Source organism: Mycolicibacterium bacteremicum (genome assembly GCF_002086115.1).
Lineage (GTDB): Bacteria > Actinomycetota > Actinomycetes > Mycobacteriales > Mycobacteriaceae > Mycobacterium > Mycobacterium bacteremicum.
This window is the reverse complement of the sequence record NZ_MVHJ01000003.1, coordinates 1-56363: the sequence shown is the minus strand read 5'-3', so window position 1 is coordinate 56363 and position 56363 is coordinate 1. Positions and strand designations below refer to the sequence as shown.

55 protein-coding genes and 1 pseudogene (1 of these 56 running past the window's edge) are annotated in these 56363 nt (G+C 69.3%); 38 read left to right on the top strand and 18 right to left on the bottom strand.

Annotated elements, in window-relative coordinates; all coding sequences use genetic code 11:
* From BST17_RS04405 to ctaE, 5 genes are all read right to left on the bottom strand, one after another.
* Positions 1-160 carry the beginning of a mycothiol transferase gene (locus BST17_RS04405; RefSeq protein ID WP_083055726.1) on the bottom strand. It extends 401 nt beyond the left edge of the window, so only the first 160 of its 561 coding nucleotides appear in the window; its start codon is at positions 158-160; its stop codon lies off the left edge, out of view.
* A 158-nt stretch (positions 161-318) separates the two neighbouring features.
* On the bottom strand, positions 319-2016 hold the full coding sequence (gene qcrB / locus BST17_RS04400) for a cytochrome bc1 complex cytochrome b subunit (RefSeq protein WP_083055725.1): 1698 nt from the start codon (positions 2014-2016) through the stop codon (positions 319-321).
* Positions 2013-3206: a cytochrome bc1 complex Rieske iron-sulfur subunit gene (qcrA, locus tag BST17_RS04395; RefSeq protein ID WP_083055724.1), complete on the bottom strand. Its 1194-nt coding sequence runs from the start codon at positions 3204-3206 to the stop codon at positions 2013-2015. The genes qcrB and qcrA overlap by 4 nt, the downstream gene beginning before the upstream one ends.
* Entirely contained in the window at positions 3203-4033 is an 831-nt protein-coding gene (gene qcrC, locus BST17_RS04390) for a cytochrome bc1 complex diheme cytochrome c subunit (RefSeq protein WP_083055723.1), read from the bottom strand. The genes qcrA and qcrC overlap by 4 nt, the downstream gene beginning before the upstream one ends.
* Before the next feature lie 5 nt (positions 4034-4038).
* Positions 4039-4650 carry an aa3-type cytochrome oxidase subunit III gene (gene ctaE, locus BST17_RS04385; RefSeq protein WP_083055722.1) on the bottom strand — a complete coding sequence of 204 codons (612 nt, stop codon included), beginning with the start codon at positions 4648-4650 and terminating at the stop codon, positions 4039-4041.
* A gap of 126 nt (positions 4651-4776) precedes the next feature.
* On the opposite strand from ctaE, the gene trpD reads away from it, so the two are divergent.
* Positions 4777-5853 (top strand): anthranilate phosphoribosyltransferase, encoded by a 1077-nt coding sequence (trpD, locus tag BST17_RS28625; RefSeq protein WP_109750002.1) that lies wholly within the window; start codon positions 4777-4779, stop codon positions 5851-5853.
* On the opposite strand, the gene BST17_RS28620 is transcribed toward trpD, so the two are convergent.
* Positions 5831-7654 carry a DEDD exonuclease domain-containing protein gene (locus BST17_RS28620; protein WP_109750001.1) on the bottom strand — a complete coding sequence of 608 codons (1824 nt, stop codon included), beginning with the start codon at positions 7652-7654 and terminating at the stop codon, positions 5831-5833. The genes trpD and BST17_RS28620 overlap by 23 nt on opposite strands.
* 152 nt (positions 7655-7806) lie before the next feature.
* On the opposite strand from BST17_RS28620, the gene BST17_RS04375 reads away from it, so the two are divergent.
* The 4 genes from BST17_RS04375 to BST17_RS04360 all read left to right on the top strand — a co-directional run bounded on the left by BST17_RS04375 (position 7807) and on the right by BST17_RS04360 (position 11320).
* Positions 7807-8073 carry a hypothetical protein gene (locus tag BST17_RS04375; RefSeq protein WP_234807532.1) on the top strand — a complete coding sequence of 89 codons (267 nt, stop codon included), beginning with the start codon at positions 7807-7809 and terminating at the stop codon, positions 8071-8073.
* A gap of 154 nt (positions 8074-8227) precedes the next feature.
* Positions 8228-9370, top strand: coding sequence for a peptidoglycan hydrolase RipC (gene ripC / locus BST17_RS04370; protein ID WP_083055721.1), 1143 nt, complete (start codon positions 8228-8230; stop codon positions 9368-9370).
* Between the two features lie 170 nt (positions 9371-9540).
* Complete coding sequence (locus BST17_RS04365; RefSeq protein WP_407937731.1) at positions 9541-10170, top strand: peptidase; 630 nt, start codon at positions 9541-9543, stop codon at positions 10168-10170.
* Positions 10171-10180: 10 nt separating this feature from the next.
* On the top strand, positions 10181-11320 hold the full coding sequence (locus BST17_RS04360) for a glycosyltransferase family 4 protein (RefSeq protein ID WP_083056040.1): 1140 nt from the start codon (positions 10181-10183) through the stop codon (positions 11318-11320).
* A 75-nt stretch (positions 11321-11395) separates the two neighbouring features.
* On the opposite strand, the gene BST17_RS04355 is transcribed toward BST17_RS04360, so the two are convergent.
* Complete coding sequence (locus tag BST17_RS04355; protein ID WP_083056038.1) at positions 11396-13192, bottom strand: AMP-dependent synthetase/ligase; 1797 nt, start codon at positions 13190-13192, stop codon at positions 11396-11398.
* Between the two features lie 99 nt (positions 13193-13291).
* Between BST17_RS04355 and BST17_RS04350 the strand changes: the two genes are divergently transcribed.
* From BST17_RS04350 to BST17_RS04330, 5 genes are all read left to right on the top strand, one after another.
* Positions 13292-13681, top strand: coding sequence for an SRPBCC family protein (locus tag BST17_RS04350; protein ID WP_083055719.1), 390 nt, complete (start codon positions 13292-13294; stop codon positions 13679-13681).
* Positions 13682-13723: 42 nt separating this feature from the next.
* Positions 13724-14167, top strand: a complete 444-nt coding sequence (locus BST17_RS04345) for an SRPBCC family protein (RefSeq protein ID WP_083055718.1) — start codon at positions 13724-13726, stop codon at positions 14165-14167.
* Positions 14164-15435 carry an ArsA family ATPase gene (locus tag BST17_RS04340; RefSeq protein WP_083055717.1) on the top strand — a complete coding sequence of 424 codons (1272 nt, stop codon included), beginning with the start codon at positions 14164-14166 and terminating at the stop codon, positions 15433-15435. Before BST17_RS04345 ends, BST17_RS04340 begins: the two co-directional genes overlap by 4 nt.
* On the top strand, positions 15432-15782 hold the full coding sequence (locus BST17_RS04335) for a hypothetical protein (protein ID WP_083056036.1): 351 nt from the start codon (positions 15432-15434) through the stop codon (positions 15780-15782). The genes BST17_RS04340 and BST17_RS04335 overlap by 4 nt, the downstream gene beginning before the upstream one ends.
* A gap of 88 nt (positions 15783-15870) precedes the next feature.
* Positions 15871-16593, top strand: coding sequence for a lysophospholipid acyltransferase family protein (locus BST17_RS04330; RefSeq protein WP_083055716.1), 723 nt, complete (start codon positions 15871-15873; stop codon positions 16591-16593).
* Positions 16594-16599: 6 nt separating this feature from the next.
* Here the strand turns inward: BST17_RS04330 and BST17_RS04325 are convergent, their stop codons facing one another.
* On the bottom strand, positions 16600-17904 hold the full coding sequence (locus BST17_RS04325) for a glycosyltransferase 87 family protein (protein WP_083055715.1): 1305 nt from the start codon (positions 17902-17904) through the stop codon (positions 16600-16602).
* 96 nt (positions 17905-18000) lie between these two features.
* Between BST17_RS04325 and BST17_RS04320 the strand changes: the two genes are divergently transcribed.
* From BST17_RS04320 to BST17_RS04310, 3 genes are all read left to right on the top strand, one after another.
* Positions 18001-18858, top strand: a complete 858-nt coding sequence (locus BST17_RS04320) for a hypothetical protein (RefSeq protein WP_083055714.1) — start codon at positions 18001-18003, stop codon at positions 18856-18858.
* Between the two features lies 1 nt (position 18859).
* Positions 18860-19366 carry a polyadenylate-specific 3'-exoribonuclease AS gene (locus tag BST17_RS04315; protein WP_019510966.1) on the top strand — a complete coding sequence of 169 codons (507 nt, stop codon included), beginning with the start codon at positions 18860-18862 and terminating at the stop codon, positions 19364-19366.
* A gap of 76 nt (positions 19367-19442) precedes the next feature.
* The gene (locus BST17_RS04310; protein ID WP_083055713.1) at positions 19443-20852 is read left to right on the top strand and encodes a class II 3-deoxy-7-phosphoheptulonate synthase; all 1410 of its coding nucleotides are present in this window, start codon (positions 19443-19445) and stop codon (positions 20850-20852) included.
* A 23-nt stretch (positions 20853-20875) separates the two neighbouring features.
* On the opposite strand, the gene BST17_RS04305 is transcribed toward BST17_RS04310, so the two are convergent.
* On the bottom strand, positions 20876-22111 hold the full coding sequence (locus tag BST17_RS04305) for a protein kinase domain-containing protein (RefSeq protein ID WP_407937730.1): 1236 nt from the start codon (positions 22109-22111) through the stop codon (positions 20876-20878).
* A 67-nt stretch (positions 22112-22178) separates the two neighbouring features.
* Between BST17_RS04305 and BST17_RS04300 the strand changes: the two genes are divergently transcribed.
* On the top strand, positions 22179-22580 hold the full coding sequence (locus BST17_RS04300; protein WP_083055711.1) for an Rv2175c family DNA-binding protein: 402 nt from the start codon (positions 22179-22181) through the stop codon (positions 22578-22580).
* 17 nt (positions 22581-22597) lie between these two features.
* Here the strand turns inward: BST17_RS04300 and BST17_RS04295 are convergent, their stop codons facing one another.
* The 4 genes from BST17_RS04295 to BST17_RS04280 all read right to left on the bottom strand — a co-directional run bounded on the left by BST17_RS04295 (position 22598) and on the right by BST17_RS04280 (position 26664).
* Positions 22598-24094 carry an alpha-(1->6)-mannopyranosyltransferase A gene (locus tag BST17_RS04295; protein ID WP_083055710.1) on the bottom strand — a complete coding sequence of 499 codons (1497 nt, stop codon included), beginning with the start codon at positions 24092-24094 and terminating at the stop codon, positions 22598-22600.
* Between the two features lie 4 nt (positions 24095-24098).
* On the bottom strand, positions 24099-25190 hold the full coding sequence (idsA2, locus tag BST17_RS04290; RefSeq protein ID WP_083055709.1) for a bifunctional (2E,6E)-farnesyl/geranyl diphosphate synthase: 1092 nt from the start codon (positions 25188-25190) through the stop codon (positions 24099-24101).
* Between the two features lie 146 nt (positions 25191-25336).
* Positions 25337-26011, bottom strand: coding sequence for an LppM family (lipo)protein (locus tag BST17_RS04285; protein WP_083056034.1), 675 nt, complete (start codon positions 26009-26011; stop codon positions 25337-25339).
* Positions 26012-26037: 26 nt separating this feature from the next.
* Positions 26038-26664: a GNAT family N-acetyltransferase gene (locus BST17_RS04280; RefSeq protein ID WP_083055708.1), complete on the bottom strand. Its 627-nt coding sequence runs from the start codon at positions 26662-26664 to the stop codon at positions 26038-26040.
* 249 nt (positions 26665-26913) lie between these two features.
* On the opposite strand from BST17_RS04280, the gene BST17_RS04275 reads away from it, so the two are divergent.
* The 19 genes from BST17_RS04275 (at position 26914) to BST17_RS04185 (ending at position 47362) form a co-directional block, all read left to right on the top strand.
* A complete protein-coding gene (locus BST17_RS04275) occupies positions 26914-27324 on the top strand; it encodes an SCO2097 family morphological protein (RefSeq protein ID WP_083055707.1) in 411 nt (136 codons plus the stop codon).
* A 401-nt stretch (positions 27325-27725) separates the two neighbouring features.
* A complete protein-coding gene (mraZ, locus tag BST17_RS04270) occupies positions 27726-28157 on the top strand; it encodes a division/cell wall cluster transcriptional repressor MraZ (protein ID WP_083055706.1) in 432 nt (143 codons plus the stop codon).
* Positions 28132-29286, top strand: a complete 1155-nt coding sequence (gene rsmH, locus BST17_RS04265) for a 16S rRNA (cytosine(1402)-N(4))-methyltransferase RsmH (protein ID WP_207573569.1) — start codon at positions 28132-28134, stop codon at positions 29284-29286. Before mraZ ends, rsmH begins: the two co-directional genes overlap by 26 nt.
* Entirely contained in the window at positions 29283-30425 is a 1143-nt protein-coding gene (locus BST17_RS04260) for a cell division protein FtsL (RefSeq protein ID WP_083055704.1), read from the top strand. Before rsmH ends, BST17_RS04260 begins: the two co-directional genes overlap by 4 nt.
* A complete protein-coding gene (locus BST17_RS04255; RefSeq protein WP_083055703.1) occupies positions 30422-32308 on the top strand; it encodes a peptidoglycan D,D-transpeptidase FtsI family protein in 1887 nt (628 codons plus the stop codon). The genes BST17_RS04260 and BST17_RS04255 overlap by 4 nt, the downstream gene beginning before the upstream one ends.
* Positions 32309-32351: 43 nt before the next feature.
* On the top strand, positions 32352-33863 hold the full coding sequence (locus tag BST17_RS04250) for a UDP-N-acetylmuramoyl-L-alanyl-D-glutamate--2,6-diaminopimelate ligase (RefSeq protein ID WP_083055702.1): 1512 nt from the start codon (positions 32352-32354) through the stop codon (positions 33861-33863).
* Complete coding sequence (locus tag BST17_RS04245) at positions 33860-35356, top strand: UDP-N-acetylmuramoyl-tripeptide--D-alanyl-D-alanine ligase (protein WP_083055701.1); 1497 nt, start codon at positions 33860-33862, stop codon at positions 35354-35356. The genes BST17_RS04250 and BST17_RS04245 overlap by 4 nt, the downstream gene beginning before the upstream one ends.
* Positions 35353-36432 carry a phospho-N-acetylmuramoyl-pentapeptide-transferase gene (gene mraY, locus BST17_RS04240; RefSeq protein WP_083055700.1) on the top strand — a complete coding sequence of 360 codons (1080 nt, stop codon included), beginning with the start codon at positions 35353-35355 and terminating at the stop codon, positions 36430-36432. The genes BST17_RS04245 and mraY overlap by 4 nt, the downstream gene beginning before the upstream one ends.
* A 274-nt stretch (positions 36433-36706) precedes the next feature.
* Entirely contained in the window at positions 36707-38437 is a 1731-nt protein-coding gene (gene ftsW / locus BST17_RS04235) for a putative lipid II flippase FtsW (RefSeq protein ID WP_407937729.1), read from the top strand.
* A complete protein-coding gene (gene murG, locus BST17_RS04230; protein WP_207573568.1) occupies positions 38434-39549 on the top strand; it encodes an undecaprenyldiphospho-muramoylpentapeptide beta-N-acetylglucosaminyltransferase in 1116 nt (371 codons plus the stop codon). Before ftsW ends, murG begins: the two co-directional genes overlap by 4 nt.
* Positions 39546-40991, top strand: a complete 1446-nt coding sequence (gene murC, locus BST17_RS04225; RefSeq protein ID WP_083055698.1) for a UDP-N-acetylmuramate--L-alanine ligase — start codon at positions 39546-39548, stop codon at positions 40989-40991. The genes murG and murC overlap by 4 nt, the downstream gene beginning before the upstream one ends.
* The gene (locus tag BST17_RS04220) at positions 40988-41926 is read left to right on the top strand and encodes a cell division protein FtsQ/DivIB (RefSeq protein WP_083055697.1); all 939 of its coding nucleotides are present in this window, start codon (positions 40988-40990) and stop codon (positions 41924-41926) included. The genes murC and BST17_RS04220 overlap by 4 nt, the downstream gene beginning before the upstream one ends.
* Before the next feature lie 198 nt (positions 41927-42124).
* Positions 42125-43276, top strand: a complete 1152-nt coding sequence (gene ftsZ / locus BST17_RS04215; RefSeq protein WP_083055696.1) for a cell division protein FtsZ — start codon at positions 42125-42127, stop codon at positions 43274-43276.
* A gap of 6 nt (positions 43277-43282) precedes the next feature.
* The gene (gene pgeF / locus BST17_RS04210; protein ID WP_083055695.1) at positions 43283-43990 is read left to right on the top strand and encodes a peptidoglycan editing factor PgeF; all 708 of its coding nucleotides are present in this window, start codon (positions 43283-43285) and stop codon (positions 43988-43990) included.
* Positions 43987-44727: a YggS family pyridoxal phosphate-dependent enzyme gene (locus tag BST17_RS04205; RefSeq protein ID WP_083055694.1), complete on the top strand. Its 741-nt coding sequence runs from the start codon at positions 43987-43989 to the stop codon at positions 44725-44727. The genes pgeF and BST17_RS04205 overlap by 4 nt, the downstream gene beginning before the upstream one ends.
* A gap of 65 nt (positions 44728-44792) precedes the next feature.
* On the top strand, positions 44793-45455 hold the full coding sequence (locus BST17_RS04200) for a cell division protein SepF (protein WP_083055693.1): 663 nt from the start codon (positions 44793-44795) through the stop codon (positions 45453-45455).
* 130 nt (positions 45456-45585) lie between these two features.
* Positions 45586-45885, top strand: coding sequence for a YggT family protein (locus BST17_RS04195; protein WP_083055692.1), 300 nt, complete (start codon positions 45586-45588; stop codon positions 45883-45885).
* Positions 45886-46052: 167 nt separating this feature from the next.
* A complete protein-coding gene (wag31, locus tag BST17_RS04190) occupies positions 46053-46889 on the top strand; it encodes a DivIVA-like cell division protein Wag31 (protein ID WP_083055691.1) in 837 nt (278 codons plus the stop codon).
* Between the two features lie 23 nt (positions 46890-46912).
* Positions 46913-47362 carry a hypothetical protein gene (locus BST17_RS04185; protein ID WP_083055690.1) on the top strand — a complete coding sequence of 150 codons (450 nt, stop codon included), beginning with the start codon at positions 46913-46915 and terminating at the stop codon, positions 47360-47362.
* Here BST17_RS04185 and BST17_RS04180 read toward each other — a convergent pair.
* On the bottom strand, positions 47359-48021 hold the full coding sequence (locus BST17_RS04180; RefSeq protein WP_083055689.1) for a phosphoribosyltransferase: 663 nt from the start codon (positions 48019-48021) through the stop codon (positions 47359-47361). The genes BST17_RS04185 and BST17_RS04180 overlap by 4 nt on opposite strands.
* Before the next feature lie 89 nt (positions 48022-48110).
* Here BST17_RS04180 and BST17_RS04175 point away from each other — a divergent pair, with 89 nt between their 5' ends.
* The gene (locus BST17_RS04175; RefSeq protein ID WP_083055688.1) at positions 48111-49460 is read left to right on the top strand and encodes a TIGR01777 family oxidoreductase; all 1350 of its coding nucleotides are present in this window, start codon (positions 48111-48113) and stop codon (positions 49458-49460) included.
* On the opposite strand, the gene BST17_RS04170 is transcribed toward BST17_RS04175, so the two are convergent.
* Genes BST17_RS04170 through BST17_RS04160 form a run of 3 tightly spaced genes read right to left on the bottom strand, consistent with a single transcriptional unit; the run spans position 49439 to position 52557 of the window.
* On the bottom strand, positions 49439-50167 hold the full coding sequence (locus tag BST17_RS04170; RefSeq protein WP_109749999.1) for a type 1 glutamine amidotransferase: 729 nt from the start codon (positions 50165-50167) through the stop codon (positions 49439-49441). The two genes, BST17_RS04175 and BST17_RS04170, sit on opposite strands and share 22 nt — an antisense overlap.
* Positions 50168-50183: 16 nt before the next feature.
* Positions 50184-50852 carry a response regulator gene (locus tag BST17_RS04165; RefSeq protein ID WP_083055687.1) on the bottom strand — a complete coding sequence of 223 codons (669 nt, stop codon included), beginning with the start codon at positions 50850-50852 and terminating at the stop codon, positions 50184-50186.
* On the bottom strand, positions 50845-52557 hold the full coding sequence (locus BST17_RS04160) for a sensor histidine kinase (RefSeq protein WP_083055686.1): 1713 nt from the start codon (positions 52555-52557) through the stop codon (positions 50845-50847). Before BST17_RS04160 ends, BST17_RS04165 begins: the two co-directional genes overlap by 8 nt.
* A gap of 49 nt (positions 52558-52606) precedes the next feature.
* Between BST17_RS04160 and BST17_RS04155 the strand changes: the two genes are divergently transcribed.
* The 4 genes from BST17_RS04155 to BST17_RS04140 are packed head-to-tail and all read left to right on the top strand — an operon-like array spanning position 52607 to position 56057.
* Positions 52607-53617: a Bug family tripartite tricarboxylate transporter substrate binding protein gene (locus BST17_RS04155; RefSeq protein WP_407937728.1), complete on the top strand. Its 1011-nt coding sequence runs from the start codon at positions 52607-52609 to the stop codon at positions 53615-53617.
* Positions 53614-54126 carry a tripartite tricarboxylate transporter TctB family protein gene (locus BST17_RS04150; RefSeq protein ID WP_083055684.1) on the top strand — a complete coding sequence of 171 codons (513 nt, stop codon included), beginning with the start codon at positions 53614-53616 and terminating at the stop codon, positions 54124-54126. The genes BST17_RS04155 and BST17_RS04150 overlap by 4 nt, the downstream gene beginning before the upstream one ends.
* Positions 54127-55668 (top strand): tripartite tricarboxylate transporter permease, encoded by a 1542-nt coding sequence (locus BST17_RS04145; protein ID WP_083055683.1) that lies wholly within the window; start codon positions 54127-54129, stop codon positions 55666-55668.
* Positions 55665-56057 carry a universal stress protein gene (locus BST17_RS04140; RefSeq protein ID WP_083055682.1) on the top strand — a complete coding sequence of 131 codons (393 nt, stop codon included), beginning with the start codon at positions 55665-55667 and terminating at the stop codon, positions 56055-56057. The genes BST17_RS04145 and BST17_RS04140 overlap by 4 nt, the downstream gene beginning before the upstream one ends.
* An 8-nt stretch (positions 56058-56065) precedes the next feature.
* On the opposite strand, the pseudogene BST17_RS29195 reads toward BST17_RS04140, so the two are convergent.
* Positions 56066-56363: pseudogene (locus BST17_RS29195) on the bottom strand (HNH endonuclease signature motif containing protein); the annotation flags it as partial.

The following is a 56363-nucleotide window of genomic DNA, read 5'->3' as shown; positions in this document are numbered from 1 at the left end:
CCAGGGTGAGGGTGGATGCGCCCAGGCGGGTGTTCAGCGCGGCGGCGTCCAGGCCGTCGACCTTCCACCGGAACGTGTACCGCAACCGGTCCAGCGCACCGACCAGATGCTGTTCTTCGCTACCCGCCAGCGGCGGCTCCCACGGCGGGTCGATGGTCACCCGAGCAATTGTGCGCCGAATTTTCAGCCCGATGGTGCCCGCACGCCGAATCCCCGCCATCGTCTTCAGATCCGGGGCGGGGTAGGGGAGGGGCGCCCGCGAGCAAGGAACACGAAAAAGGCCCGCGCAGAGCGACTGCGCGGGCCTCTTGCGTGGACCTAGTGGTGCCCGTTGGAACCGTTGCCGTTGGCGCCGTCTCCGTTGGCGCCATGGCCGTTGGAGCCATGGCCGTTGGAGCCGTTGCCGTTGGTGCCCTGACTCCTGCTGAGCACCGCGAGCGCCTTGTGCTCGGCGGCATGCGCCGCCTCGGCGAGCGCATCGTGCTCTTCGACCGGATCGGCGAACAGGAAGCTGCCGGAGCCGGGCGAACCGCCCGAGCCGAGCTTGTTCATCCGCTTGGGCAGCGCGGCACCCTGGTATTCCAGCGGGATCGGGTGACCGTGCTCGTCGACCGGGCCGAGCGGCTGGTGCAGCTCGATGTAGGCACCGTGGGGCAGGCGGGTGATGATGCCCGTCTCGATGCCGTGCTCGAGCACCGCGCGGTCGCTGCGCTGCAGGCTGATCGCCCACCGATAGGTGATGTAGTAGACGATCATCGGCAGCACGACCATGCCGATGCGGCCGATCCACGTCGTCGCGTTCAGCGAGATGTGGAACTTCAGCGCGATGATGTCGTTCATGCACATGAAGGTCAGCAGGATGTAGAACGAGATCGCCGCGGCACCCACAGCGGTACGCGTCGGAGCGTCGCGCGGACGCTGCAACAGGTTGTGGTGTGCATCGTCGCCGGTGAGCTTCTTCTCGATGAACGGGTAGGCCATCAGCAGCACGAATACCAGGCCCATGCCCATCGCGACCCACACCGACTGCGGAATCGTGTAGTTGCCGATGTAGAACTCCCAGGCCGGCCAGGTACGGGCCAGACCGTCGGTCCACATCATGTAGAAGTCCGGCTGGCTACCCGCCGAGATCTGCGAGGGCTTGTACGGACCGAGCACCCAGATCGGGTTGATCTGCAGCAGACCGCCCATCAGGCCCAGCAGGCCGGTGATCATGGCGAAGAACGCGCCGGACTTGACCGCGAACACCGGCATGACGCGCACGCCGACGACGTTCTTCTCGGTGCGGCCGGGGCCGGGGAACTGCGTGTGCTTCTGGAACCACACCAGGGCCATGTGCACACCGATGAGCGCGAGCATGATGCCCGGGATCAGCAGGATGTGCAGTGCGTAGAGGCGCGGGATGATGATCTCGCCGGGGAAATCCCCACCGAACAGGGCCCAGTGCAACCAGGTGCCGATGACCGGCATGCCCAGGGTGATCGAGGAGAAGGCGGCGCGCAGGCCGGTGCCCGACAGCAGGTCGTCGGGCAGCGAGTAGCCGAAGTAACCCTCGAACATCGCCAGGATCAGCAGCAGCGAGCCGATGACCCAGTTGGCTTCACGCGGCCGGCGGAACGCACCGGTGAAGAAGATGCGCGCCAGGTGCACCATGATCGACGCCGCGAACAGCAACGCCGCCCAGTGGTGGACCTGCCGGACGAACAGACCGCCGCGGACCTCGAAGCTGATCTCCAGCGCCGATTCGTAGGCCCGCGACATCTGGATACCGCGCAGCGGCTGGTACACACCGTCGTAGGTGACGTGTGCCATCGACGGATCGAAGAACAGCGTCAGCCAGACACCGGTGATCAGCAGGATGATGAAGCTGTACAGCGCGATCTCACCCAGCAGGAAGGACCAGTGGGTGGGGAAGACCTTGTTCAGGACTCCGCGCCGCACCGCCTCCGAGGGGTGATACCGGGAATCGATCGCATCACCTTGTGCGGCTGCGATATCAGCGAGTTTGGGACTCATGATTTCCGCTCCCAGAATGCCGGTCCGACGGGTTCGATGAAGTCGCCGTTCGCGACCAGATAGCCGTCTTCATCGATGGTAATGGGCAACTGCGCCAGCGCGCGGGCTGCGGGGCCGAAGATCGGGCGCGCGAAGTGCAGCGCGTCGAACTGCGACTGGTGGCACGGGCACAGGATCCGGTAGGTCTGCTGCTCGTAGAGCGACGAGGGGCAGCCCAGGTGCGAGCAGACCTTGGTGTAGGCGAACAGCTCACCGAAGTTGAAGCTCTCCTGGCCCTGGCGCTTGACCACCCGGTTCATGTCCTGCGGCTTGATACGGATGAGCATCACCGGGTTGCGCACGCCCATGGCGATCTCGAACAGGTGGTGGCTGGATTCGACGGTGGTGCCGTCGCCGTCGGACTCCCGCCACGGGAACACGGTCTCCATACCGCCGGCGTCGATGTCCTCGGGCCGCATCTTGACGAACGGCGACTCGCCGGGCAGGCCGGTCGCGCGGGCCACGTAGATGGTCTCGCCCTCGAACCGCGGGGTCCATCCCGACGTCCACAGCACGGCCTTCTTGCCCTCGGCCGTCGGGACGACCGGCTTCCACGGGTTCTTGATCAGACCGCCGAGGAAGGCCACCAGGGTGCCCAGGCCGAACGCGCCGAGGCCGATACCCATCGACAGGCCGATCAGCTTGCGCCGCTTGATCGTCGAGCCCTCCAGGGCATCGGTCAGGTTGGCGACCACGGTCTTGCGGTGGATCTCCGCCGAGGCGCCGTCGTGGCGGTCCTGGATGGTGATCTCTTCGGGGATGAACTTCTTCTGGAAGAGCACCGCGCCGACGCCGATCGCCAGGATCGACAGCCCGAAGGTCAGGCCGTACAGCGGGGTGGCCAGCGTGTAGAGGCGCTCGCCCTCACCGCCGTAGGGGACGTACTCCCACGGCCAGAACAGGAAGACCAGCAGCAGGGCCAGGCCGGAGAACCCGCCCAGCAGCAGCCAGTACGCGACGGTGCGCGACGCACGCTTCTCGGCCTTGGTGCCCTCGACCGGCCAGCGCGGCTCCTTGTAGACGATCTCGACGCCGTCGAGCTTGCCGCCCAGTTCGAGCAGTTCCTCACGCGACATCTTCGCCAGTTCGGCGTCGCTGGGCTGGCCCGGGACGGGCGCACCAGAGGCGTCGCTGCCCTTGCTGACACTCATGCACGAGCTCCGATCCACATCGTGATGCCGACTGCGGCCACGATCCCGATGATCCAGATGGCCATACCTTCGGTGGTGGGGCCGAATCCGCCGAGGCCGTAACCGCCGGGATCCGGGGTGTTGGCCGCCTGCACCACATAGCTGACGATGTCGGCCTTCTCCTCAGGGGTGAGCTGACGATCGGAGAATTTCGGCATGTTCTGCGGGCCGGTGAGGATCGCGGTGTACACCTGCGCCGGGACCTTCGCGGCCTCGCCCAGGTCGGGTGCGTACTTACCGGAGGACAGGGCTCCGCCCTTACCGGTGAAGTTGTGGCAGGAGGCGCAGTTCAGCCGGAACAGGTCGCCACCACGGGCGACGTCGCCGGCCAGCAGCGACTCGTCGGCGATCTGGCCGTTGGCCTCGCGGGGCACGATGGGTCCGCCACCGTTGGCCTGGACATAGGCGCCCAGTGCGTCGATCTGGTGCTCGTCGAACACCGGCTCCTTGCGCGGGGCCTGGGCCTCACCGCGCATGGCCGGCATCCGGCCGGTGGAGACCTGGAAGTACACGGCGGCCTCGCCGGTGCCGATCAGGCTGGGCCCGCGGTCGGTCACGCCCTGCAGGTTCGCCCCGTGGCAGCTGATGCACGACGTATCGAACAGCTGCTTGCCGGTACGCAGCAGCGCCGACTGCGACTCGTCGGCCACCGCCACCTGAGGCGTCGGCGTCAGCGTCGCGGCGACCGCGCCGGCTGCAGACAGCCCGAGCAACAGCAGCAGCGCCGCCGATACCCGTCGGCGAAACCGGCGGCGTGACTTGGTGGACGACATCGATCCCCTTCTCATCGAGCTCAACGTACGAAGTAGATGACTGCGAACAGGGCGATCCACACGATGTCGACGAAGTGCCAGTAGTACGACACGACGATCGCGGCGGTGGCCTGTGCGGGCGTGAACTTGCTCATCCGGGTGCGGATCAGCAGGAAGATGAAGGCGACCAGACCGCCGATGACGTGCAGGCCGTGGAAGCCGGTGGCCAGATAGAACACCGACCCGTAGGCGCTGCCCGGGATCGTGGTGCCGTGCTCCACCAGGTGGACGTACTCGTAGCCCTGACCGAGCACGAAGAACAGGCCCATCAGGAAGGTGATGACATACCAGCGGCGCAGGCCGAACACGTCACCGCGCTCGGCGGCGAAGACGCCCATCTGGCAGGTGAAGGAGGAGGCGACCAGCACCGCGGTGACCGGTACGGCCAGCCACAGATTCAGCTCGGTCGGCTCGGGCGGCCATGCGCCCTGTGCCTGAGCCCGCGCGGTGAAGTACATCGCGAACAGTCCAGCAAAGAACATCAGCTCACTGGAAAGCCACACGATGGTGCCAACACTGACCATATTCGGTCGGTTCAGCGAATGTACGCGGGAGGTGATCGCGGTCCCCGAGGTCCCAACAGCGCTCGTCACAAAAGCAAGTATGACGCTTTGTAGTTGACGAACACCACCCGGGTTCGTAATTGAGTCGAAACCTGCGTCGGCACGGCACTGGTGACGGCCTCATGACGGTCCCTGCACGGGCGATAGCATCACCGCGTGTCATCCGCTGAGAGCGCTTCCGAGAACCCCACCTGGCCGCAGATCCTGGGCCGGCTGACCACGTATCAGGATCTGCTGCGCAATCAGGCCGCGTGGGCGATGGACCAGATCATGACCGGCTCGGCGACCGCGGCGCAGATCTCCGGTTTCGCGGTGGCCATGCGGATGAAGCGGCCGACGTCGGCCGAAGTCAACGAATTGGCCGACACCATGCTCAAGCACGCCCGCCGTATCCCGGCCGGCGCGATCGGCGGGGACGCGGTCGACATCGTGGGCACCGGTGGCGACGGCGCCAACACGGTGAACCTGTCGACGATGGCGTCCATCGTCACCGCGGCCGCCGGTATCCCGGTGGTCAAGCACGGCAACCGGGCGGCCTCCTCGCTGTCCGGTGGTGCGGACACCCTGGAGGCCCTCGGCGTGCGGATCGACCTGGGACCCGATGAGGTGGCCCGCAGCGTGTCCGAGGTCGGCATCGCATTCGCGTTCGCGCCGCAGTTCCACCCGTCCTACCGGCACGCCTCGGTGGTCCGCCGTGAGATCGGGGTCCCGACGGTCTTCAATCTGCTGGGCCCGCTGACCAATCCGGCCGCGCCGCGCGCCGGGCTGTTCGGCTGTGCCTGGGGGGATCTGGCCGAGGTGATGGCCGGGGTGTTCGCCGCCCGCGGTGCCAGCGCGCTGGTGGTGCACGGTGACGACGGGCTCGACGAGCTGACGACAACCACCACCAGCACCATCTGGCGGGTGCAGGCCGGCACCGTGGACCGGCTGACGCTGGACCCGGCCGCCTTCGGCTTCCGCCGGGCCGACCTCAGCGAACTCGTCGGCGGCGACGCCGAGGCCAACGCGGCCTCGGTGCGTGCGGTGCTCGGCGGTGCGCAGGGGCCGGTGCGCGATGCGGTGGTGCTCAACGCCGCGGGCGCGATGGTCGCGCACGCCGGGCTGACCAGCGACGCGCAGTGGACACCGTCGTGGGAGTCCGCGTTGGCGCGGGCCACCGAATCCATCGACTCCGGTGCGGCCGAGCGCCTGCTGGCCAACTGGGTGCGGTTCACCCAGAAGGTCGCAAGCTAGCCCGGTCCGGGCGCGGCGGGGTCACTCCGTAGCGATCGTCGAGCAGGTCGGTGTCCAGCGTGCCGGCGGCCACCCGCGCCGACCGGGCGGTGGCCGCCCAGCCCGCCCAGTGCGCCGCCGACCCGATCGGGCTGGCGTAGCCCGGCTCGGCCGACACGACGCGCACGCCGGGGCTGGCCAGCCACCGCGCGATCAGCCCCGTCTCCTCCACCAGCGCCCCACCCAGCGGGGCGTCCTGCGGCAGGATCGTCTGGGCCGCAGCGGTGATGGCCTCCACGACCGGCATCGGCGGCACCCCGCGACGCGAGCACCCGGCCGCGGCCAGTTGCCCGTGCCGGATGACGGCCAGGTGCCAGCCGCCGGTGCCGTCGGGGCGCGCCGCGATGATCTGGTCCACCTCGGCCAGCGCCCGCAACCGCTGCCCGCGTGCCACGATCTCCACGGCGGTGGCGGTGTGATCGCGTAGCCGCGCGGCGGTCTCGTAACGGTGCAGCTCGGCCAGCGCCGTGATCTGCGCCAGCACGGTCGCGAACACGCTGTGGTCGACACCGTCGATGAGATCGGCCGCCCGCCGCGGCGCGGGCCCGTACTGCGCCGCGTCGGCATCGCGGGGTGCCGGGCATGGCGACAGCTCGCGTTCGGCGCAGGCGTGCCGGGCGCTGCGGGCCAGCCGCGCGGTACAGGTCCGCACCCCGGCGCCGCGGGCCAGCACCTCGGCGGTGTCGACGGCGTCGGCCCGCGACGTGAACGGTCCCAGCGCGCGCGGGCTGCGCGGGGCGCGCACCACCGAGAACCGCGGGAAGGCCTCCTCGGTGAGGGTGATCCACCACCACTTGCGGGGGAATTTCGACCGCCGGTTGTAGGGCGGTGCGTGCGCGGCCAGCAGCCGCAGCTCGCGCACCCCGGCCTCCAGTTCGTGCGCGCATTCGACGTGGTCCACCCGGGTGGCCAGGGCGACCATCTCCTTCATCCGGGTGCGCGGATCGGCGCCGGTGAAGTACTGCCCGACGCGGCGGCGCAGGTTGACCGCGGTCCCCACATAGAGCACCTCATCGGCGGGCCCGCGAAACAGGTACACCCCCGGGGTGCTCGGAACACCTTGGGCCAGATGGCGTTTGCGACGCTGCGGGGCGCTCTTGTCGGGCAGGTATCCGCGCAGCTGCGGGTAGGTGTGCACGCCCTGGTTGCCGACCCGCTCGATGAGCCCGTGCAGCACGTCGACGGTGGCGCGGGCATCGTCGAGCGCCCGGTGGGTCGGGGTGGTCGTGGCGCCGAACAGCTGGGCCAGCGCGGAGAGCTTGACGCTGGGCGCCTCGTCGCGGGTGAGCACGCGGCGGGCCAGCTTCACCGTGCACAGCACCTGCGGCCGCGGCCAGGACAGCCCGAGCCGCTCGGTGGCGGCCCGCAGGAATCCGATGTCGAACCCGGCGTTGTGTGCCACCAGCACCGCCCCGCGGGAGAACTCCAGGAAGGCAGGCAGGACGGCGTCGATCTTGGGGGCGTCGTGCACCATCGCCGTGGTGATACCGGTCAGTTGGACGATCTGCGGCGGGATGGCACGGCCCGGGTCGACGAGGGTGGCGAGCTCGCCGAGCACCACACCGCCGCGGATCTTGACCGCACCGATCTCGGTGATGGCGTCCTGGTCGCGGCTGCCGCCGGTGGTTTCCAGATCGACCACCACGAACGTCGTGTCGGCCAGCGCGACACCGGATTCCGGGCCGGCGAGCGGATCCCAACCGTCGAGGTCGGCGAAGCTCAGCTGCGGCACACCGGTGACGGTAACCGGCGGCGGTGACATATCAGGGGCATCCACGGACATCCACGGACATCCACGGACATCCGACGGATATCCACGGCGGCCGCGAGGCCGATCGGGCGGACGTGTCGGTGCCCGTCGTTACGGTGCGGGGGAATCGGCCGACAGCAGGCCCGGACAAGAGGATGGATGCCATGACACACCCGATGGGCGAGGAATTCACCGACGGCGCGCCACCGGCGGACACCGGTTCGGTGGTCATCGATTGCGATGACTGCGCCGTGCGCGGACCGGGGTGCCAGGACTGCGTGGTCAGCGTGTTGCTCGGGGTCCCGGAAACTTTGCTGGATGACGAACGTCAGGCGCTCGAAGTGCTGGCCGACGCGGGTCTGGCGCCCCGGTTGCGGCTCGTTCCGATCCACCGCCACGGCCGCCCGGATGGTAGAACGGGTGTGGCGTGACGACACGCGTACAACCACGGGAAGCAAAAAATTAATCCCGGTCGCCTGTTAAATTCACGTCTTCCGTTGGACAAGACCGATGCCGTTTCGTAACCTGTTCGAGACCTAACAGTAGTTCGTCGCGGCTGAATCGCAGTTGTAAGGACGCAATACCTTGAGGCCTGATCGCATCCACCGGCGTAAGCGCGGCGTCCAGCGAGCCCTTGTCGGTGCGTTAGCGGGTCTGACCATCATCGGCGGATCACTGGCCACCGGGGTCCACGCCGACCCGGCCGAGGATGCGCTGGCAAAGCTCAACGAACTGTCGCACCAGGCCGAGATCGCCACCGAGAACATGCATGCCGCGCAGCTCGATCTGGACCAGAAGCTGGCCGCGCAGGCCGCCGCCGAGCAGAAGCACACCGCCGACCTCGCCGCCGCCGACACCGCCAAGCAACAGCTGGCAACCTTCCAGAACTCGGTCGACAAGATCGCCGCCGCACAGTACATGGGCGGGCGCACCGACGGTCTGGATTCCATGCTGACGGCGAGCTCGCCGCAGGTCCTGATCGACCAGTTGGCCGTGCAGCGGGTGATGGCCACCGAGATGTCGGCCCAGATGGACAACTTCGAGAAGACCAGCGTGCAGGCCGCTCAGGCCGAATCGGCCTCCGCGCGCTCGGCCGCCGACGCCAAGACCGCCGCCGAACAGGCCGCCGCGGTGCGCGCCGATCTGCAATCCAAGCAAAGCAAGCTGCAGGTGGAGATCGCCGTCGTGAAGTCGCAGTACGAGCGGCTCACCCCGGCCCAGCGCGACACGTTGGCCGCCATCCCGCCGGTGCCCGCGGGGGTGGCGTTGCCGCCGCCGCCCGCGCCGTTGCCCGCAGACGATCCCGCGGTATTGGCCGCCCCGCCGGCGGGCATCCCGCCCGGCGACATCGCCCCGCCGGCGGCCGTTCCGGCCCCCGGATCCAGCGGTGGCACGGTGGCCGTGCAGGCCGCGCTGACCCGCATCGGATCGCCCTACTCCTGGGGCGCCGAGGGTCCCGGTGCCTTCGACTGCTCCGGCCTGGTCAAGTGGGCCTTCAGTCAGGCCGGTATCTCGCTGCCGCACTCCAGCTATGCGCAGGCCGCCGGTGGCCAGCCGGTCTCCACCGATCAGATGCAGCCCGGTGACGTCATCTCGTACTACTCGGACGCCTCGCACGTCGGCATCTACATCGGCGACGGCATGATGGTGCACGCCTCGACGTTCGGCAAGCCGGTCGTCGTGGCGCCGGTCAACAACGCGCCCATCTACAACGTCCGCCGGTACTGAGCTCCGCCAGACGTCTCGCCGGCGGTCTCGTCGTCGCCGCGCTGCTGTCCGGGTGCCAGGCCGAATCACCGCCTACGGCAACGGCACCGAGCTCCCCGACGCCCACTTCTGCGTCGGCCGGCACCGCGACGACCACCGATATCGCGCTGCCCGGCGGCCGCACCGCCGCAGTGCGCGGTCTGGGTGGACAGCGCAGCCGCCCGCTGATCGACCGGATCGCCGCCGAACTGCCGGGGGCCGTCGACGCCGTCACCGCGTTCTGGGGACCGGACTGGCCCCGCGAGATCGTCGTGGTGGTGACCGAGTCCGCCGAGCAGTTCCGGGTGTTGGCCCACGGCAGCCCGGACATCGCCGCCGCGACCACCGCGGACGGCATGGTGTTCGCACCCGGTGCGGAAGACATGACCGAACCCGCCCTGCGCATCGTGGTGCGCCACGAACTGTTCCACGTCGCCGCCCGGGATCGCACCGTGGCGAGCGCGCCGGTATGGCTCACCGAGGGTGTGGCCGACTACGTGGGACGGCCGGCCCAGCCGGTGCCACCCGACGGTGCGCAGGTGGCGGTGCTGCCCACCGATGCCGACCTGCAGACCGCGGGGCCGGCGCGCGCACTGGCCTACGACCGTGCCTGGTGGTTCAGCCGCTTCGTCGCCGAGCGTTACGGCGCACCGGCACTGCGGGCGCTCTATCTGCGGGCCTGTGGGCCCGGGCATCCCGATGCCGCCACCGCCGTGCGGGAGACGCTGGGCGTCCACCTGGACCAGGTGGTGGCGCAGTGGCGTGCCTGGATGACCCGATAGCGTGGACCGGATGACCCGGGTCCTGTTGCTGACCAACGACTTTCCGCCGCGCCGTGGCGGCATCCAGTCCTACCTGGAGGCCTTCGTCGGCGAACTGCTCGGCGCCGGGACCCATGACCTCACGGTGTACGCGCCGAAGTGGAAGGCCTGCGAGGAGTACGACCGGCGGGCGGCCGAAGCCGGGTACCGCATCGTGCGGCACCCGACGACCCTGATGCTGCCCGAACCGACGGTGTCCGGCCGGATGCGCGATCTCATCGACGAGCACGCGATCGACACGGTGTGGTTCGGCGCGGCGGCCCCGCTGGCGCTGCTGGGCCCGACGGCGCGGCGCGCCGGTGCCGGTCGGATTGTCGCCAGCACGCACGGGCACGAGGTGGGCTGGTCGATGCTGCCGGTGGCCCGCTCGGCGCTGCGCCGCATCGGTGACGATGCCGATGTCGTCACCTACGTCAGTGACTACACCCGCGGCCGGTTCGCCTCGGCGTTCGGCCCGCGCGCCCGGCTGGAGCGGCTGTCCCCGGGGGTGGACGTGGACCGGTTCGCCCCCGATACGGTCGCGCGCGCCCGGCTGCGCGCCCGCTACGGCTTGGCGGACCGGCCGGTGGTGCTCTGCCTGTCGCGGTTGGTGCCACGCAAGGGGCAGGACATGCTGATCCGTGCCTTCGCGCGGATCCGCCGCCAGGTGCCCGACGCCGCGCTGGTGATCGTCGGGGGCGGGCCGTACCGCACGGACCTGGAGAGGCTGGCGCAGCGCCGCGGGGTGGCCGAGGATGTGCTGTTCACCGGCGGGGTGCCGGCCGAGGAACTCGCTGCCCACCATGCGATGGCCGATGTGTTCGCGATGCCGTGTCGCACCCGCGGCTCCGGACTCGATGTCGAGGGCCTGGGCATCGTCTATCTGGAGGCCTCGGCCAGCGGCGTGCCGGTGGTGGCCGGACGGTCCGGCGGGGCCCCGGAGACGGTGCGCGACGGCGAGACCGGCTGGGTGGTCGACGGCACCGATGTGGACGCCATCGCCACCGCGGTCGGCGACCTGCTGGCCGACCCCCAGACCGCGGCCCGGATGGGCGCGGCCGGGCGGGACTGGGTGGTCGCCGACTGGCAGTGGCACGCCCAGGGTGCCCGGCTCGCGCGCTTCCTGGGCTGAGACGGCGCCGAGACCACGGTTTCCGGTGCGAAATGGGCTTTTCCCGGCACAACCGTAGTCTCGGCGGAGACCTGTCTAGCTGTAGATCGCGGCGATCTGGTCGGCGAACTTCTCGGCGACCACCTTGCGCTTGACCTTGAGCGTGGGCGTCAGCTCACCGGTGTCCTCGGTGAAGTCGACCGGCAGGATGCGGAAGGTGCGGATGGCCTCGGCCTTGGAGACGGCCTGGTTGGCCTCCTTGACGGCCAGCTCCACCTCGGCGACCAGGTCCGGATCCTCGATCAGGTCGGCGACGGTGGCCGCGCCCTTGCCGTTGCGGTCCCGCCAGCCCTCGAAGGCCTCGGGATCGATGGTGATCAGCGCGGCGATGAACGGTTGGGCGTCGCCGACCGCCATGGCCTGACTGATCAACGGGTGGGCCCGCAGCCGGTCCTCCAGCACGGCCGGTGCGACGTTCTTGCCGCCGGCGGTGACGATGATCTCCTTCTTGCGGCCCACGATGGTGAGGAACCCGTCGGCGTCGATGGCTCCCAGATCGCCGGTGTGGAACCAGCCGTCGGTGAACGCGTCGGCGGTGGCCTGCTCGTTGTGCCAGTAGCCGCTGAACACCACACCGCCGGAGAGCAGCAGCTCGTCATCATCGGCCAGGCGCATGCTGTTGCCCGGCAACAGCTTTCCCACCGAACCCACCTTCATGGACCCGACCTGATTGGCGGTGACGGCGGCGCTGCTCTCGGTCAGGCCATAGCCCTCGTAGATGGTCAGCCCGACGCCACGGTAGAAGTGGCCCAACCGCGCGCCCAAGGGTGCGCCACCGGAGATGGCGGCATGGCAGTCGCCGCCGAGCGCGGCACGCAACTTGCCGTAGACCAGCTTGTCGAACACCGCATGCTTGAGCCGCAGGGCCAGCCCCGGCCCGCCCTTGCTGTCCTGGGCCCGGCTGTACTCGATGGCGGTGTTGGCGGCGATCTCGAAGATGCGGCCCTTGCCGTCGTTGCGGGCGTTCTGCTCGGCGGTGTTGTAGACCTTCTCGAACACCCGCGGCACCGACACCACCAGGGTGGGCTTGAACACCCCGAACATCGGCACCAGATTCTTGATGTCACTGGTGAAGCCGAGTGTGACCTTGTTGGCGAAGGCGCCGATGGTGATGGCCCGGGCCAGCACGTGCGCCAGCGGCAGGAACACCAGCAGGCGTTCGCCCTTGCGCAGCATCGTCGGGAACGCCGCCTTGGCTCCGCGGATCTCGTAGAGCAGGTTGGAGTGCGTCAGCTGGCAGCCCTTGGGCAGGCCGGTGGTGCCCGAGGTGTAGATCAGGGTGGCCGGGTCACCGGACTTGATGGCGGCCACCCGGGCGTCGAGCAGCCCGGGGTCGACGTCCTTGCCGGCCTCGGTGAGTACCTGCAGCGCCGGGGCCTGCTCGTTCTCGATGCGCAGCACGGTGCGCACCTCGGGCAGCTGGTCGGCCTGTTGTTCGATGCGCTCGGCGTGGGCGGCGGTCTCGGCGAAGACCAGCACCGAACCGGAATCGTTGAGCACGTGCTTGATCTGCTCGGGGGAGGAGGTCTCGTAGATGGGCACGGTGACCGCGCCGATGGACAGGATCGCGAAGTCGATGATCGCCCACTCGTAGCGGGTGGCCGACAGGATGGCGACCCGGTCACCGGGTGCGATGTCGTGGGCGAGCAACCCCAGTGCGGCCGAACGGATCTCCGCTGCGACCTGGGCGCAGGTGACATCGGTCCAGGCGCCGTCGACCTGGCGCTGCATGATCACATGATCGGGATCGTCGCGCTCATGGGTGTAGACCGAGCTGACGACGGTGTCGTATTCGGCGATGTCGAACGAAGCCGGAACGGAGAACTCACGCACGATTGTTGGCACCTCGGGTCCTGGGTTGCGGGTTACTGGCCGGTAAGTCTAGTCGGCTGCGTCACACCACCGGCACCGCATGTGTGAAGCTGGACGGCGATGAACAGCGTCCAGATCGCCGATGAGACCTTCGTGTGTGCCGACCCGGCCGAGGTCGGCCGTGCCGTCGCCGATGCGCCGAGCTGGCGACGATGGTGGCCGGACCTTCGACTCACAGTGGTCGAAGACCGCGGCCCGTCCGGTCAGCGCTGGACGGTGACCGGCGCGTTGACCGGCACCATGGAGGTCTGGCTGGAGCCCATGATGGACGGCGTGCTGCTGCACTACTTCCTGCATGCCGAGCCCGCCGGGGTCACCGCCCACGAGCTCGCCCGGCTGGACCTGGCCAAGCTCAACCACGCCCGCCGGGTGGCCGGGAAGAAGATGTCGTTCGAGATCAAGACCCGGCTGGAGGCCGCGCGGCCGGTGGGCGTCTCGCGGCTGGCCTGACGGTGCGCCGCCCTCTCGGGGGTGAGGGTAGATTTCTTCGGTGTGGCGGAGAAGACGGCGCAGACGATCTATATCGAAGCCGACCCCTCGACGGTGATGGACGTCATCGCGGACATCGGCTCGTACCCGGAGTGGGTCGCCGAATACAAGGACGCCGAGGTGATTGAGCGCGACGAAGCCGGGAACCCCAAGACCGCCCGGCTGGTACTCGACGCGGCCGTGCTCAAGGACACCATGGTGCTGACCTACCAGTGGCCCGCCGACCGCCGGTCGGTCACCTGGACTTTGGTGTCGAGTTCGTTGTTGCGCGCGCTGGAGGGAGCATATCGGTTGTCGCCCAAGGGATCCGGTACCGAAGTGACCTATGAGCTGTCGGTCGATCTGCTCATCCCGATGATCGGCCTGCTCAAGCGCAAGGCCGAACGCCGGCTCACCGACACCGCACTCAAGGACCTCAAGAAACGAGCCGAGGTGGGTGTGAACTGAGTGCCGATCACCGGTCCGCGCCCGCCCGGATCAGCCTGTTCGTCGGCAAGGGAGGGGTAGGCAAGTCCACGTTGGCCACGGCCACCGCGGTGCGTGCTGCCCGCAGTGGGCTGCGGGTGCTGATCGTGTCCACCGATCAGGCGCACTCCACCGGTGACGTGCTGGGCGCGACGGTGACGCCGACCGGTCAGCGGATGCCCACCCGGGTACTGGCCGAGCTGGATCCCGGCACAGGCGCGGCCGGCGGTTCCCTGGATGCGCTTGCCCTGGACACCCTCGCGCTGCTGGAGGCCCGGTGGCGGGAGATCGCCGGCGTGCTGGTCGGCAAGTTCCCCGACTCCGATTTGGGAAGTATTGCCCCCGAGGAGCTTTCGGCGCTGCCGGGGATCCAGGAGGTGTTGGGACTGCACGAGGTCGGTGAACTCGCCGACTCCGGTGCGTGGGACGAGGTGGTGGTCGACTGCGCTTCGACCGCCGATGCGTTGCGCATGCTGACTCTGCCGGCCACCTTCAACCTGTATCTGGAGCGCAGCTGGCCGCGGCACCGCCGGCTGGCCCAACCGCCCGCCGATCTGGCCTCGGCCGCGGCGCTGGCGCTCGTCGAACGGGTGGCCGAGGGCACCGAGCGGCTCTCGGCACTGTTGTCCGACGAGTCCCGGGTCGGCGCACACCTGGTGCTCACCGCCGAGCGGGTGGTGGCCGCCGAGGCGGCGCGCACCCTCGGCTCGCTCGCTCTGATGGGGGTGAAGGTCGCCGAGCTGTTGGTCAATCAGGTTCTGCTGCAAGATGATTCCTTCGAGTACCGGAACCTGCCCGCGCACCCTGCATTCGACTGGTACACCGAACGGATCGCCGAACAACAGGGTGTGCTCGACGATCTGGAGGCGTCGATCGGCGATGTGGCGCTGGTCCTGGTGCCGCATCTGGCCGGCGAGCCGATCGGTCCCAAGGCGCTGGGGGAATTGCTCGACGCCGCCCGCCGCCGCGACGGATCGGCCCCGCCCGGTCCGCTGCGACCGGTGGTCGACCGCGAGTCCGGGTCCGGCCTGGAGGCGGTGTACCGGATGCGGCTAGAGTTGCCGCAGGTCGACCCGGGCGCACTGACACTGGGCAGGGTCGACGATGACCTGGTCATCGGGTCCGGGGGTATGCGGCGCCGGGTACGGCTCGCATCCGTACTGCGGCGGTGCATCGTGATCGACGCGAACCTGCGGGCCGGCATGTTGACCGTACGTTTCCGACCGAATCCGGAGGTGTGGCCGACATGACCGCGCACACCGAGATTCCGCCCGAGCTGCGCCAACTGGCCCAGGTCATCCTGGACAAGCTCGACCCCGCGGTGCGGATGGCGGCCGCCCGCGCCGCCGCCGAGGGCGCCGGTCCCGGCGCGTGCCAGCAGGTGTGGTGCCCGGTGTGCGCGCTGGCCGCCCTGATCAACGGCGAACAGCATCCGCTGCTGTCGGTGATCGCCGAGCACAGCGTCGCGCTGCTGACCGTCGTGCGCGCCATGGTGGGGGAGACAGAGCAACCCACCGACGTGCCGCCGCCCCCGCCCGAGCCCGGGGACCGGCCGTCGGGACGCTACGAGCAGATCCCGGTGACGCTGGAGGATTGAGCGCCTCTGTGTGGTCGCACTCACCGGCGCTCGGTACAGTTGAGCCGGTCGGGCCCAGTCGTGGCGGGGCGCTGTAGCAGGAGGGCTCATGTGGTTCTGGTTCTACAAGTACATCTTGATGGGCCCCTTGCTGTCCTTCTTGGGGCGTCCGAAAGTGCAAGGGCTGGAATATGTTCCGGACTCCGGTGCGGTGATCCTGGCCAGTAATCACCTGGCCGTGGCAGACAGCTTCTACCTGCCGCTGGTGCTCAAGCGGCGCATCACCTTCCTGGCGAAGGCCGAGTACTTCACCGGCACCGGGCTCAAGGGCAAGCTGACCAAGTTCTTCTACTCCTCGACCGGCCAGGTACCGATCGACCGCACCGATGCCGATTCGGCACAGGCTGCGCTGACGACGGCACAGCGAATCCTCGGGGAGGGCAAGCTGCTCGGTATGTACCCCGAGGGCACCCGCTCGCCGGACGGCCGGCTCTACAAGGGCAAGACCGGCCTGGCCCGCGTCGCGCTGGAAAGCGGCATCCCGGTGATTCCGGTCGCGATGATCGGAACCGATGTCGTCAACCCGCCCGGCTCCAAGATGTGGCACTTCGGCCGCGTCGAGGTCCGGTTCGGCAAGCCGATGGACTTCAGCCGATTCGAGGGCCTCGCCGGTAACCGCTTCATCGAGCGGGCCGTGATCGACGAGGTGATGTACGAACTGATGCGCCTCGGTGGCCAGGAGTACGTCGATCTCTACGCCGCCGACGTCAAGACCCAGGCCGAAGCCGACCAGGCCGCGGCCAAGCCCGCCGTCACCGCCAAGGCCGGCTGAGGCGCGCTACTTCGCGGCGGCGACCTCGGCGTCGGCGGGCGCCGCACCCGGCCGGCTCCGCACGGTGAGTCGCGGAGCCACCGTTCCGATGACCGCGATCAGTGCCAGCGCCCACCACAGGTAGGAGCCGCCGGCCAGCCGCAACCACAGCGACACCGAGGTCTCGTTGTGGGCGGGCATCAGCGTGATCGGCGTCCACACCGTCAGCGCCAGGCCCACCACGCTGAGCACCAGCAGTGCCACCGTGCGGGTGCGGTAGCCCACCACCGCGGTCACCACCACGGTCGGCAGCACCCACACCCAGTGGTGCGACCACGACACCGGTGATACCACCAGACCGAACATCGCGACGCAGATCAGCGCGAGGACGGCGGCGTCACCGTGCGGGTCCGATCGCAGTGCGCGGTGCGCGGCCCACACGGTCAGGCCCAGTACCGCGAAGCACAACGCCACCCATACAAGGAATCGGGTGTCCTCGCCGGCGCCCAGGCGGGCCAGCATGCCGGAGATGTTCTGGTTGGTGTTCAGGGTCGCCGATCCGATGCGGTCGGTGTCGCGCAGCGTCTCGAACCAGTAGACCCAGGAATCCCGCCAGGCCAGTGCGAACCCCAACAGCGTCGCGGCCACCGCGGAGGCCGTCGTCACCAGCAGTGCGCGCACATCACGGCGCAACAGGAAGTAGAGCAGGAACACCGCCGGGGTCAGCTTCACCGCAATGGCCAGGCCGAGCAGCAGGCCGCGCGGCCACGGCGTGCGGCGCGGCACGCAGTCGGCGATCACCAACGTCATCAGCACCACGTTGATCTGGCCGAACTCCAGATTGGCCCGCAGCGGCTCCAGGTAGACCACCGCCGGGGCGACCAGCGCGGCGGCCAGCCAGGCGCGCCGGTTCCAGGTGTCGGCGACCTGCAGCCGGGTCAGCACGATCGTGGTGGACACGATCAGCAGCACCAGCGTGGTCACGGTGATCGCCGCACCGGCCGCCGGCAGCGACAGCCAGGCGAACGGCGCGAACGCGACAGCCGACAACGGGGGATAGGTGAACGGTAGGTCGATACCGGCCTGGGTCTGGAACTCGGTGCTGTCGGCGTAGAGCGGGACACCGTCCAGCCAGGCCCGGCCGCCGAGCCGGTAGACGTCGATGTCGATGCGATAGGGGGATTCGCCGAGCAGCCGCCAGCACACCCAGCCGAGCGCGATCAGGGTGCACAGCTGGAAGAGTCGCCACAGCAGCATGCTGCGCAATCCGGCCCGCCCATCCCCGGCCCGCACGGGCACGTTGGCCCCGTCGGGCGACCGCCGAATCTTCATCTCGCCGCCAAGCCTATCGGTGTGCGGCGACGCGCTGGCGGGCATAGGTCCGTCGATGCCCGCCTACGCGGGCGGACCGGCGTAAATTCGAACGCCGTGCACCTGAACCTGCGGCTGGACTTCATCACCAGTGACCGTCTGCCGTTGCTGTGCTGCCTGATCGCATTCATCGTGACGTTCTTCCTGACCCGTCTCATCGTGCGCTACATCCGCAGCCATCCGAGCACCGACGCGCCGCGCAAGTGGTGGCAACCGCGCAACCTGTCGGTGGGCGGCGGTGTTCACCTGCATCACGTGGTCATCGGCGTCATCATGGTCATGGTGTCCGGGGTGGCCATGGTGACGCTCGCGGTGAACGGCGGGGTCGCGGAGTTCACGGTCGCCGCAGTCTTTTTCGGCATCGGTGCGGCCCTGGTGCTCGACGAGTTCGCGCTGATCCTGCACCTGCAGGACGTGTACTGGTCCGAGGACGGCCGCACCTCGGTGGACGCGGTGTTCGTGGCGATCGCGGTGGCCGGACTGCTGGTGCTGGGTTTCAATCCGCTGTCCTTCTTCGACGTCGGCATCTGGCAGTCCGATGACACCCTCGCCGCCCGCGCCGCCGTGATCGGCATCGCGGTGCTGACGCTGGCGCTGGCGGTGGTGGTGTTGCTCAAGGGCAAGGTGTGGACCGGCCTGATCGGGATGTTCATCACGCCACTGCTGTTCATCGGGGCCATCCGGTTATCCCGGCCGCATGCGCCGTGGGCCCGTTGGCGTTATACGACCCGACCGCGCAAGATGCACAAGGCACTGGAGCGGGAACGGCGGTTGCGCCGCCCGGTCGTACAGGCGAAGTTGTGGGTGCAGCACGTGGTGGCGGGCGAACCCCACTTCCCGGACGATGCATTGGTGAACGAGGAACTGGACCGCGAGATTCATGCCGCTCCGGCACCCAGTCAGGGAGCAGCGTGACATGCGTTATTTCTACGACACGGAGTTCATCGACGACGGTCGCACCATCGAACTGATCTCGATCGGGGTCGCCGCCGAGGACGGTCGTGAGTATTACGCGATCTCAACCGAATTCGATCCCGACCGGGCGGGTAGCTGGGTACGCAAGAACGTGCTGCCCAAGCTGCCCTCGCCGTCGTCGAAGCTGTGGCGGTCGCGTCGGCAGATCCGCAGCGAGCTGGAGGATTTCTTCGACATCGACGGGGACGAGCCGATCGAGCTGTGGGCCTGGGTCGGGGCCTATGACCATGTGGTGCTGTGCCAGCTGTGGGGGCCGATGACCGATCTGCCCCCGGCGATCCCGCGGTTCACCAGGGAGCTGCGCCAGTTCTGGGAGGAACGCGGGTCACCGCGGATGCCGCCGCGACCACGCGATGCGCACGACGCCCTGGTCGATGCCCGGCACAACCTGCGCCGCTACGAGTTAATGACCGACGACGGGGCCTGGGCGGCGAGGTCGGGCGGGTAGCGGCGCGGGTGTGAGAACCCCTGAGCTGCGGGTATGGCCGGTCCGGCCGAGATCGGGGCGCGGTTACCATGGAGCGGTGAACTGGACCGTCGACGTACCCATCGACCAGCTGCCGGACCTGCCACCGCTGCCCGATGACCTGCGGCAACGGCTCGATGCGGCGCTGGCCAAGCCGGCGCTGCAGCAGCCCAGCTGGGATGCCGGCCAGGCCAAGGCGATGCGTACGGTGCTGGAGAGTGTCCCGCCGATCACGGTGCCCACCGAGGTCGAGAAGCTCAAGACCCAGCTCGCGGCCGTCGCTCGCGGAGAGGCGTTCCTGCTGCAGGGCGGCGACTGCGCCGAGACCTTCGTCGACAACACCGAGCCGCATATCCGGGCCAATATCCGCACCCTGCTGCAGATGGCGGTGGTGTTGACCTACGGCGCCAGCATGCCGGTGGTGAAGGTGGCCCGGATCGCCGGGCAGTACGCCAAGCCGCGCTCCTCGGACACCGACGCGCTGGGGCTGAAGTCCTACCGCGGCGACATGATCAACGGGTTCGCCCCCGATGACGCGGTCCGCCAGCATGATCCGTCCCGACTGGTACGCGCGTACGCGAATGCCAGTGCGGCGATGAACCTGGTGCGGGCCTTGACCTCGTCGGGGATGGCCTCGCTGCAGGCCGTGCACGACTGGAACCGCGAGTTCGTCCGCACCTCGCCGGCCGGTGCCCGGTATGAGGCGCTGGCCGGGGAGATCGACCGCGGTCTGCGGTTCATGAGCGCCTGCGGCGTCAACGACCGTAACCTGGACACCGCCGAGATCTATGCCAGCCACGAGGCGCTGGTGCTCGACTATGAACGCGCCATGCTGCGAATGGACACCGCCGACCCGGCCGAGCCGGTCGCCGAACCGTCCGCCCCGAAGCTCTACGACCTGTCGGCGCACTACCTGTGGATCGGTGAGCGCACCCGCCAGATCGACGGTGCGCACGTCGCGCTGGCCGAGGTGATCGCCAACCCGATCGGCATCAAGATCGGGCCGACCACGTCACCGGAACTCGCCGTCGAATACGTCGAGCGCCTCGACCCGCGCAACGAGGCGGGCCGCCTCACCCTGATCAGCCGGATGGGCAACCAGAAGGTGCGCGATGTGCTGCCCGCGATCATCGAAAAGGTGCAGGCCTCCGGCCACCAGGTGATCTGGCAGTGCGACCCGATGCACGGCAATACCCACGAGTCCTCGACCGGGTACAAGACCCGCCATTTCGATCGCATCGTCGACGAGGTGCAGGGTTTCTTCGAGGTGCACCGGGCGCTGGGTACCCATCCCGGCGGGATCCACGTCGAGATCACCGGTGAGAACGTCACCGAATGTCTCGGTGGCGCACAGGACATCTCGGATTCCGATCTGGCCGGCCGCTACGAGACCGCCTGCGATCCGCGGCTGAACACCCAGCAGAGCCTGGAATTGGCGTTCCTGGTCGCCGAGATGCTGCGCGACTAGCTCCTCAGGTTGCGGCCGGCGATTCAGAGCAGATTCGCCAAATTGTTGCCCAGCGTCCAGGCGCCGGCGGCCAGTAGTCCGGCCAGCGTGAGGATCAGCACGACCCAAACCAGCAGCACCCGTTTGGCGCGCTGGCGCGCCCAGTCGAATTCGTCGAGGTCGACTCCGGCGAATTGTCCTGCCACCGGTTGATATTCGGTGTCGTCGAGCTCGTCGTCGGCGTCCTCGGACAGCGCCAGCGCGGGCAGTTGCCGGGTCGGCCGGTGCGGGGCGGGCGGGCGCACGTCGGCTGAGCCGACCACTGGGTGCGGGGCCGAGCCGACCATCGGAACCGGGTTGTGGACCGCGGTCGCGGCGCGGTGCTGGGCCGAATGCTGGGGCGCCGGCACCCGGAACGCGGGCAGGCGCAGTTCGTCGATCAGATCGTCGAGGGCGTCACCGAGTTCACCCGCGTCGGTGAACCGGGCACCCGGGTCACGGGCCGTGGCACGGCGCACCAACGCATCGAACTGCGCGGGTACCCCGGCGATCGCCGCGCTCGGCGGCGGGACGTCGTTGTCCATCCGCTGGTAGGCCACCGACAGCGCGGTATCGCCGGTGAAAGGGGTTCGGCCGGTGAGCAATTCGTAGGTCAGCACGCCGACGGCATAGACATCGCTGCGGGGATCGCTGTCCCCGGAACCGACCTGCTCGGGAGACAGATACGCCGCCGTGCCCAAAATGACGCTGGTCGAGGTGATCTTCGCCTCGGCGACGGCGCGGACCAGACCGAAATCGGCGATCTTGACCTCACCGTCGTCGGAGATCAACACGTTCTCCGGCTTCACATCCCGGTGCACCAGACCCGCGGCGTGCGCGACCGCCAGGCCGCGGCAGATCGGGGCGAGCACCGCGGCCGCCGCGTGCGGGGGCATCGGGCCGCGTTCGCGCAACAGTTCGCGCAGCGTGCCGCCCTCGACGAGTTCCATCACCAGATACGGTGGCGGGCCATCGGGGCCGCCGCCCTGGTCGTACACCGCGACCAGGCCGTCACCCTTGAGTCGGGCGACGGTGCGCGCCTCACGCTGGAACCGGGTCAGGAAGGCGCTGTCACGGGCGTAGCGGGCGTCCATCACCTTCACCGCCACCGGTCGGTCCAGCCGGGTGTCCAGGCCGCGGTACACCGTGGACATGCCGCCGGTGGCGATGACCGTCTCGATCAGGTAGCGCCCCTCCAGCAGATTGCCCACGAGTGGGTCGGTGTGCTGGTAGGTGTCCATCGCAGTCATGGTACGGATCGGGTCAGTCGTCTCCGGTTGTCGCCCGTGGGGCCCTACAATCTGAGCGGTGAGCATTCCGGCGTCCGCTGACATCCTCGATCCCGACGAAGCCGTCCTCGACCTTTCCGAGGTGTCGAAGCTCCTCGGCGTGTCGGTCAGCAAGGTCAACCAGCATCTGCGCGACGGCCACCTGGTCGGGGTGCGCCGCGGCGGGGCGGTGGTGGTGCCCAAGGTGTTCTTCGACGACAGCGGTCACGTGGTGAAGCCGCTCCCGGGTCTGCTGGTCGTGCTGCGGGACGGCGGATTCGATGTCACCGAATCGATGCGGTGGCTGTTCACCCCGGACCCGTCGCTGACGCTGAGCCGCGACGGCAGCACCGAGAAGCAGACCAATGCCCGCCCGGTCGACGCGCTGCGCTCACACCAGGCGCGCGAGGTGATCCGGCGCGCCCAGGCGATGGCATATTGACGGCTCGCCGTCGTGGCCTACTCGACGGCAGTCTCCGGCGCCCGCGACAGCGAGTACCAGGCAGCGGCCGCACAAACCGTCGCCAACCCGACGTGCACGACCGAGTACATCCCGTGGGACCCGTCGGGCTTGAAGATCACCATGATCCAGGTGGAGAACCCCGCGATCAGCGCCACCGCGGCACGGCTCTGCCACAGCGTCGACAGCGTCGCCAGCGGCCAGGTGTAGTACCAGGGCAGCGCGGCGGGCACGAACAGCACCACCACGCCCATGGCCAGCGTGGTGCCCGTCAGCGCATCCCGGTCGGTGTGCCGAAACCGCCACCACAGCAAGGGAAGCGCGATCGCGATGATCGCGATGCCGATGATCCGGGTGACTTCCAGCACGGCGTAGAAGTTGACCGGCATCACCAGCCCGACGACGGCGTTGATCATGTTCGCGAACGCCGTCGGCAGCGTCAGCCAGTTGATGATCTTCACCGATCCGGCCAGCGCGGTCAGCCACCCCAGCCCCACCCCGGCCAGCCAGGACAGCACCGCGAACACGGCACCGAAGATCAGCACCGACGCCGCGGTGGCGAACGCGAAGGCCGGCACCGATCCGTACCCGCGGGTGTCGCGCAGCCGGCGCATCCACACCCACACCATGAACGGCAGGGCGATTCCCGCGGTGGCCTTCACCGCCACCGCCGTCGCGATACATGCCACCCCGAGGATGGGGCGGCCGCCGAAGGTCAGCGCGATCCCGGCCATCATCAGGCCGACCATCAGCATCTCGTTGTGCACGCCGCCCATCAGATGGATGATCACCAGCGGGTTGAGCACGCAGATCCACAGCGCAGCAGCGGAGTTGGCGCCCAGGTGCCGCGCGACGCGCGGGGTGGCCCAGATCAGCAGGGCCAGCCCGGGCAGCATGCACAACCGCAGCAGCATGGTGCCGCCGACGACGTTGTCGTCGACGATCATCGTGACGAACTTGGCGACCAGGATGAACGCCGGTCCGTAGGGTGCGGTGGTGGTCGTCCAGATCGGACTGACGTTGTCCAGCAACGAGTTCACGTTCTCGATCGGCCCGACCACATACGGATCGAACCCGTCGCGCAGCAGCGCGCCCTGGGCCAGATACGAGTAGGTGTCCCGGCTGAACACCGGGGCGCTGAGCAACAGCGGGGTCAGCCAGAATCCGGTCGTGGCCAGCATCGTGTACTGGGTTGCGGTGCGGTCGACCACGCGGCGGCCCAGCCAGAGCCAGGCCATCAGCATCAGCGCCACGCCACCCCACAGCAGCACCGAGGACAGCACCAGACCGTGGCCGAATCGCAGCCAGGACATGTGCAGCGATTCCAGCAGCGGATCGTGCAACCGGGTGCTGCCCGCGCCGAGGCCGCCGGCGGCGATCAGCACCGCGCCGACGAAGCCCAACCGGGCCGGCCGCGCCTCGGGAGAGACGGCGAACGCCCACAGCCTCGCGAGGTGCCCGCCCGTGACGGGCGCGTCCGATACCGGTGCGGTCATGTCCTCAGGCGGACCGGTTGGACGCCAGGCCGGCCAACTCGGCGAGACCGACCTTGGCCTGCGGGTCGATATCGGCGGCGTTGAGCGCGTCGATCGCGCGCCGGTGCAGCATCTCGATGCGGTTCTCGACGGCGGCCAGGGCGCCGACGGACTCGATGGCCATGCAGACCTCCTTGACCGCGACATCGGTCAGTTCGGTCCCGATCGACTCGCGCAGCAGCTTGGCCGCCGCCGGATCGCTCTTCTGGGCCAACTCGACCGCCTCGGCCAGCAGCACGGTGCGCTTCCCGGAGCGCAGGTCGTCACCGGAGGGCTTGCCGGTCACCGCCGGGTCGCCGAACACGCCGAGCACGTCATCGCGCAGCTGAAACGCCACGCCGAGGTCGGTGCCGATCTGATGGAAGACCTCCTGCACGTCCGGGCGGTCGGCGGCGGCGGCCGCGCCGAGTTGCAGCGGGCGCGACACCGTGTAGGACGCGGTCTTGTAGGTGTTGACGTTCATCGCCGACGCGACCGAGTCCGCGCCGCTGGCTTCGGCGACGATGTCGAGGTACTGCCCGCCGAGCACCTCGGTGCGGATATCGGCCCACACCTTGTGCACCCGCAGATGCGCGTCGGCGGGCAGATCGGCGGTGGCCACGATGTCATCGGCCCACACCAGCGACAGGTCGCCGAGCAGGATGGCCGCCGACAGCCCGAACTGTTCGGCCGAGCCGTGCCAGTTGTTGGCACGATGCCGGTCGGCGAAATGCCGGTGCACGGTCGGCAGGCCGCGCCGCGTCGCCGATGCGTCGATCACGTCATCGTGCGCCAGCGCGCAGGCGTGCAGCAGTTCCAGCGCGGCGAAGAGTCGCAGTGCGTGGCTGTCCGAGGGACGGTCCGGCCCGGCCACCGCCCGCCAACCCCAGTAGGCGAAGGCGGGGCGCAGGCGCTTGCCACCGCGCAGCACGAATTCCTCGAGGGCCGCGGTCAGCTCGGCGTATTCGGGGCCGATGTAGGCGGAATGACGACGGCGTTCGTCGAGGTACTGACGCAGTTCCTCGACGACGGCGGTGACCAGTTCGACGGCTGACGGTGCCGCTGTATCGACGCTCAGCGGACGCCCCTTTCTGATGTCGGTTGTCTACCCCCGACTCCCTTAGCCTAGAGCGTCCCGACCGGCGGTTGTCGGACAGGCGCGCTCACAACCACGCCATTATGGGCGTCGAGCCCGCGATCGCGCGCGATGACGGCGCAGACGGTCTAGCCGGTTTCGCCGACCTTCGGCGAGCGGTCCCGGCTCGCCCAGGCCAGCCAGCCGAGGATGCCGGCCACCACGAAGGAACCGACGGTCAGCCAGATGGCCGCGCCGGTGAACGACCGCGCGGACGGGTCGGTGTAGCGGGCCTGGGCGTTCATCGTCGTCACCACACCGGGTTTGAGCTTCCACTCGACGACCTCGCCGGACACCTGGTCACCGTTGGTCGAGGTGACCTCGCCGGGGAACGCGACGCTCAGCGTCACATCGGCCTCCGGATCATTGAGGGTCGTCAGGTCCACCCGACCCTCCAGGATCACCAGGTCCCCGGCGCGGCGCAGTGAGATGTCCACCCCGGCGGCGTCGCTGTTCATGTTGGCCAGCTGCGGCAACTCGGCGAAGGTGAGGTCGGAGAACACCGCTTGCGAGCCGACGTAGTCGCCGCGCTCGTACTGCGAGACCGCGACCTTGTTGCTGAACGGCAGCGAGTTGAGCAGCTGCGGGCCCTTGTCCTCGTCGTCACGGGCCTTGGCGGCCGCCACGATCTGTCCGGAGACGCGGTCGTCGGGGGAGACCGTGAGGGACGCGCGTACCCGCACGCAGCCCACGGCGAACGGGACCAGGATCAGCAGCAGCAGGACCAGCGCGGAAAGCCGGTGGCGTCGGTGACGGGCGGACACCCGGCAATCGTGCCAGACCGCTTCGGTCACGGCGTGTGGACCGGCTGGTCAAGTGGCAGCGGGCGGCCCAGGATGGCGAACGCGCGGGGGTCACCGGCGAAGTGGTAGTCACGGATGACGTCACCGAAGCCGAGGCGGCGGTACAGCCGCCAGGCCCGGTTGGACTCGCCGTTGATCTCCGGGGTCGACAGCAGCACGTGGGCCTCGGTGCGGCCGGCGAGGAGTCGTCTGGCCAGCGCCTCGCCCAGGCCACGGCCCTGCGCTCGGGGCAGGATGTGCAGTTCGGTCAGCTCGAAGTAGTCGGCCAGCAGCGGTTCGCCGAGAGCGCCCGCGGCGCCGCGGCGCCGCAGCCCGTGCACCACCTGTTGCTGCCACCACTGGTCGGGCGCGCCGCTGTAGCCGTAGGCGATGCCGAGCATCGCCGCGGAGTCCAGCACAGCCGGGTCGGCGACATCGAGCGCCTCATCGCAGGCGTCGGTGTCCAGCGCCGCGACGGCCTTCCAGCCGGATCTGCGGGTGTGCTCCAACCACATCGACGCGCGCTGCTCCTCGGTGCCCCGCGGATAGTGCATCGCCGTGACGTACACCGTCAGCGCCTCACGGAGCCGGTGGCGCATGATCTCCGCCGACAGGTCCACCAGAAAAGTCGCCAACGGGTGTCCTTCGCGGGGTCGGTCGGAGCGGATATCGCTTCCATTATCGGCCCCGGGTGCCCGGAAGTGGCCACGTGGGTGACGTGCGGACCGCCTCGGGTGGCAGAGGTCATACAATCGTGAGTCAAGTAGGTGGTACGGCTCAGATTGACCTCGTATCATGGGAACAGGCGCCCGTAAAACGCGGGCGGCCGATGTATTTGAGGATTCGGCTCCAGCGGAGCCCACGGCGCGGACCAGGAGGGACGGATGCCACTCTCCGATCACGAGCAGCGCATGCTCGACCAGATCGAAAGCGCGCTGTACGCGGAAGACCCGAAGTTCGCGTCGAGTGTGCGCGGCGGGAATCTGCGTGCGCCGTCGGCGCGCCGACGACTGCAGGGCATCGGCCTCTTCGTGGTCGGACTGGCGATGTTGGTCTGCGGTGTCGCCATCAAGGCCACCATGATCGGCAGCTTCCCCATTCTGTCGGTCATCGGGTTCATCGTCATGTTCGGTGGGGTGGTCTTCGCGATCACCGGACCGCGGGTGGCCGGTTCGGCGGACAAGAGCGCCCCGTCGTCGGGCACCGCCCGGCCGGGTAAGCGCGGCAAGTCCGGCGGTGGCGGTTCGTTCACCAGTCGGATGGAGGATCGGTTCCGCCGTCGTTTCGACGAGTGAGGCCCGTTCCCCACTGATCTCCACCCAGGGGTGGCTCCGATTCGGAGCCGCCCCTTTTTTCTTGGGTTTTTCCGGTCTGCGTTCCCGCAAACACGCCGGCGTGTCGGGACGGCCAGGGCCCCGGCCCCACTTTCTACCCACCATCACCCACGCCGACCTCTGAGCCGACTCGGCCGGCCACAAGCTGGGCTTTTACTCATCTGTCGGGGTGTGAACGGCCGGCGGCCGGTGCTCGGCATGGCGCCGGAGGCCGCCGTGGTGGGGCGTGCGGGCAACTCGGTGGCAGCAAATGGAGCTAAGTGGGGGAATGTGGGGTAAAGTGGCGCACAGCGGAGCAACCGGAGCTCCGCGGAGCAGGCAGAAGCGACTCGGAATCCAACCGAGTGGTGGGAGGTGGCGGGATGTTTCTCGGCACCTACACGCCCAAGCTCGACGACAAGGGGCGGCTGACACTGCCCGCCAAGTTCCGCGACGCACTGGCAGGAGGGTTGATGGTCACCAAGAGTCAAGATCACAGCCTGGCCGTGTACCCGCGGGCGGAGTTCGAAAAGCTGGCAGAAAAGGCGATGCTGGCCTCGCGTAGCGATCCGCAGGCCCGTGCCTACGTGCGTAACCTGGCGGCCGGCGCCGACGAACAACATCCCGATGCGCAAGGCCGGATCACGTTGTCGGCCGAGCACCGCCGGTACGCCAACCTGTCCAAGGAATGCGTGGTGACGGGTTCGCTCGGCCACCTCGAGATCTGGGACGCCCACGCTTGGCAGCAGTACCAGGAGACACACGAAGAGACCTTCTCCGCGGCCAGCGATGACACTCTTCGCGACATCATCTGACCCGCAAGCCCGTGCAACGAGGCCTCTGTCCGAACCGGCCCTGACGTACTTCCCCGACGCCAGGTCCGCCTCGGACAGGGACCCCGTTGCAGGGGCGCCCCTTCTCGACAGGGGAGTCTCTGTGCCTGATTCCGACCAGCCCGATTCCGGCGATTCGCCGAAGTCTGGCGACCACGGCCACGTACCCGTGCTGCTCGACCGGTGCGTCGAGCTGCTGACCCCGGCGCTCACCCGGCACCACGCCGACGGCTCCGGTGCCGTCCTGGTCGATGCCACCCTCGGGGCCGGCGGCCACACCGAACGCTTCCTGACCGACCTGCCCGGGCTGCGCGTCATCGGCCTGGACCGCGACCCGAACGCCCTGCGCATCGCCGGTGACCGGCTGGCGCAATTCGGAGACCGCGTCCGGTTCGAACGCACCCGCTATGACGGCTACTGGGCCGACCGCGCGGAACCGACCGTCGATGGTGTGCTGTTCGACCTGGGCGTGTCCTCGATGCAACTCGACCTCGTCGACCGCGGCTTCTCCTACGCCCACAACGCGCCGCTGGACATGCGGATGGATCCCGACGCCCCGCTGACGGCGGCCGAGATCCTCAACAGCTACGACGAGCGGGCGCTGACGCGGTTGCTGCGCGAGTACGGCGACGAGCGGTTCGCCAACCGGATCGCCGCCCGGGTGGTCCGTCGCCGGGCACGTCAGCCGTTCGTCAGCACCGGCGAACTGGTCGAGGTGCTCTACGAGGCGATCCCGGCCGCGACCCGGCGCACCGGCGGGCACCCGGCCAAGCGCACCTTCCAGGCGTTGCGCATCGCCGTCAACGGTGAGCTCGACTCCCTGCGGGCGGCGCTACCTGCGGCGCTGGCCGCCCTCTCCGGCGGTGGCCGCATCGTGGTGATGGCCTATCAGTCGCTGGAGGACAAGATCGTCAAGAGCCAGTTCGCCGCCGCCACCGCGTCGCGGACCCCGCCGGGCTTGCCCGTCGAACTGCCCGGTTACGAGGCGGAATTCGCGTCGCTGACCCGGGGGGCCGAACAGGCCGACGCCGAAGAGATCGAACGTAACCCGCGAAGCGCCCCGGTGCGGCTGCGGGCGTTGGAGAAGATCGCCGGAAAGGAAGACTCATGAAGGGAAAGCGGTCCGCCCCGGAGCGCAGTACCGACGAGCGCCGGCGCAAGACTCCGCCCAAGGGTCGGGCCACCGCGCGCCGGCAATCCGAGGCCCCGGGGCGTAGGCGCCGCAGTGCACCCGAGCAGCGCCCGCAGCGTTCGGCGCCGCAGACCTCACCGGTGCGCAGGCCCGTCGACGCGCCCGCCCGGCCGAAGAACGCCAGCCAGGCCAAGGCCCGGGCCAAGGCACGGAAGGCCAAGGCGCCCAAGGTCGTCCGGCCGCCGCTGCGCGAGCGGCTGATCACCCGGCTGGCGACCATCGATCTGAACCCGCGCACCCTGGCCGCCCGGGTGCCGTTCGTGGTACTGGTCATCGCCGCGCTGGGGATCGGGCTGGGGGTCACGCTGTGGCTGTCCACCGACGCCGCCAGTCGCTCCTACCAGCTCGGGCACGCCCGCGATCTGAATCAGGCTCTGCTGCAGCAGAAAGAAGCGCTGGAGCGCGATGTGCTGGAGGCGCAGGCGCCGCCGGCGCTGGCCGAGGCCGCCCGCGAACTCGGCATGATCCCGTCCCGGGACACCGCACACCTGGTGCAGGACCCGACGGGAGCCTGGGTGGTGGTCGGCACACCCAAGCCGGCCGAGGGCGCCCCGCCACCGCCGCTGAACACCCCGTTGCCCGACGAGCGGCCGGCCGCACCCGCGGCGCCGGCCCGCCCCGCCGCCGGTCCGCCCGCCCCGCGCGTGGTCGACCCGCGGGAGGTCGTGGTCCGGGTGCCCGGACGCGCCGGCGCGCCGGTGGCCACCCCGCTCACCGGCCCGCAGCCGGCCGGCCCGGTGCCGGGCGCGACCGCCGCTGTGCCACCGGTGGATCCGGCGCAGATCCCGGCCGCCCCGCCCGCCGCCCAGGCGCCCGCGCCGCCGGCCGAACCGCTGGTGGTGCCGCTGCCCGGCATGCCCGCTCCGGTACCGGTCGAGGGTCTGCCGCACCTGGTCACCCCCGAGCTGCCGGCCCAGCCCGGGCCGGTCGGCGGCCTGGAGCACCTGCCCGAGACCCCGGCCGCCCCGATGGCCGCCCCGGTGGCTGACGCCCCGGCTCCGGCCGCCCCGGTGGCCGAGGTTCCGGTCGAGGTCCCCGTCCCGGGCGCCCCGGCATGAGCCGGTCGGACCGCACCTCCGAGCACGCGGCCACCGACCGCCGGATCCGCCGTCCGGCACAGACCCAGAGTGGCCTGCGCAGTTCGTCATTCGTGTTCCGGCACCGCGCCGGCAACGTGGTGATCTTCCTGGTGCTCGTCGTTGCCGCCGCCCAGCTGTTCAACCTGCAGATCTCCAATGCCGCCGGACTGCGCGCCGAGGCGGCCGGCCAGCTCAAGGTCACCGATGTGCAGCAGGCGGTGCGCGGCAGCATCGTCGACCGCAACAACGACAAGCTGGCGTTCACCATCGAGGCCCGGGCGCTCACCTTCCAGCCCGTGCGGATCCGCAAGCAGCTGGAGGAGGAGAAGGCCAAGAACCCCGACGAGGCTCCCGATCCCGATGCGCGGCTGCGTGAGATCGCCAAGGACATCGCCACCCGGCTCAACAACAAGCCCGACGCGAAGACCCTGCTGACCAAGCTCACCAGCAAGGACACCTTCGCCTACCTGGCCAGGGCGGTCGACCCGGCGATCGCCGACGCCATCACCACGAAGTTCCCCGAGGTCGGCTCCGAGCGCCAGGACATCCGGCAGTACCCGGGCGGCTCACTGGCGGCCAACATCGTCGGCGGTATCGACTGGGACGGGCACGGACTCCTCGGCCTGGAGGATTCGCTGGATGCCAAGCTGGCCGGCACCGACGGTTCGGTGACCTACGATCGCGGCTCCGACGGCGTCATGATCCCGGGCAGCATGCGCAACCGGCACGAGGCCGTCGACGGCGCCACCGTGCAACTGACCCTCGACGACGATATCCAGTTCTTCGTGCAGCAGCAGGTGCAGCAGGCCAAGGACAAGTCCGGCGCGGGCAATGTGTCCGCGGTCGTGCTCGACGCCAAGACCGGTGAGGTGCTGGCGATGGCGAACGACAACACCTTCGACCCGGCGCAGGACATCGGGCGGCAGGGCAACCGGCAGATGGGTAACCCGGCGGTCTCCTCACCGTTCGAGCCCGGCTCGGTGAACAAGATCGTCACCGCGGCCACCGCCATCGAGCTGGGTCTGACCAACCCCGACGAGGTGCTGTCGGTGCCGGGTTCGATCGACATGGGCGGCGTCACCGTCAAGGACGCCTGGAACCACGGCGTCGACCGCTACACCACCACCGGCGTCTTCGGGAAGTCCTCCAACGTCGGCACGCTGATGCTGGCCCAGCGGTTCGGGCCGGAGAAGTTCGCCGAGATGCTGGAGAAGTTCGGCCTGGGCGAGCGCACCGGGATCGAACTGCCCGGTGAGAGTGCCGGCCTGGTGCCGCCGATGGATCAGTGGTCGGGCAGCTCGTTCGCCAACCTGCCCATCGGGCAGGGCCTTTCGATGACCCTGCTGCAGATGACCGGCATGTATCAGACCATCGCCAACGACGGGGTGCGGATCCCGCCGCGCATCATCAAGGCCACCGTCGACGCCGACGGCACCGAGAATGCCGAGGCGGCGCCCGAGGGCGTACGGGTGGTCTCGCCGGAGACCGCTGCCGCCGTGCGCAACATGCTGCGGGCGACGATCCAACGCGATCCGCGCGGCGTGCAGCAGGGCACCGGTTGGCAGGCGGCCGTCGAGGGCTACCAGATCGCCGGCAAGACCGGCACCGCACAGCAGATCAACCCCAACTGTGGCTGCTACTACGACGACCACTACTGGATCACCTTCGCCGGGATGGCGCCATCGGACAATCCGCGCTACGTCATCGGCATCATGGCCGACAACCCGGGCCGGAACGCCGACGGTGATCCCGGCACCAGCATGGCGCCGTTGTTCCACCACATCGCGTCCTGGCTGCTGCAGCGCGAGAACGTGCCGCTGTCCGCCGACCCCGGCGCGCCGCTGACCCTGCAGGCGGAGTGAGCCCGATTCCTGCCCCACCGGCCCCCGGTACTGTGGCAAGGCCATGAACCTGCGTCCCGCCCATCCCGCCGGTGTCCTGCTCGTCCGGTTGGCCGACCGGATCGGTGCGACCGGGGCCACCGACACCGACGTCCGGGTGACCGGGGTGACGCTGCGCAGTCAGGATGTGCGCCCCGGCGATCTGTTCGCCGCACTGCCCGGTGCGCGGGCCCACGGCGCCCGCTACGCCGCCGACGCCGTCGCCGCCGGTGCGGTCGCGGTGCTCACCGACCCGGCCGGTGCGGCCGAGTTCGACACTGCGGACGTGCCGGTGCTCGTGCATCCGCAACCACGCTCCGTGCTCGGCGGGCTGGCAGCCGAGGTGTACGGCAATCCGTCGACGGCGCTGCGCGTCATCGGCGTCACCGGGACGTCCGGTAAGACGACGACCACCTATCTGGTCGAGGCCGGTCTGCGGGCCGCCGGCCGGGTGGCCGGCCTGATCGGCACCGTCGGCATCCGCATCGACGGGCGCGACGAGCCCAGTTCCCTGACCACGCCCGAAGCGCCCGACCTGCAGGCTCTGCTGGCGGTGATGGTGGAACGCGGCGTGGACACCGTGGTGATGGAGGTCTCCAGTCATGCGCTGACCCTGGGCCGGGTCGACGGCACCGCGTTCGCCGCAGGCGGCTTCACCAACCTCTCGCGCGACCACCTCGATTTCCACCCCACCATGGCCGACTATCTGAACGCCAAGGCCCGGCTGTTCGAGCCGGATTCGCCCAACCGCGCGGATATCGCCGTGGTGTGTGTCGATGACGAGGCAGGCCGGGAGATCGCGTTCCGGCGCCCCGGCACCGTGCGGGTTGCCACCGACGGTGCCGACGCCGAGTGGCGCATCGAGTCGGTCCGCACCACCGGGCCGGGCAGCCAGGAGTTCGTCGCGGTGGACCCGGCAGGCGTGCACCACGCGCTGCGCATCGGCCTGCCCGGCCGCTACAACATCGCCAATGCGCTGCTGGCCGTGGCGCTGTTGGATGCGGTCGGGGTGTCACCCGAGCAGAGCGCACCGGGCCTGTGCGCGGCGGCGGTCCCGGGCCGGTTGGAAACCATCGACTGCGGGCAGGATTTCCTGGCGCTGGTGGATTACGCGCACAAGCCGGGCGCGCTGCAGGCCGTGCTGACGACGCTGCGTGAGCAGACCGGAGGCCGGCTGGCCGTGGTGTTCGGCGCGGGCGGTAACCGCGATGCGGGTAAACGCGAACCGATGGGGCGCATCGCGGCCGAGATCGCCGATCTGGTCGTCATCACCGACGACAACCCACGCGACGAGGAGCCCGAATTGATCCGGGCGGCGATCCGGGCCGGTACCGACGGTCTGCCCGCCGAGGTCGTGGTCATCGGCGATCGCCGGGCGGCCATCGACCACGCCGTGGCCTGGGCGCGCGCGGGTGATGTGGTGCTCATCGCGGGCAAGGGCCACGAATCCGGGCAGACCGCGGGCGGGGTTGCCCGTCCCTTCGACGACCGGGTGGAACTCGCTGCCGCCCTGACCGCGCTGAGGCAGAACCGATGATCGAGCTGACCGTGGCCGAACTGGCCGACATCGTGGGCGGTGAACTGGCCGACATCAGTGCCGGCGACGCCGCCACCACCCGGATCACCGGGACCGTCGAGTTCGACTCGCGGGCCGTGGGCCCGGGCGGACTGTTCCTGGCGCTGCCCGGGGCCCGGTCGGACGGACATGACTTCGCCGCCGGTGCGGTGGCCGCGGGGGCGGTGGCCGTGTTGGCGGCACGTCCGGTCGGCGTGCCCGCCGTCGTGGTGCCGCCCGCGGCGGCCGGTGATGCCGGCTCCGGCGCACTGGAACACGATGACGAGGCCGGGTCCGGCGCCGCGGTGCTGGCCGCGCTGGCCAGGCTGGCCGCGGCGGTCGCGAGCGAACTGGCCGCCGGGGGACTGCGCATCATCGGCGTCACCGGATCATCGGGTAAGACCTCGACCAAGGATCTGCTGGCGGCGGTGTTGGCCCCGCTGGGCGAGGTGGTGGCCCCGCCCGGGTCGTTCAACAACGAGCTCGGTCACCCCTGGACGGTGCTGCGCGCCACCGCCGAGACCGACTTCCTGATCCTGGAGATGTCGGCGCGCCACCCGGGCAACATTGCCGCGCTGGCGGCCATCGCGACCCCGTCGATCGGTGTGGTGCTCAACGTCGGTACCGCGCACCTGGGCGAGTTCGGCTCGCGAGAGATCATCGCTGCCACGAAATCCGAACTGCCGCAATCGGTTCCGGAGTCCGGTGTGGTGATCCTGAACGCCGACGACGCCGCGGTGACCGCGATGGCCGAGAAGACCGCGGCGCGGGTGGTGCGGGTGTCGCGTGCGCCCGGTGCCGATGTCTTCTCCTCCGACGAGAGCCTCGACGAGTTGGCCCGTCCGCGCTTCACCCTGCACGCCGGTGCCGACGCGGTCCCCGTCGCGTTGGCCGTGCACGGCGAACACCAGGTGTCCAATGCGCTGGCCGCCGCCGCGGTCGCGCTGGAATGCGGGGCAACCCTGGCCCAGGTGGCCGACGCGCTGGCCGGAGCCGGCCCGGTCTCGGCGCGGCGCATGCATGTCAGCACCCGGCCCGACGGCGTCACCATCGTCAACGACGCCTACAACGCCAACCCGGATTCGATGACGGCCGGACTCAAGGCGCTGGCATGGATGGCGCGTTCCGGGCCGGATGGCAGACGGCGTAGCTGGGCGGTGCTCGGCGAGATGGCCGAGCTCGGCGAGGACGCGATAACCGAACACGATCGCATCGGGCGGTTGGCGGTGCGCTTAGATGTCTCTCGACTGATAGTCGTCGGAACCGGGAGATCGATGAGCGCCATGCATCAGGGGGCGGTGATGGAGGGGTCGTGGGGCAGTGAGTCCGTGCTGGTGCCCGACGCCGACGCCGCCCTGGCTTTGCTGCAGGCCGAGTTGGCCCCGGGGGATGTGGTGCTGGTGAAGGCGTCGAATGCGGCCGGGCTCGGTGCGCTGGCCGACGCCCTCGCGGAACTCGGGAACGGGCACGGATGAAGCAGATCCTGGTAGCGGTCGCGATCGCCCTCGCGGTGTCGATCGTGCTGACCCCGCTGCTGATCCGGCTGTTCACCAAACAGGGTTTCGGGCAGGAGATCCGGGAGGACGGCCCGGCCAGCCATCAGAAGAAGCGCGGCACCCCGTCGATGGGCGGGGTGGCCATCATGGCCGGCATCTGGGCCGGTTACCTGGGCACCCACCTGTTCGGGCTGCCGTTCGGCGGCGAGGGGCCCTCGGCCTCGGGTCTGCTGGTCCTCGGGCTGGCCACGGCGCTGGCCATCGTCGGTTTCATCGATGACCTGATCAAGATCCGCCGCTCGCGCAACCTCGGTCTGAACAAGCGGGCCAAGACCATCGGCCAGCTCACCGCGGCGGTGTTGTTCGGCGTGCTGGTGCTGCAGTTCAGCAATGCCGAGGGGCTCACCCCGGGCAGCGCGCAGCTGTCCTATGTGCGCGAGATCGCCACCGTCACGCTGGCCCCGCTGGTGTTCGTGGTGTTCGTGGTGGTGCTCGTCAGCGCCTGGTCCAACGCGGTGAACCTGACCGACGGTCTGGACGGGTTGGCCGCCGGTGCGATGGCCATGGTCAGCGCGGCCTACGTGTTGATCACGTTCTGGCAGTACCGCAACGACTGTGCCACCGGGCCGAGCCTGGGCTGCTACAACGTCCGCGATCCGCTCGATCTGGCGTTGGTCGCCGCGGCCACGGCGGGCGCGTGTATCGGCTTCCTGTGGTGGAACGCCGCGCCGGCCAAGATATTCATGGGCGACACCGGTTCGCTGGCGCTCGGCGGCATCATCGCGGGCCTTTCGGTGACCAGCCGGACCGAGATCCTGGCGGTGGTGCTCGGCGCACTCTTCGTCGCCGAGGTGACCTCGGTGGTGGTGCAGATCCTGGCCTTCCGGACGACGGGTCGCCGGGTGTTCCGGATGGCGCCGTTCCACCACCATTTCGAGTTGGTGGGGTGGGCCGAGACGACGGTGATCATCCGGTTCTGGCTGTTGACGGCCATCGCCTGTGGGCTGGGTGTGGCGCTCTTCTACGGCGAATGGCTGTCGATCGTCGGCGCGTAGGCGCCGCGCACAAGCCCCGTCGGCGCGTAGGCGCCGCGCACAAGCCCCGTCGGCGCGTGGGGCCTGACTTCCCGAGAGTGACGCATTGGCAGTCCGCGCGGCTGCGGGACGACCTTTTCGTCACTCTCGACGCCTGCGCAACGGTTAGCTGAAATCGCCGGCATCCGCGACACGCCCCCGATATCCGCGACGACCGGTCCGCGACGGGGGAGGATTCTGGGGTGCAAGAGACTAGTGGGGCGGGCGTGACGCCTGTGACTCTTGCGAGTGGCCGGTGAGGAATCCGCTCGCGGGGGTGCGGGCACGGTTGACGCGGACCGAGGGGCCCGCCGACGGCGCGGACGCCACCGACACAGCAAGGGCCGACGCCGGCGCCAACGCCAAGACCGACCCCAGGACCAAGACCAACACCAAGACCGAGACCAAATCCGATGCGAGGGCCACCACGACCCTCGCCAAGGCCACGTCCTCCGCGGATGGCGCGCCACGCACCCGGTTCGGCCAGTGGCTGGGCCGGCCGATGACATCGTTTCACCTGATCATCGCTGTTGCCGCGATCCTGGTGACACTGGGCTTGATCATGGTGCTCTCCGCTTCTGGGGTGTACTCCTATGACTCCGGTGGCTCGCCGTGGACCGTCTTCGCCAAACAGTCCCTGTGGACCGGCGTCGGCCTGATCGCGTTCTATCTGGCGCTGCGGATGCCCGTCTCACTGATGCGGCGACTGGCGTTCCCCGCCTTCGTCTTCACCATCCTGCTGCTGGTCCTGGTGCTCATCCCGGGAATCGGCAAGGTGGCCAACGGTTCCCGTGGTTGGTTCGTGTTCGGCGGCTTCTCCATGCAGCCCTCCGAGCTGGCCAAGATCGCCTTCGCCATCTGGGGTGCGCACCTGCTGGCCGCGCGCCGCCTCGAACAGGCCTCGCTGCGCGAGATGCTGGTGCCGCTGGTGCCCGCCGCCGGCCTGGCGCTCACCCTGATCGTGCTGCAACCCGACCTCGGCCAGACCGTGACGCTGAGCATCATCCTGCTCGGCCTGCTCTGGTACGCCGGTCTGCCCCTTCGCGTGTTCGTCAGCTCGCTGTCGGCGATGGTGATCGCCGCGGGTGTGCTCGCGGTCTCGGCCGGCTACCGGTCCAACCGCGTGCAGTCCTGGCTGAATCCCGGTTCGGACCCGGGCGGCGCCGGCTACCAGGCCCGCCAGGCCCGCTATGCGCTGGCCAACGGCGGTCTGTTCGGCAACGGACTCGGTCAGGGCACCGCGAAGTACAACTATCTGCCCAACGCCCACAACGACTTCATCTTCGCGATCATCGGCGAGGAACTGGGTTATGTCGGGGCCGCCGGACTGCTGTGCCTGTTCGGCCTGTTCGCCTACACCGGTATGCGCATCGCCCGGCGTTCGGCCGACCCGTTCCTGCGGCTGCTCACCGCCACCGTCACGCTGTGGGTGATCGGTCAGGCGTTCATCAACGTCGGTTATGTGGTGGGCCTGCTGCCGGTCACCGGTCTGCAGCTGCCGCTCATCTCCGCCGGCGGTACCTCGACCGCGACCACGATGCTCATCCTCGGTGTGATCACCAACGCCGCCCGACACGAACCCGAGGCCGTCGCCGCGCTGCGGGCCGGGCGCGACGACCGGGTGAACCGGCTGCTGCGGCTGCCGCTGCCCGAGCCCTATGTGCCCAGCCGGCTGGAGGTGGCCCGCGACCGGCTGCGCACCAAGGACGGCAAGCCTGCCAAGGCGGGCCGGGCACCGGCCAAGCAGAAGGCACCGGCCAAGAACAGAAGCAAGACCCAGGCTCCCGCCAAGAAGCCCCGCCAGGCACCCGCCGCCGACGCCCGGCGCAGCAGCCGCCGCGATGGCCATCCGGCCGACCGGGCCGCACGGACCACAGGGCATCATGGTGACGGTCGCCGCGCGGCCCAACGTGGCCGCGCGGAACCGCGGCAGGGGCGTGGTCAGCAGGGCCGCACCCGTTCATTGGAAGGTCAGCGTTACGGGTGAGCACGTTATCGGTCGTCCTGGCCGGCGGTGGTACGGCAGGTCATGTGGAACCTGCGATGGCCGTGGCAGATGCACTGACCGAGCTGGATCCGGACGTCCGGATCACCGCGCTGGGCACCGCGCGTGGCCTGGAGACCCGACTCGTCCCGGAACGCGGGTATGACCTCGAGCTCGTCACCCCGGTGCCGCTGCCGCGTAGACCGTCGGCGGATCTGCTGAAGCTGCCGCTGCGGGTGCGCACCGCCGTCCGTCAGACCCGCGCGGTGTTCGACACCGTCGGCGTCGACGTCGTGATCGGTTTCGGCGGTTACGTCGCGGTGCCCGCGTACCTCGCCGCCCGGCGCGGTGTGCGCCGGCCCGCGGTGCCCGTGGTGATCCACGAGGCCAACGCCAGCGCCGGCTGGGCCAACAAGCTGGGCGCGCGGACCGCGCAGCGGGTGCTCTCGGCCGTTCCCGATCCGGGGCTGGGGCCGGTCGAGGTGGTCGGGGTCCCGGTGCGGGCCAGCATCACCGCGCTGGACCGCGCGGCGCTGCGGGCCCAGGCCCGGGCGACGTTCGGATTCGCCGAGGACGCCAAGGTGCTGCTGGTCTTCGGCGGGTCCCAGGGCGCGCAGTCCATCAACCGTGCGGTGTCAGCGGCCGCGAGGGAGCTTGCCGCCAAGGGTGTTTCGGTGCTGCACGCACACGGACCCAAGAACACCCTGGATCTGCCGGAACCGTCCGGACCGCCGTACGTCGCAGTGCCCTACCTGGACCGGATGGACCTCGCGTATGCCGCGGCCGACCTGGCCATCTGCCGATCCGGGGCCATGACGGTCGCCGAGGTCAGCGCCGTCGGCCTGCCCGCGGTCTACGTGCCGCTGCCGATCGGCAACGGCGAACAGCGCCTCAACGCCCTGCCGGTGGTGCAGGCCGGCGGCGGCCTGCTGATCGACGACGGCGACCTGTCGCCGACACTTGTCGCCGACACCGTGACCGATGTGCTGAACGACGATGCCCGCCTGCAGCGGATGACCGCGGCGGCCGCGCTGGCCGGGCACCGCGATGCCGCCCGCCGGGTGGCCGAGGTTGCCCTCGAGGTGGCGCGGCGCAACCGGAGGATGGCGCGATGAAGGGTCTGCCACCGGAACTCGCGCGTGTGCACATGGTCGGCATCGGCGGCGCGGGGATGTCCGGCATCGCCCGCATCCTGCTGGACCGCGGTGGCCAGGTGTCCGGATCGGATGCCAAGGAATCCCGCGGTATCGCCGCCCTGCGGGCCCGGGGCGCCGAGATCCGGATCGGCCATGACGCGGCGGCCCTGGACATGTTGCCCGGCGGGCCGACCGCGGTGGTCACCACGCACGCCGCCATCCCCAAGACCAACCCCGAGCTGGTCGCAGCGCGGCAGCGGGGCATCCCGGTCATCCTGCGGCCGGTGGTGCTGGCCGAGCTGATGGTCGGCGACAAGACGCTGATGGTCACCGGGACGGCCGGTAAGACGACCACGACGTCGATGCTCATCGTGGCCCTGCAGCACAGCGGTTTCGACCCGTCCTTCGCCGTCGGCGGTGACCTCGGTGCGGCGGGCACCAACGCCCATCACGGCAGCGGTCCGTATTTCGTCGCCGAGGCCGACGAGAGCGACGGATCGCTGGTGGCCTACCGGCCCGATATCGCCGTGGTGACCAATGTCGAGGCCGATCATCTGGACTTCTTCGGCACCGAGCAGGCCTATGTCGCGGTGTTCGACGCGTTCATGGAGCGGTTGCAGCCCGGCGGCGCGCTGGTGGCCTGTGTCGACGACCCCGGTGCGGCCGCGCTCGCGGATCGCACTGCCGCCCTGGGTATCCGGGTGCTGCGGTACGGCTCTGCCGGCGACCGGCCGGTGGGCGACGGGCTGGCCGGTGCGCTGCTGGACTGGGAGCAGCGCGGCACCCGTGCTGTCGCCACCGTGCAGCTGGCGGGGGAGAGCACCCCACGGACCATGCGGCTTGCCGTCCCCGGCCGGCACATGGCGCTCAATGCGCTGGCAGCGCTGCTGGCCGCCGTCGAGGCCGGTGCGCAGCCCGAGGTGGTGCTGGAGGCGCTGGCCGACTTCGAAGGGGTCCGGCGCCGCTTCGAGCTGGTGGGCACATCGGCCGATGTGCGTGTCTTCGACGATTACGCACACCACCCGTCCAAGGTGGCCGCCGCGCTGACCGCCGTGCGCACGCTGGCCCACGAATCGCACGGCCGCGCCATCGTCGTGTTCCAGCCGCATCTGTATTCGCGCACACAGACTTTCGCCAGGGAGTTCGGCGCCGCCCTGAGCACCGCCGACGAAGTCTTCGTGCTCGACGTGTACGCCGCCCGCGAGCAGCCGATCGCCGGGGTGAGCGGTCGCAGCATCGTCGAACACATCACCGTGCCGGTGCACTACGTGCCGGATTTCTCGGCGGTGGCCGATCGGGTGGCCGCGGTGGCCCGCCCGGGCGATGTGGTGGTGACGATGGGGGCCGGAGACGTGACGCTGCTCGGCCGCGAGATCCTCGACGCGGTGGGCAGGCGGGCCGACCGGGCGGCCGACCGATGACGGTCCCACCCGAGCCGCCCGCCGAGGAACCCGAGCCCGACACCGACACCACCCCGGTCACCGAACCGACCACCGAACCGGCTGCGGAGGCAGCGGCCGACCCAGAACCGGAACCCGACGTCGAGGGCCCGCGCCGACGGGCGCGCCGTGAACGCGAGGAGCGCCGTGCCGCCCAGGCCCGGGCCATGGCGATCGAGGAGGCCCGGCGGGAGGCCAAGCGGCGGACGCTGGGCCGGCCGCAGGAACAACCGAAATCCGCGCCGCGCGGGGTGATCCGCGGGCTCAAGGTGCTGATGTGGACCGCCGTGCTGGCGGTCATCGCCGTCGGGGTGGGTCTGCTGCTCTATTTCACGCCGATCATGTCGGCGCGTGAGACGGTGGTCACCGGGCTGACCGCGCTGACCGAGGACGAGGTGCGCCAGGTCGCCGCCGTCACCCCGGGTACGCCGTTGTTGCAGATCGACACGGACGCGGTGGCCGAGCGGGTGGCCTCGATCCGGCGGGTGGCCAGCGCGCGGGTGCAGCGCGAGTACCCGTCGACGCTGCGGATCACCGTCGAGGAGCGGGTGCCGCTGGTGGTCAAGGACTATCCGGACGGTCCGCACCTGTTCGACCGCGACGGCGTCGACTTCGTCACCGCGCCACCGCCGCCGGGTCTGCCCTATATCGACACCGCGAACCCCGGTCCGCGCGATCCCGCCACGCTGGCCGGCCTGGAAGTGCTGACCTCGCTGCCGCCGGAGGTGTCCGGACAGGTCAGCAGGGTCGAGGCGCCGTCGGTGGCGGCCATCACGCTGATCCTGTTCGACGGTCGAAAAGTGGTGTGGGGCACCACCGATCGCACCCAGGAGAAGGCGCTGAAACTGGCGGCGCTGCTGACCCAGCCCGGCCAGACCTACGACGTGTCGAGTCCCGACCTGCCGACGGTCAAATAACGGCGATCGGCGCAACGAAACAAATTTCGGTCGTGTCGCTTCGGCGCGCCTGCACCGATCCGGTGCCGCGTCACCCTACCGTTCTGGTTGCGCGGAACTACTTGACATAACTATAAACCTATGGTTGAGGTTTAGGGTTTCGGGCAGAGCGGCAACACCACGAACACCACTTACTCCCATGGGCAGGAAAGGCGACCGATGACCCCCCCGCATAACTACCTCGCCGTTATCAAGGTGGTCGGCATCGGCGGCGGCGGCGTCAACGCCGTCAACCGGATGATCGAGCACGGACTCAAGGGCGTTGAGTTCATCGCCATCAACACCGACGCACAGGCACTGTTGATGAGCGATGCCGACGTCAAACTCGATGTCGGTCGCGACTCCACCCGTGGACTCGGCGCCGGCGCCGACCCCGAGGTGGGCCGCAAGGCCGCCGAAGACGCCAAGGACGACATCGAGGAGCTGCTGCGCGGCGCCGACATGGTGTTCGTGACCGCGGGCGAGGGCGGTGGCACCGGCACCGGTGGCGCCCCGGTCGTGGCCACCATCGCGCGCAAGCTCGGCGCTCTCACTGTGGGCGTGGTCACCCGGCCGTTCTCCTTCGAGGGCAAGCGCCGGTCCAACCAGGCCGAGAACGGCATCAACGCGCTGCGCGAGAGTTGCGACACGCTCATCGTCATCCCCAATGACCGGCTGCTGCAGATGGGCGACGCCGCGGTCTCGCTGATGGACGCGTTCCGCAGCGCCGACGAGGTGCTGCTCAACGGCGTCCAGGGCATCACCGACCTGATCACCACCCCGGGTCTGATCAATGTCGACTTCGCCGACGTCAAGGGTGTGATGAGCGGGGCGGGCACCGCCCTGATGGGCATCGGCTCGGCGCGCGGTGACGGCCGGGCACTCAAGGCCGCCGAGATCGCCATCAACTCGCCGCTGCTGGAGGCTTCCATGGAGGGCGCGCAGGGCGTGCTGCTCTCGGTGGCCGGCGGCAGCGACCTCGGGCTGTTCGAGATCAACGAGGCCGCCTCGCTGGTGCAGGAGGCCGCACACGCCGAGGCCAACATCATCTTCGGCACGGTCATCGACGACTCGCTGGGCGACGAGGTCCGGGTGACGGTGATCGCCGCCGGCTTCGACAGCACCGGACCGAGCCGCAAACCCGTTGTCGGCGAAGCTACTTCGGGCGTCGCGCCGGGCTCGGCGGGCAAGGTCCGCTCCAGCGTGTTCGAGCCGGCCGACGCCATCTCGGTGCCGGCGCACACCAACGGCGCGACGGTGAAGATCGGCGGCCCCGACGACGGGGGCATCTCCGATGACGACGTCGACGTGCCGCCGTTCATGCGCCACTGACCCGGCGTGCCCGTCCGGGTCCGGCGCGTCACCACCACCCGTGCGGGTGGGGTGTCCAAGCCACCTTTCGACACGTTCAATCTCGGCGATCACGTCGGCGATGATCCGGCCGCCGTGGCGGCCAACCGCCGCCGGTTGGCCGCCGCCCTGGGGCTCGCCGAGGACGCGGTGGTCTGGATGAACCAGACGCACTCCGACCATGTCGTCGTGGTGGACGGTTCGCGCGCCACCGCGGTGGACGACACCGATGCGCTGGTGACCACCCGCCGCGGGCTGGCCCTGGCGGTCGTCAGCGCCGACTGCGTCCCCGTTCTGCTCGCCGATTCGCGGGCCGGCGTCATCGGTGCCGCACATGCGGGCCGGATCGGTGCGCAGATCGGCATCGTCGCCCGCACGCTGGGGAAGATGGTCGAGGTGGGTGCCTCGGTCGCCGACGTGTCCGCACTGTTGGGTCCCGCCGTCAGCGGGCGACATTACGAGGTACCCGAGGAGATGGCCGCAGACGTGGAGAAGACGCTGCCGGGCAGCCGATGCCGCACCGAGCGCGGCACCGCCGGACTCGACATCCGGGCCGGGCTGGTCGGCCAGCTCACCCGCCTCGGCGTGACGGCGATCGACGTGGATCCGCGCTGCACCGTGGAGGACACCCGGCTGTTCAGTCATCGCCGCGGTGCGCCGACGGGCCGGCTGGCGTCTGTGGTGTGGATGGAATGAGTACGCACCGCGATGCGGAACTCGCCGGTTCGCTGGCCGCCGTGCGGACCAGGCTGGCCCGTGCTGCCGAGGCGGCCGGGCGTGACGTGCGCGGGATCGAGTTGCTGCCCGTGACGAAGTTCTTCCCGGCCTCCGATGTGGTGATCCTGCGCCGACTCGGTTGCTCGGACTTCGGCGAGTCCCGTGAGCAGGAGGCCGCGCGCAAGGTCGCCGATGTCGCCGCGCAATTCCCGGGCGAGCAGATCCGTTGGCACATGGTCGGCCATGTCCAGCGCAACAAGGCCCGCGCGATCGCCAGGTGGGCGCACACCGTGCACTCCGTGGACAGCGCCCGGGTGATCGCCGCGCTGGGCGGGGGAGCCGAGCAGGCGCTCGCCGATGGGCACCGCAGCACGCCGCTGCGGGTGTACCTGCAGCTCAGTCTCGACGGTGACCCTGATCGCGGCGGCGTGGCCGTCGGCACACCCGACCTGATCGACGAGCTCTGTGCCGCAATACATGCCATCGATGCACTGGAGTTGGCCGGCGTGATGGGTATCCCGCCGCTGGACTGGGATGCCGAGGACGCGTTCGTCCGGTTGGCCGCCGAACGGGACCGGGTGCAGCGGTCCTATCGACAGCCGCTCGGGCTGTCGGCGGGCATGTCGGGAGATATGGAGATCGCGGTGCGACACGGATCCACGTGTGTGCGTGTCGGAACCGCGTTGATGGGTCAACGTCCTCTAACGTCACCCTGAGTAGTCACTCCAGTCACATCTTCATCACAGACAACACAGACACAAGTCGTTAGAAGGGGCAGGCGATGAGCACTCTGCACAAGGTCAAGGCCTACTTCGGTATGGCGCCGATGGACGATTACGACGACGAGTACTACGACGACGAGCGTCCCGCCCGCGCCGGATACCCGCGCCGCGGCGCCGAGGAGCGCTTCGAGGAGGACGGTTACGGCCGCGACCCGCGGGACGCCCGTGGCTTCGAGGACCGGATCCCCGCCCGCGAGTACGACGACATCCCGGGCGCCTACCGCGGCGGCTATGGCGACGCGCCGCGCTTCGAAGGCCGGCTGCGCGCCCCTCGCCCCGAATTCGACCGCCCGGCACCGCGATTCGCGGCGCCGACCCGGGGCGCGAGCGCCCTTGCCATGGAGCCGCGCCGGATGGCCGCGCTCTTCGAGGAGGGCAGCCCACTGGCCAAGATCACGACGCTGCGTCCCAAGGACTACAGCGAGGCCCGCACCATCGGTGAGCGTTTCCGCGACGGCACCCCGGTGATCATGGATCTGGTGTCGATGGACAACGCCGATGCCAAGCGGCTGGTCGACTTCGCCGCCGGGTTGGCCTTCGCCCTGCGCGGCTCCTTCGACAAGGTGGCGACCAAGGTCTTCCTGCTCTCGCCCGCCGACATCGACGTCAGCGCCGAGGAGCGCCGCCGGATCGCCGAGGCAGGTTTCTACGCCTACCAGTAGGACCGCTCGCGGGGTCACCGACCCCGACCGGTGCGACAGGTAGGCTGACGTCGAGGGCATGAAGTCCGCTTCTGTGCCCGAGTGTCGCTCCACCTGCCCTGCTCATCCGCCGTAGTGAGGTTCGGCTCCCTTGTCGATGGTCTTCCAAATCCTGGGCTTTGCGCTGTTCGTCTTCTGGCTGCTGCTGATCGCCCGGGTCGTTGTCGAGTTCATCCGGTCCTTCAGCCGGGACTGGCACCCGCGCGGTGCGACGGTGGTGATCCTGGAGTTGATCCTCACCGTCACCGATCCGCCGGTGAAGCTGCTGCGCCGGCTCATCCCGCAGTTGACGATCGGCGCAGTGCGATTCGATCTCTCGATCATGGTGTTGCTGCTGGTCGCGTTCATCGGGATGCAGCTGGCATTCGGTGCCGCAGCCGGGGCCGCCTGACCTGTCCGGTGTCCCGGCGCCTCGGCGTGGGAGATTGAAATTCGCTCTTAATTATGAGGCTCCTGTGCAACCGCCGGGTCAGCTGTGACAGGATGGACGCCAGTTACTTCTACCGACGCTTTACACTTTGACACCGGTTGACGGTCCAGACTTCAAGGGGGCAGACAATGCCGCTCACTCCAGCCGACGTTCACAACGTCGCGTTCAGTAAGCCGCCCATCGGCAAGCGTGGCTACAACGAGGACGAGGTAGACGCCTTCCTCGATCTCGTCGAGAACGAGCTGACCAGGCTCATCGAGGAGAATGCCGACCTGCGTCAGCGGGTGTCCGAGCTCGATGCGGAGCTGTCCGGAGCCCGTGCCGGTGGTGGCGTGGCCGCCACCCAGACCATCCCGCCGTACCAGGCGCCGCAGCCCGAGCCCGAGCCCGAGCCGGCCCAGCCGGTGTACGAGGCGCCCGCTGCGCCGCAGCCGGTGGCGCAGCAGCCGGCCGCCCCGGTCTCCGAGGACCACCACGTCCGCGCGGCCAAGGTGCTCAGCCTGGCCCAGGACACCGCGGACCGCCTCACCAGCACCGCCAAGGCCGAGTCCGACAAGTTGCTCGCCGACGCCCGCGCGCAGGCCGACGCCCTGGTCACCGAGGCGCGCCAGACCGCCGAGACCACGGTCGCCGACGCCCGCGCCAAGGCCGACGCGTTGCTGTCCGACGCGCAGACCCGCTCGGAGACCCAGCTGCGGCAGGCGCAGGAGAAGGCCGACGCCCTGCAGGCCGATGCCGAGCGCAAGCACTCCGAGATCATGGGCACCATCAATCAGCAGCGGACCGTGCTGGAGGGGCGCCTCGAACAGCTGCGCACCTTCGAGCGCGAATACCGCACCCGCCTCAAGACCTACCTGGAGTCGCAGCTGGAGGAGCTGGGCCAGCGTGGCTCGGCCGCGCCGGTCGACTCCGCCGCGAACAACGAGGGTGGCGGGTTCAACCAGTTCAACCGCGGCGCGAACTGACCGGTACCCGCTGAGTCCGGTCAATGCTGATCATCGCGCTCGTCCTTGCCCTCATCGGCCTGGCTGCCCTGGTGGCCGCGGTCGTCACGAGCAACGAGCTGATCGCCTGGGTCTGTATCGGAGCCAGCGTCATCGGTGTGCTGCTGCTCATCGGTGACGCCCTGCGGGCCCGCCGCGGCGGTGACTCCGACGATCCGGACGAGGACGACGTGGACCGGGACCTCGCCGACGACCTCGACGGCGGGGCAGGTGCGGGCGTCGGCGCCGCGCCGGAACCCGAGCCCGTGCAGGACTACCCGGAGGATGAGGCGACCGTGACCCAACCCGAGTCGGGATCCGAGAAGGACACCGAGTCCGATACCGCGTCCGAGTCCGATACCGAGATCGCCGGCGTCACCGATGCCGATGACGATGCCGAGGCCGGCGGTGCCGTCGACATCTCGCCCGACCCGGACGTCCCGCCGAAGAACTAGGCCGACGCGGCGAGCAGTTCGCAGACCTCCTCGTCGGTGGTCTGGGTGAAGTCCGCATACACCTGACCGACGGCGCGGAAATTCGGCGGCGTGATCGCGCACACCACGGCGTCGGCCTCGGCCTCGATGTGACGCAGACTCACCGACGCACTGCGGCCGGGGCCCACCGGCACGGCGACGGTCACCGTACTCGCGCCGGCCGATCGGATGGCCCGGATCGCCGCCAGCATGCTCGCCCCGGTGGCGATACCGTCGTCGACCAGGATCACCGCCCGTCCCGCCGGTTCCGTCGGCGGGCGGCCCGCGCGGTAGCGATGTTCGCGGCGACGCAGCTCCGCCTCCTCCCGGTCGATGACCTGCTGCAGCTCGGCGTCGCTCACCTGTTGACCGGCGATGACATCGGCGTTGAGTACCACCCGCCCGCCGGTGGTCAGGGCCCCCATCGCCAGCTCCGGCCAGCGCGGCACCCCGAGCTTGCGGACCAGGAACACATCGAAGGGCACCGCCAGCGCGTCGGCCACCTCCCACCCGACCGGCACGCCGCCCCGCGCCAAGCCCAGCACCAGCGGCATTGCCGCGGCAGGGGGTCTGCGTAGTGCGCCGGCCAACGCCCGGCCCGCGTCACGGCGGTCCCGGAACGGTGCGGACTGTGCGCTCATGGCAGTGCTTTTCGACGTCGTCGCGTGGTTTCCACGGTGTGGCCGGTGGGTACCCCCACGCCCGTGAAATCAACCGATCGGACCGAAGCATGAGCATCGAGTTCGACAGTGTCGTCCCGCACCGGATCGACGACGTCTTCGCCTGGCACGCCCGCCCCGGCGCGATGCGCCGGCTCGTTCCGCCATGGCAGCCGATGACGGTGGTCGCCGAGACCACCTCACTCGCCGACGGTCAGGCCGTTCTCGGCCTGCCGGGCGGGTTGCGCTGGGTCGCGCAGCACCAGGCCGACGAATACGACCCGCCGCACCGCTTCGTCGATGCGCTGTCCAGCGACGGGCCGATCACCTGGCCGGTGCGTGCGGTGGGCACCTGGCGGCACACCCACGATTTCGCCGCCGAGGGTTCCGGTACCCGGGTGTCCGACCGGGTGGAGACCGTGGTTCCGGCCGCGGCACTGCGGCCGATGTTCGTCTACCGGCACACCCAACTCGCCGAAGACCTGGCCGCGCACCGTGATGCCGCCGCCGCGGGGATGGAACCGATGACCATTGCCGTCACCGGGGCGTCCGGCCTGGTCGGCACCGCGTTGAGCGCATTCCTGACCAGCGGCGGCCACCGCGTCATCCGGTTGGTTCGCGGGTCGGCAACCAAACCCGATGAGCGGCACTGGAATCCGGACCATCCAGTGAAAGATCTGCTCAGCGGTGTCGATGCCGTCGTGCATCTGGCCGGCGCATCGATCGCTGGGCGGTTCACCGATTCGCATCGAAAGGCGATCCGCGACAGTCGGATCGGGCCGACGCGCGCGCTGGCCGAGGTGGCGGCCGCGTCCGAGGACGGACCACGTATCTTCGTCAGCGCGTCGGCCGTCGGATTCTACGGATATCAGCGGGGCGACTCACTGCTCACCGAGGACGCCGGCCGCGGAGACGGTTTCCTGGCCGATGTGGTCGCCGACTGGGAGGCCGCGACAGCACCGGCCGCCGATGCGGGGCTGCGGGTCGTCAACATCCGGACCGGGGTGGTGCAATCCGCCAACGGCGGCACCCTGCGACTGATGCGACCGTTGTTCGCCGCCGGGCTGGGCGGCCGCCTGGGCAGCGGGACACAGTGGCTGGCCTGGATCGGTCTCGACGACCTGCTCGACGTCTACCATCGCGCGCTGTATGACGCCGAGCTCAGCGGTCCCGTCAACGCGGTGGCACCAAATCCGGTGCGCAACACCGAATACACCGCCGCGCTCGGCAAGGTGCTGCACCGCCCGACGCTGTTACCGGTGCCGTCGTTCGGACCGAAACTGTTGCTCGGGGCCCAGGGCGCCCGTGAACTGGCCGAGGCAGACCAGCGCGTGGTGCCTGCCAAGCTGGAGGCGCGCGGCCACCGGTTCCGCCGGCCAACCGTGGCCGCGGCGTTGTCTCACGAACTCGGGCACGGCTGACGCGCGGTGTAGGTCAGAAATCCGTTGACCAGAGCCCGGATCCGGCGGCCCGCATCATCGTGCAGTTCCGCGGTGCGGGTACGCAGATCATCGTGGCTGACCCCCAGCAACCCCGCCTCGCCGGCGTCGCGGTCGTCGTCGAGCCACAGTTCCAGCAGACCGGGGTCGAGCTCGGGATGGAACTGCAGTCCGACGGCGCGACCCAGCGCGAAGGCCTGCACTGCGCTTGCTGTCCTGGCGATCTCGGTCGCCCCGGGCGGCAGTGTGAAACGGTCGAAATGCCACTCGAACCACGGCCCCGGGGGGATCAACTCCGGCTGATCCGATTCCACGTCATACCAACCGATCTCGGGCAGATCCGACCGTGACACCCTTGCACCGAATGCCTGTGCCAGCAGCTGTCCGCCGAAGCAGACACCCAGCGTCGGGATGCCGGCCGCAGCGGCGTCGAGCACCAGCTTGGTCTGCGCACCGACCCAGGTCGATTTCAGCTTCTCGTCGTACACCGGCCAGCGGGCGCCGAGCGGAACGATGACGTCGTAGTCGGTGGGGTCGGGGAACTCCACGTGCAGCGCGGGTGCGTCGGCACGGTCGGCCGGGACCACCTCGAAGGTCGCCACGTCGTATCCGGCGTCGGCGAAGGCGTTGCCGAGCATTGCCTCGGTGGCGATGGGGTCGTTGTAGAGGAAGAGGACGGTGCGTGCCACACCGAGAATCTACTCGTCATCCGGCCGTCCGGTAGCGCCGCTCCGGGCGGCCGGAGCCATACTGCAGCCGCAGCTCCAGCACGCCGGTGCTCAGGTAATGCTCCAGATAGCGCCGGGCGCTCACCCGGGAGATCCCGACCAGGTCGGCGCATTCGGCGGCCGACACCTCACCGGCGCCGCGGACGGCGTCGAGCACCAACCGGCCGGTCTCGGCGCCCAGGCCCTTGGGCAGTACCTCCGGTGCCTCGGGTGCGCCTGCGCCGCCGAACAGCGCGTCGACCATCGTCTGGTCCGCGCCGCCCTCGGCAGCCAGCGCATCGGCACGGGTGGCGAAGGACGCCAATTTCGTCTGCAGCTGATCGAACTCGAACGGTTTGATCAGGTAGTCCGCGGCGCCGCCGTCCAACGCACCCCGCACAGTGTCGAGCTCGCGGGCTGCGGTGATCATGATGACGCCGACGTGGTCGCCGTGGGCACGCAGTCGGTGCAGCACCTCCAGACCGGTCATGTCCGGCAGGTACACGTCCAACAGGATCAGCGCCGGGCGTAGGTCGGCGGCGGCCGTCAGCGCCTCGCTGCCGTTGCGGGCCACCGCGACCGGACGGAAACCGTCGATGCGCTCGACGAATCGGCGGTGGATCTCGGCGACCATGAAGTCGTCGTCGACGATCAGGACGTCACGCACCGGGCACCTCGCTCGCCCGGGGGTTGTTTCCCGTCGCTGCGCTCGCCCGGGATGTATTTCCCGTCGCTGCGCTCGCCCGGGGCTTGTTTCCCGGCAGCCGCACCGCGAACGACGCCCCACCGCCGGGAGCATCGCTGATCTCGGCGCGCCCGCCGTGCTGCGCGGTCACCAGCCGGACCAGCGCCAGGCCGATACCGCGCTGTTCGGCCGGACCACCCGCCGACTTGGATGTCACCCCCCGTGCGAAGATCTCCTCGCGAAGTGATTGCGGCACACCCGGACCGGTGTCGGACACCGCGATGGCCAGTCCGTCGCCATCCTCGATGCGGACGGTGACCCGGGCCCGTTCGGAGCCGACCGAGGCCTCCACCGCGTTGTCGATCAGGTTGCCCAACACGGTGATCACATCCGTGGCCAGCGCCGGCGACAGCGCAGCCAGGTGGCTGTCGGCGTCCAGGGTCAGCGTCACCCCGCTCTCGGCGGCCAGTGAGGTCTTGGCGATCAGCAGGGCGGCTACCGCCGGATCGGAAACCCGTTGAGTGACAGCATCGTTGATCGCGGCGCGCCGCCGCGTCAGGGTGCCCACCAGATCGTGCACCGCGTCGAACTCACCCAGCTGGACCAGACCGGAGATGGTGTGCAGCTGGTTGGCGAACTCGTGGGTCTGTGCCCGCAGCGTGTCGGTGACACTGCGGTGTGAGGACAGCTGCGCCTGCAGGGCGGCCAGTTCGGTGCTGTCACGCATCGTGGTGACGGTACCGAAGCGGCGCCCCTGACTGCGTGCCGTGCTGCGGTTGAGCGCCAGCACCCGGCTGCGGGTGGCGATCACCACGTCGTGTTCGTCGGCGTGCCCGCCGGAGCCGGACAACAGGAACTCCACGACCGCCGGTTCCAGCCCGACCTCGTCGACGCGCCGGCCCACCGCGTCCGCCCCGATGCCCAGCAGCCGCTGCGCACTGTCGTTGACGACGGTGATGATGCCGTCGGTGTTCACCGCGACCACACCCTCACGGATGCTGTGCAGCAGAGCTTCCCGGTGGTCGGCCAGGCCGGCGATCTCGGCCACCTCCAGCCCACGAGTGTGCCGTTTGATGCGGCGCGACAGCAGCCAGGACGCCGCCAGACCGAGCACCGCTCCCAGGCTCAGGTAGAAGAACAGGCGCTCACCGGCACCGCTGAGCAGCTCCCATACCGACGGATAACCCTCGCTGACGGAGGCGATCGCCAGTACCTCGCCATCAGAGGACAGCACGGGGACCTGGCCGACGAGGCTGTGCACGCCGTCGACATCAGCATCGCCGAACCAGGCGCGGCCCTCGTCGGCCCGGCTCGGCCCGAGATCGGTTCCCGCGCCGACCCGGGACGGATCGGACGACGCCCGCACCGTGCCGTCGGGACCGATGATCTCGGCCAGGCTGGCACCCGACAGCGACACCGCGCGGTCCACCTCCGGTGCCAGAACCGTCGCGGCGAAGGGATCGGCGTAGCGCTCGCGCACGATCGGGGTGGACGCCATGTTCTCGGCCACCGCGATCATCCGCTGTCCCCGCACCTCGCGGAACTCGCTGGTGGACTGGGCGACCGAGACGGCGGCCACCGCCACCAGCACGACGGCGACGACGACGAGCTGGAATGCCAGGAACTGGCCGGCCAGGCTGCGACCCCAACTCGTGTTCTTAATGACCAAAACTTCCTTTGCGTCCATATGAGTGACCTGAGTCACCCGTGAGGTCCAGTATTGCTGAGCATCACAAATGATTGGGGACGACATGTTCGTACGGCAATCCAGTGGCCGACGGCTGAGGATATCGGTGGTGATCGCCGTGATCGCCGCACTTCTGCTTTCCGCGTGCGGGGTGACCCGCGGCGACGAGTCCGGCCTGCACCGGCTGCGGATGATGGTGCCGAACAGCCCTGGCGGCGGGTATGACCTCACCGCCCGCACCGCGGTCAAGATCATGGAAGACGACAAGATCACCGGCCGCGTCGAGGTGTTCAACGTGATCGGTGCCGGCGGCACGGTGGCGATGGCGCGCCTGATGAACGAGCGTGGCAACGGCGACCTGATGATGATGATGGGCCTCGGCGTGGTCGGCGCGGTGTTCACCAACGGATCCACCGCCCGCGCCTCGGATGCCACTGCGTTGGCCAAGGTCGTCGAGGAGCAGGAAGGCATCCTGGTGCCTGCCGATTCGCCCTTCAAGACGGTCCAGGATTTTGTCGACGCGTGGAAAGCCGACCCCGCCAGGGTGTCCGTCGGCGGCGGATCCAACCCCGGCGGACCGGACCACCTGTTCCCGATGGAGACCGCCAAGGCCGTCGGTGTGGACCCGACCAAGGTCAACTTCATCTCCTACGACGGCGGCGGCGATCTGCTGACCGCACTGCTGGGCAACAAGATCGCGGCAGGCACGTCCGGGCTGGGGGAGTACGTCGACCAGATCGAGGCCGGTCAGGTCCGGGTGCTCGCGGTGTCCGGAGACGAGCGCGTCGAGGGTATCGACGCGCCGACGTTGAAGGAGGCCGGTATCGATCTGACCTTCACCAACTGGCGCGGAATCCTTGCGCCGCCAGGGATCTCTGATTCCGACCGCGACGCCATGGTGAAGGTTCTGGAAGAGCTGCACAAAACCGACGCATGGAAGGAAGCGCTGGTGAAGAACGGGTGGACGGATGCATTCATGACCGGTCCCGCATTCGAGGAGTTCCTGGCCGAACAGGATCGACGGGTTGAGACGACGCTGACCGATCTGGGGTTGGTGTGAGTACCGACGTGCAGACCGACAAGGTCCGGCCCGACTATGCGCAATATGTCGTCTGCGCGGTGATGGTCGCCGTCGGCGCCTTCCTGATCTACGATGCGCTGACCATGCCCGGCGGCTACGCCGAGGTCGATCCCATTGGGCCACGGTTCTTTCCGATCCTCATCGGCACCGGGCTGTTGGTGATGGCCGTCGTGCTGGCCATCGCGATCCCGCGCGGGTCCCGGGGTGAGGCGGACGCCGGCGAGGACATCGATCCCGATATGCCCAGCGACTGGCGGACCGTCGGTCTGCTGATCGGGCTGTTCGTCATGCTGATCGTCCTGGTCAACCCACTGGGCTGGGCGATCACCAGCGCGCTGTTCTTCGCCGGTTGCGCGACCGTGCTGGGCAGCCGGCATTACGTGCGCAACATCGTGATCGGCGTGGTGCTGGCGCTGGTCAGCTTCTACGCGTTCTACTCCGGGCTCGGAATCCCGCTGCCCGCAGGCATCTTGGATGGGATTCTGTAGATGGAGAACTTCGACTGGCTCCTGCAGGGGTTCGCCGAGGCGGCCACCCCGATGAATCTGCTCTACGCGGCCATCGGTGTGCTGCTGGGCACCGCGGTCGGCGTGCTACCGGGTATCGGTCCCGCGATGACGGTGGCACTGCTGCTGCCGATCACCTACAACGTGAGCCCGAGCGCGGCGTTCATCATGTTCGCCGGCATCTTCTACGGCGGTATGTACGGCGGCTCGACAACCTCGATCTTGCTGAACACACCGGGTGAGTCGTCATCGGTGATCACCGCCATCGAGGGCAACAAGATGGCCAAGGCCGGGCGCGCCGCACAGGCGCTGGCGACCGCGGCGATCGGCTCGTTCGTGGCGGGGGCGATCGGTACCGTGCTGCTGGCCGCGTTCGCGCCGGTGGTGTCCCGGTTCGCGGTGACCCTGGGTGCGCCGTCGTACCTGGCGATCATGCTGTTCGCGCTCGTCGCGGTGACCGCGGTGCTGGGGTCCTCGAAGATCCGGGGCCTGATCTCGCTGCTGCTGGGTCTGGCGATCGGCATCGTCGGTATCGACTCGCTGACCGGTCAGAACCGCGCCACCTTCGGGGTGCCGCTGCTGGCCGACGGTATCGATATCGTCGTCATCGCCGTCGCGGTGTTCGCCGTCGGCGAGGCGCTGTGGGTGTGTGCACATCTGCGCCGGCGCCCCGCCGACGTCATCCCGGTCGGGCGGCCCTGGATGGGCAAGAGTGACTGGAAGCGGTCATGGAAGCCGTGGTTGCGCGGCACCGCCTACGGTTTCCCGTTCGGTGCGCTGCCGGCCGGTGGTGCGGAGCTGCCGACCTTCCTGAGCTACATCACCGAAAAGAAGCTGAGCAAGCATCCCGAGGAGTTCGGCAAGGGCGCCATCGAGGGTGTGGCGGGTCCTGAAGCGGCCAACAACGCCTCGGCCGCAGGCACTCTCGTGCCGATGCTGTCGCTGGGCCTGCCCACAAACGCCACCGCGGCCGTCATGCTGACCGCGTTCGTGTCCTACGGTATCCAGCCCGGACCCACGCTGTTCGAGAAGGAACCGCTGCTGATCTGGACGCTGATCGCGAGCCTGTTCATCGGTAACCTCATGTTGCTGGCGCTGAACCTGCCGCTGGCACCGCTGTGGGCGAAGCTGCTGCGGACCCCGCGGCCGTATCTGTACGCCGGCATCCTGTTCTTCGCTGCGCTCGGCGCGTTCGCGGTCAACCTGCAGCCGCTCGATCTGTTGCTGCTGCTCATCTTCGGCCTGATGGGTCTGATGATGCGGCGGTTCGGACTTCCGGTGCTGCCCCTGATCATCGGTGTCATCCTGGGGCCGCGCATCGAACGGCAGCTGCGGCAGAGCCTGCAGCTCGGCGGTGGTGAATGGGGCAGCCTGTTCACCGAGCCGGTCGCGATCGTGACCTACGTGCTGATGGCGTTGCTGTTGTTGGCCCCGTTGGTGCTGCGGTTGCTCAACCGCAGCGAGGAGAGTCTGCTGATCGTCGAGGACGACAAGGACCAGAAAGAAAAGGCGGGCCAGGCATGACGATCGTCATCGGTTACACCGCAGACCAGTTCGGTCACGCCGCTCTCGAACACGGCATCACCGAGGCCAAGCTCCGCAACACCGATCTGCTGGTGGTGAACTCGACATCGGGTGAGGCCTATGTCGATTCGCGGTTCGCCGGCGGTGCGGAGGTACGCGATGTCGAGGCGCGGCTCGCCGAGTGCGGTGTCGAGTTCGAGTTGCGCCAGCCCGTCGGCGTCGACGCAGTCGACGAACTGCTGACCGCGATGGACCGGCCCGAGGCCGAGCTGTTGGTGGTGGGCATCCGGCACCGCAGTCCGGTGGGCAAATTGCTGCTGGGCAGCGTCGCGCAGAAGCTGATCCTGGAATGCCCGAAACCGGTGTTGGCGGTCAAACCCGCGGAGTGATGCGCGGGTCACGGGCTGCGCAGCCCGACGCTGCTTGTGGTGTGGTTGGTGGTGATGATCTGCCAGAAGTCGAGTTCGGCGCCGATGAAGCGGCTTTCTCTCAGGAGTGCGGTTTCGTCGATGTAGTCGTCTTGCTCCCAGGGTGGTTCGGTGTCGATTCCGCGTAGGTCGGGTGCGGTGTCGTAGTCGGGCTCGTTCGCCGGTGGTGCCAGTAGCCGGTCGAGTTGTTCGGCCCGGTCGGCCCATTGCGATCGGTCGTGCGGCGGGTGTCGGAGGAGTTCGGGGCGGTGGTGGTAGTTGATGCGG

Bases quoted from the DNA above. Each gene is read 5' to 3' on its own strand.
- qcrB (WP_083055725.1), bottom strand. From the start codon at position 2,016: ATGAGTCCCAAACTCGCTGATATCGCAGCCGCACAAGGTGATGCGATC.
- qcrA (WP_083055724.1), bottom strand. From the start codon at position 3,206: ATGAGTGTCAGCAAGGGCAGCGACGCCTCTGGTGCGCCCGTCCCGGGC.
- qcrC (WP_083055723.1), bottom strand. From the start codon at position 4,033: ATGAGAAGGGGATCGATGTCGTCCACCAAGTCACGCCGCCGGTTTCGC.
- BST17_RS28620 (WP_109750001.1), bottom strand. From the start codon at position 7,654: ATGTCACCGCCGCCGGTTACCGTCACCGGTGTGCCGCAGCTGAGCTTC.
- BST17_RS04375 (WP_234807532.1), top strand. From the start codon at position 7,807: ATGACACACCCGATGGGCGAGGAATTCACCGACGGCGCGCCACCGGCG.
- BST17_RS04360 (WP_083056040.1), top strand. From the start codon at position 10,181: ATGACCCGGGTCCTGTTGCTGACCAACGACTTTCCGCCGCGCCGTGGC.
- BST17_RS04350 (WP_083055719.1), top strand. From the start codon at position 13,292: ATGAACAGCGTCCAGATCGCCGATGAGACCTTCGTGTGTGCCGACCCG.
- BST17_RS04335 (WP_083056036.1), top strand. From the start codon at position 15,432: ATGACCGCGCACACCGAGATTCCGCCCGAGCTGCGCCAACTGGCCCAG.
- BST17_RS04330 (WP_083055716.1), top strand. From the start codon at position 15,871: ATGTGGTTCTGGTTCTACAAGTACATCTTGATGGGCCCCTTGCTGTCC.
- BST17_RS04325 (WP_083055715.1), bottom strand. From the start codon at position 17,904: ATGAAGATTCGGCGGTCGCCCGACGGGGCCAACGTGCCCGTGCGGGCC.
- BST17_RS04315 (WP_019510966.1), top strand. From the start codon at position 18,860: ATGCGTTATTTCTACGACACGGAGTTCATCGACGACGGTCGCACCATC.
- BST17_RS04305 (WP_407937730.1), bottom strand. From the start codon at position 22,111: ATGGACACCTACCAGCACACCGACCCACTCGTGGGCAATCTGCTGGAG.
- BST17_RS04295 (WP_083055710.1), bottom strand. From the start codon at position 24,094: ATGACCGCACCGGTATCGGACGCGCCCGTCACGGGCGGGCACCTCGCG.
- BST17_RS04275 (WP_083055707.1), top strand. From the start codon at position 26,914: ATGCCACTCTCCGATCACGAGCAGCGCATGCTCGACCAGATCGAAAGC.
- mraZ (WP_083055706.1), top strand. From the start codon at position 27,726: ATGTTTCTCGGCACCTACACGCCCAAGCTCGACGACAAGGGGCGGCTG.
- rsmH (WP_207573569.1), top strand. From the start codon at position 28,132: ATGACACTCTTCGCGACATCATCTGACCCGCAAGCCCGTGCAACGAGG.
- BST17_RS04260 (WP_083055704.1), top strand. From the start codon at position 29,283: ATGAAGGGAAAGCGGTCCGCCCCGGAGCGCAGTACCGACGAGCGCCGG.
- BST17_RS04255 (WP_083055703.1), top strand. From the start codon at position 30,422: ATGAGCCGGTCGGACCGCACCTCCGAGCACGCGGCCACCGACCGCCGG.
- BST17_RS04250 (WP_083055702.1), top strand. From the start codon at position 32,352: ATGAACCTGCGTCCCGCCCATCCCGCCGGTGTCCTGCTCGTCCGGTTG.
- BST17_RS04245 (WP_083055701.1), top strand. From the start codon at position 33,860: ATGATCGAGCTGACCGTGGCCGAACTGGCCGACATCGTGGGCGGTGAA.
- mraY (WP_083055700.1), top strand. From the start codon at position 35,353: ATGAAGCAGATCCTGGTAGCGGTCGCGATCGCCCTCGCGGTGTCGATC.
- murC (WP_083055698.1), top strand. From the start codon at position 39,546: ATGAAGGGTCTGCCACCGGAACTCGCGCGTGTGCACATGGTCGGCATC.
- BST17_RS04220 (WP_083055697.1), top strand. From the start codon at position 40,988: ATGACGGTCCCACCCGAGCCGCCCGCCGAGGAACCCGAGCCCGACACC.
- ftsZ (WP_083055696.1), top strand. From the start codon at position 42,125: ATGACCCCCCCGCATAACTACCTCGCCGTTATCAAGGTGGTCGGCATC.
- BST17_RS04205 (WP_083055694.1), top strand. From the start codon at position 43,987: ATGAGTACGCACCGCGATGCGGAACTCGCCGGTTCGCTGGCCGCCGTG.
- BST17_RS04200 (WP_083055693.1), top strand. From the start codon at position 44,793: ATGAGCACTCTGCACAAGGTCAAGGCCTACTTCGGTATGGCGCCGATG.
- wag31 (WP_083055691.1), top strand. From the start codon at position 46,053: ATGCCGCTCACTCCAGCCGACGTTCACAACGTCGCGTTCAGTAAGCCG.
- BST17_RS04185 (WP_083055690.1), top strand. From the start codon at position 46,913: ATGCTGATCATCGCGCTCGTCCTTGCCCTCATCGGCCTGGCTGCCCTG.
- BST17_RS04180 (WP_083055689.1), bottom strand. From the start codon at position 48,021: ATGAGCGCACAGTCCGCACCGTTCCGGGACCGCCGTGACGCGGGCCGG.
- BST17_RS04175 (WP_083055688.1), top strand. From the start codon at position 48,111: ATGAGCATCGAGTTCGACAGTGTCGTCCCGCACCGGATCGACGACGTC.
- BST17_RS04160 (WP_083055686.1), bottom strand. From the start codon at position 52,557: ATGGACGCAAAGGAAGTTTTGGTCATTAAGAACACGAGTTGGGGTCGC.
- BST17_RS04155 (WP_407937728.1), top strand. From the start codon at position 52,607: ATGATTGGGGACGACATGTTCGTACGGCAATCCAGTGGCCGACGGCTG.
- BST17_RS04145 (WP_083055683.1), top strand. From the start codon at position 54,127: ATGGAGAACTTCGACTGGCTCCTGCAGGGGTTCGCCGAGGCGGCCACC.
- BST17_RS04140 (WP_083055682.1), top strand. From the start codon at position 55,665: ATGACGATCGTCATCGGTTACACCGCAGACCAGTTCGGTCACGCCGCT.